General features: G+C 71.5%; 49 protein-coding genes (1 of these 49 running past the window's edge). 24 read left to right on the top strand and 25 right to left on the bottom strand.

Annotated elements, in window-relative coordinates; all coding sequences use genetic code 11:
• The 3 genes from atpB to ACFO0B_RS16600 all read right to left on the bottom strand — a co-directional run.
• Window positions 1–520: the 5' portion of a F0F1 ATP synthase subunit A gene (gene atpB / locus ACFO0B_RS16590; protein ID WP_378613362.1), read on the bottom strand. Its footprint begins 206 nt before the window's first position; 520 of the gene's 726 nt are visible here — the first part of the coding sequence; the start codon lies at window positions 518–520; the stop codon falls past the left edge of the window.
• Window positions 521–1,074: 554 nt separating this feature from the next.
• On the bottom strand, window positions 1,075–1,266 hold the full coding sequence (locus ACFO0B_RS16595; RefSeq protein ID WP_378613363.1) for a DUF397 domain-containing protein: 192 nt from the start codon (window positions 1,264–1,266) through the stop codon (window positions 1,075–1,077).
• Window positions 1,263–2,129: a helix-turn-helix domain-containing protein gene (locus ACFO0B_RS16600; protein ID WP_378613364.1), complete on the bottom strand. Its 867-nt coding sequence runs from the start codon at window positions 2,127–2,129 to the stop codon at window positions 1,263–1,265. Before ACFO0B_RS16600 ends, ACFO0B_RS16595 begins: the two co-directional genes overlap by 4 nt.
• Before the next feature lie 132 nt (window positions 2,130–2,261).
• Between ACFO0B_RS16600 and ACFO0B_RS16605 the strand changes: the two genes are divergently transcribed.
• Complete coding sequence (locus ACFO0B_RS16605) at window positions 2,262–2,471, top strand: hypothetical protein (protein WP_378613365.1); 210 nt, start codon at window positions 2,262–2,264, stop codon at window positions 2,469–2,471.
• 209 nt (window positions 2,472–2,680) lie between these two features.
• Here the strand turns inward: ACFO0B_RS16605 and ACFO0B_RS16610 are convergent, their stop codons facing one another.
• From ACFO0B_RS16610 to ACFO0B_RS16620, 3 genes are all read right to left on the bottom strand, one after another.
• A complete protein-coding gene (locus ACFO0B_RS16610) occupies window positions 2,681–3,466 on the bottom strand; it encodes an ABC transporter permease (RefSeq protein ID WP_378613366.1) in 786 nt (261 codons plus the stop codon).
• Window positions 3,463–4,413 (bottom strand): ATP-binding cassette domain-containing protein, encoded by a 951-nt coding sequence (locus ACFO0B_RS16615; RefSeq protein ID WP_378613367.1) that lies wholly within the window; start codon window positions 4,411–4,413, stop codon window positions 3,463–3,465. Before ACFO0B_RS16615 ends, ACFO0B_RS16610 begins: the two co-directional genes overlap by 4 nt.
• An 83-nt stretch (window positions 4,414–4,496) precedes the next feature.
• The gene (locus ACFO0B_RS16620; RefSeq protein WP_378613368.1) at window positions 4,497–5,012 is read right to left on the bottom strand and encodes an EXLDI protein; all 516 of its coding nucleotides are present in this window, start codon (window positions 5,010–5,012) and stop codon (window positions 4,497–4,499) included.
• Window positions 5,013–5,197: 185 nt separating this feature from the next.
• Between ACFO0B_RS16620 and ACFO0B_RS16625 the strand changes: the two genes are divergently transcribed.
• From ACFO0B_RS16625 to ACFO0B_RS16640, 4 genes are read left to right on the top strand one after another with little or no spacing between them, the layout of a single operon-like run.
• Window positions 5,198–6,865 (top strand): thiamine pyrophosphate-binding protein, encoded by a 1,668-nt coding sequence (locus ACFO0B_RS16625; protein ID WP_378613369.1) that lies wholly within the window; start codon window positions 5,198–5,200, stop codon window positions 6,863–6,865.
• Window positions 6,862–7,506 carry an SRPBCC family protein gene (locus tag ACFO0B_RS16630; RefSeq protein WP_378613370.1) on the top strand — a complete coding sequence of 215 codons (645 nt, stop codon included), beginning with the start codon at window positions 6,862–6,864 and terminating at the stop codon, window positions 7,504–7,506. Before ACFO0B_RS16625 ends, ACFO0B_RS16630 begins: the two co-directional genes overlap by 4 nt.
• The gene (locus ACFO0B_RS16635; protein WP_378613371.1) at window positions 7,503–8,516 is read left to right on the top strand and encodes a 3-oxoacyl-ACP synthase III family protein; all 1,014 of its coding nucleotides are present in this window, start codon (window positions 7,503–7,505) and stop codon (window positions 8,514–8,516) included. The genes ACFO0B_RS16630 and ACFO0B_RS16635 overlap by 4 nt, the downstream gene beginning before the upstream one ends.
• Before the next feature lie 8 nt (window positions 8,517–8,524).
• Window positions 8,525–9,544, top strand: a complete 1,020-nt coding sequence (locus ACFO0B_RS16640; RefSeq protein ID WP_378613828.1) for a pyridoxal phosphate-dependent aminotransferase — start codon at window positions 8,525–8,527, stop codon at window positions 9,542–9,544.
• A gap of 12 nt (window positions 9,545–9,556) precedes the next feature.
• Here the strand turns inward: ACFO0B_RS16640 and ACFO0B_RS16645 are convergent, their stop codons facing one another.
• From ACFO0B_RS16645 to ACFO0B_RS16655, 3 genes are read right to left on the bottom strand one after another with little or no spacing between them, the layout of a single operon-like run.
• A complete protein-coding gene (locus ACFO0B_RS16645; RefSeq protein ID WP_378613372.1) occupies window positions 9,557–9,871 on the bottom strand; it encodes a hypothetical protein in 315 nt (104 codons plus the stop codon).
• Window positions 9,868–10,707: a DUF692 domain-containing protein gene (locus ACFO0B_RS16650; protein ID WP_378613373.1), complete on the bottom strand. Its 840-nt coding sequence runs from the start codon at window positions 10,705–10,707 to the stop codon at window positions 9,868–9,870. The genes ACFO0B_RS16645 and ACFO0B_RS16650 overlap by 4 nt, the downstream gene beginning before the upstream one ends.
• 3 nt (window positions 10,708–10,710) lie before the next feature.
• Window positions 10,711–11,607, bottom strand: coding sequence for a TIGR04222 domain-containing membrane protein (locus ACFO0B_RS16655; RefSeq protein ID WP_378613374.1), 897 nt, complete (start codon window positions 11,605–11,607; stop codon window positions 10,711–10,713).
• A gap of 77 nt (window positions 11,608–11,684) precedes the next feature.
• On the opposite strand from ACFO0B_RS16655, the gene ACFO0B_RS16660 reads away from it, so the two are divergent.
• Window positions 11,685–12,056 carry a hypothetical protein gene (locus tag ACFO0B_RS16660; protein WP_378613375.1) on the top strand — a complete coding sequence of 124 codons (372 nt, stop codon included), beginning with the start codon at window positions 11,685–11,687 and terminating at the stop codon, window positions 12,054–12,056.
• A gap of 241 nt (window positions 12,057–12,297) precedes the next feature.
• Here ACFO0B_RS16660 and ACFO0B_RS16665 read toward each other — a convergent pair whose 3' ends face one another.
• On the bottom strand, window positions 12,298–12,699 hold the full coding sequence (locus ACFO0B_RS16665; protein WP_378613376.1) for an SdpI family protein: 402 nt from the start codon (window positions 12,697–12,699) through the stop codon (window positions 12,298–12,300).
• Window positions 12,700–12,862: 163 nt separating this feature from the next.
• Here ACFO0B_RS16665 and leuS point away from each other — a divergent pair, with 163 nt between their 5' ends.
• A complete protein-coding gene (leuS, locus tag ACFO0B_RS16670) occupies window positions 12,863–15,697 on the top strand; it encodes a leucine--tRNA ligase (RefSeq protein WP_378613377.1) in 2,835 nt (944 codons plus the stop codon).
• Window positions 15,698–15,700: 3 nt separating this feature from the next.
• On the opposite strand, the gene cutA is transcribed toward leuS, so the two are convergent.
• Window positions 15,701–16,042 carry a divalent-cation tolerance protein CutA gene (cutA, locus tag ACFO0B_RS16675; protein ID WP_378613378.1) on the bottom strand — a complete coding sequence of 114 codons (342 nt, stop codon included), beginning with the start codon at window positions 16,040–16,042 and terminating at the stop codon, window positions 15,701–15,703.
• Window positions 16,043–16,051: 9 nt separating this feature from the next.
• Complete coding sequence (locus tag ACFO0B_RS16680; RefSeq protein ID WP_378613379.1) at window positions 16,052–16,735, bottom strand: SDR family oxidoreductase; 684 nt, start codon at window positions 16,733–16,735, stop codon at window positions 16,052–16,054.
• 116 nt (window positions 16,736–16,851) lie between these two features.
• On the opposite strand from ACFO0B_RS16680, the gene ggh reads away from it, so the two are divergent.
• Window positions 16,852–18,189, top strand: a complete 1,338-nt coding sequence (gene ggh, locus ACFO0B_RS16685; RefSeq protein ID WP_378613380.1) for a glucosylglycerate hydrolase — start codon at window positions 16,852–16,854, stop codon at window positions 18,187–18,189.
• A 34-nt stretch (window positions 18,190–18,223) separates the two neighbouring features.
• Here ggh and ACFO0B_RS16690 read toward each other — a convergent pair whose 3' ends face one another.
• Window positions 18,224–20,287 (bottom strand): PhoX family protein, encoded by a 2,064-nt coding sequence (locus ACFO0B_RS16690; RefSeq protein ID WP_378613381.1) that lies wholly within the window; start codon window positions 20,285–20,287, stop codon window positions 18,224–18,226.
• Window positions 20,288–20,380: 93 nt separating this feature from the next.
• Window positions 20,381–21,184: a hypothetical protein gene (locus ACFO0B_RS16695; RefSeq protein ID WP_378613829.1), complete on the bottom strand. Its 804-nt coding sequence runs from the start codon at window positions 21,182–21,184 to the stop codon at window positions 20,381–20,383.
• Between the two features lie 118 nt (window positions 21,185–21,302).
• Here ACFO0B_RS16695 and ACFO0B_RS16700 point away from each other — a divergent pair, with 118 nt between their 5' ends.
• The 4 genes from ACFO0B_RS16700 to ACFO0B_RS16715 all read left to right on the top strand — a co-directional run bounded on the left by ACFO0B_RS16700 (window position 21,303) and on the right by ACFO0B_RS16715 (window position 26,515).
• The gene (locus tag ACFO0B_RS16700; protein WP_378613382.1) at window positions 21,303–22,658 is read left to right on the top strand and encodes a hypothetical protein; all 1,356 of its coding nucleotides are present in this window, start codon (window positions 21,303–21,305) and stop codon (window positions 22,656–22,658) included.
• Window positions 22,658–23,605: a hypothetical protein gene (locus ACFO0B_RS16705; protein WP_378613383.1), complete on the top strand. Its 948-nt coding sequence runs from the start codon at window positions 22,658–22,660 to the stop codon at window positions 23,603–23,605. Before ACFO0B_RS16700 ends, ACFO0B_RS16705 begins: the two co-directional genes overlap by 1 nt.
• Window positions 23,606–23,774: 169 nt before the next feature.
• The gene (locus ACFO0B_RS16710) at window positions 23,775–25,274 is read left to right on the top strand and encodes a tetratricopeptide repeat protein (RefSeq protein WP_378613384.1); all 1,500 of its coding nucleotides are present in this window, start codon (window positions 23,775–23,777) and stop codon (window positions 25,272–25,274) included.
• Entirely contained in the window at window positions 25,271–26,515 is a 1,245-nt protein-coding gene (locus tag ACFO0B_RS16715; RefSeq protein ID WP_378613385.1) for a CHAT domain-containing protein, read from the top strand. Before ACFO0B_RS16710 ends, ACFO0B_RS16715 begins: the two co-directional genes overlap by 4 nt.
• Here ACFO0B_RS16715 and ACFO0B_RS16720 read toward each other — a convergent pair.
• The 3 genes from ACFO0B_RS16720 to ACFO0B_RS16730 all read right to left on the bottom strand — a co-directional run bounded on the left by ACFO0B_RS16720 (window position 26,503) and on the right by ACFO0B_RS16730 (window position 29,894).
• Window positions 26,503–27,228 (bottom strand): amino acid ABC transporter ATP-binding protein, encoded by a 726-nt coding sequence (locus ACFO0B_RS16720; protein WP_378613387.1) that lies wholly within the window; start codon window positions 27,226–27,228, stop codon window positions 26,503–26,505. The two genes, ACFO0B_RS16715 and ACFO0B_RS16720, sit on opposite strands and share 13 nt — an antisense overlap.
• A gap of 2 nt (window positions 27,229–27,230) precedes the next feature.
• Window positions 27,231–29,021, bottom strand: coding sequence for an ABC transporter substrate-binding protein/permease (locus ACFO0B_RS16725; RefSeq protein WP_378613388.1), 1,791 nt, complete (start codon window positions 29,019–29,021; stop codon window positions 27,231–27,233).
• Between the two features lie 78 nt (window positions 29,022–29,099).
• Window positions 29,100–29,894, bottom strand: a complete 795-nt coding sequence (locus ACFO0B_RS16730; RefSeq protein WP_378613389.1) for an LLM class F420-dependent oxidoreductase — start codon at window positions 29,892–29,894, stop codon at window positions 29,100–29,102.
• Between the two features lie 128 nt (window positions 29,895–30,022).
• On the opposite strand from ACFO0B_RS16730, the gene ACFO0B_RS16735 reads away from it, so the two are divergent.
• Window positions 30,023–30,424: a hypothetical protein gene (locus ACFO0B_RS16735; protein WP_378613390.1), complete on the top strand. Its 402-nt coding sequence runs from the start codon at window positions 30,023–30,025 to the stop codon at window positions 30,422–30,424.
• A 5-nt stretch (window positions 30,425–30,429) separates the two neighbouring features.
• Here the strand turns inward: ACFO0B_RS16735 and ACFO0B_RS16740 are convergent, their stop codons facing one another.
• Window positions 30,430–30,714 (bottom strand): LuxR C-terminal-related transcriptional regulator, encoded by a 285-nt coding sequence (locus tag ACFO0B_RS16740; protein WP_378613391.1) that lies wholly within the window; start codon window positions 30,712–30,714, stop codon window positions 30,430–30,432.
• Window positions 30,715–30,944: 230 nt separating this feature from the next.
• Between ACFO0B_RS16740 and ACFO0B_RS16745 the strand changes: the two genes are divergently transcribed.
• Window positions 30,945–32,192, top strand: a complete 1,248-nt coding sequence (locus ACFO0B_RS16745; protein WP_378613392.1) for a hypothetical protein — start codon at window positions 30,945–30,947, stop codon at window positions 32,190–32,192.
• A gap of 5 nt (window positions 32,193–32,197) precedes the next feature.
• On the opposite strand, the gene ACFO0B_RS16750 is transcribed toward ACFO0B_RS16745, so the two are convergent.
• A complete protein-coding gene (locus ACFO0B_RS16750; RefSeq protein WP_378613393.1) occupies window positions 32,198–33,619 on the bottom strand; it encodes a phenylacetate--CoA ligase family protein in 1,422 nt (473 codons plus the stop codon).
• Window positions 33,620–33,821: 202 nt separating this feature from the next.
• On the opposite strand from ACFO0B_RS16750, the gene ACFO0B_RS16755 reads away from it, so the two are divergent.
• Both ACFO0B_RS16755 and ACFO0B_RS16760 read left to right on the top strand, forming a co-directional pair.
• Window positions 33,822–34,904: an ABC transporter ATP-binding protein gene (locus ACFO0B_RS16755; protein ID WP_378613394.1), complete on the top strand. Its 1,083-nt coding sequence runs from the start codon at window positions 33,822–33,824 to the stop codon at window positions 34,902–34,904.
• A 488-nt stretch (window positions 34,905–35,392) separates the two neighbouring features.
• Entirely contained in the window at window positions 35,393–35,599 is a 207-nt protein-coding gene (locus tag ACFO0B_RS16760; RefSeq protein ID WP_378613395.1) for a DUF397 domain-containing protein, read from the top strand.
• A 51-nt stretch (window positions 35,600–35,650) separates the two neighbouring features.
• On the opposite strand, the gene ACFO0B_RS16765 is transcribed toward ACFO0B_RS16760, so the two are convergent.
• Window positions 35,651–36,172, bottom strand: a complete 522-nt coding sequence (locus ACFO0B_RS16765; protein ID WP_378613396.1) for a winged helix-turn-helix transcriptional regulator — start codon at window positions 36,170–36,172, stop codon at window positions 35,651–35,653.
• A 90-nt stretch (window positions 36,173–36,262) separates the two neighbouring features.
• Between ACFO0B_RS16765 and ACFO0B_RS16770 the strand changes: the two genes are divergently transcribed.
• On the top strand, window positions 36,263–37,432 hold the full coding sequence (locus tag ACFO0B_RS16770) for a thiolase family protein (RefSeq protein WP_378613397.1): 1,170 nt from the start codon (window positions 36,263–36,265) through the stop codon (window positions 37,430–37,432).
• A 3-nt stretch (window positions 37,433–37,435) separates the two neighbouring features.
• Here the strand turns inward: ACFO0B_RS16770 and ACFO0B_RS16775 are convergent, their stop codons facing one another.
• From ACFO0B_RS16775 to ACFO0B_RS16785, 3 genes are read right to left on the bottom strand one after another with little or no spacing between them, the layout of a single operon-like run.
• Window positions 37,436–37,810 carry a hypothetical protein gene (locus ACFO0B_RS16775; RefSeq protein WP_378613398.1) on the bottom strand — a complete coding sequence of 125 codons (375 nt, stop codon included), beginning with the start codon at window positions 37,808–37,810 and terminating at the stop codon, window positions 37,436–37,438.
• A 59-nt stretch (window positions 37,811–37,869) separates the two neighbouring features.
• Complete coding sequence (locus ACFO0B_RS16780; RefSeq protein WP_378613399.1) at window positions 37,870–38,115, bottom strand: hypothetical protein; 246 nt, start codon at window positions 38,113–38,115, stop codon at window positions 37,870–37,872.
• A gap of 58 nt (window positions 38,116–38,173) precedes the next feature.
• Entirely contained in the window at window positions 38,174–38,572 is a 399-nt protein-coding gene (locus tag ACFO0B_RS16785; RefSeq protein WP_378613400.1) for a hypothetical protein, read from the bottom strand.
• Window positions 38,573–38,663: 91 nt separating this feature from the next.
• On the opposite strand from ACFO0B_RS16785, the gene ACFO0B_RS16790 reads away from it, so the two are divergent.
• Complete coding sequence (locus ACFO0B_RS16790) at window positions 38,664–39,614, top strand: o-succinylbenzoate synthase (RefSeq protein WP_378613401.1); 951 nt, start codon at window positions 38,664–38,666, stop codon at window positions 39,612–39,614.
• A 20-nt stretch (window positions 39,615–39,634) separates the two neighbouring features.
• On the opposite strand, the gene ACFO0B_RS16795 is transcribed toward ACFO0B_RS16790, so the two are convergent.
• Together ACFO0B_RS16795 and ACFO0B_RS16800 are read right to left on the bottom strand one after the other, a co-directional pair.
• Complete coding sequence (locus tag ACFO0B_RS16795; RefSeq protein ID WP_378613402.1) at window positions 39,635–40,138, bottom strand: TIGR04338 family metallohydrolase; 504 nt, start codon at window positions 40,136–40,138, stop codon at window positions 39,635–39,637.
• A complete protein-coding gene (locus ACFO0B_RS16800) occupies window positions 40,135–40,974 on the bottom strand; it encodes a DUF2786 domain-containing protein (RefSeq protein WP_378613403.1) in 840 nt (279 codons plus the stop codon). Before ACFO0B_RS16800 ends, ACFO0B_RS16795 begins: the two co-directional genes overlap by 4 nt.
• 126 nt (window positions 40,975–41,100) lie before the next feature.
• Here ACFO0B_RS16800 and ACFO0B_RS16805 point away from each other — a divergent pair, with 126 nt between their 5' ends.
• The 6 genes from ACFO0B_RS16805 to ACFO0B_RS16830 all read left to right on the top strand — a co-directional run bounded on the left by ACFO0B_RS16805 (window position 41,101) and on the right by ACFO0B_RS16830 (window position 47,844).
• Window positions 41,101–42,402 (top strand): ABC transporter substrate-binding protein, encoded by a 1,302-nt coding sequence (locus ACFO0B_RS16805; protein WP_378613404.1) that lies wholly within the window; start codon window positions 41,101–41,103, stop codon window positions 42,400–42,402.
• A gap of 126 nt (window positions 42,403–42,528) precedes the next feature.
• Complete coding sequence (locus ACFO0B_RS16810) at window positions 42,529–43,491, top strand: carbohydrate ABC transporter permease (protein WP_378613831.1); 963 nt, start codon at window positions 42,529–42,531, stop codon at window positions 43,489–43,491.
• Complete coding sequence (locus tag ACFO0B_RS16815) at window positions 43,488–44,387, top strand: carbohydrate ABC transporter permease (protein ID WP_378613405.1); 900 nt, start codon at window positions 43,488–43,490, stop codon at window positions 44,385–44,387. Before ACFO0B_RS16810 ends, ACFO0B_RS16815 begins: the two co-directional genes overlap by 4 nt.
• 97 nt (window positions 44,388–44,484) lie before the next feature.
• Entirely contained in the window at window positions 44,485–46,665 is a 2,181-nt protein-coding gene (locus ACFO0B_RS16820; RefSeq protein ID WP_378613406.1) for a transglycosylase domain-containing protein, read from the top strand.
• A 285-nt stretch (window positions 46,666–46,950) separates the two neighbouring features.
• Complete coding sequence (locus ACFO0B_RS16825; protein WP_378613407.1) at window positions 46,951–47,409, top strand: GyrI-like domain-containing protein; 459 nt, start codon at window positions 46,951–46,953, stop codon at window positions 47,407–47,409.
• A 3-nt stretch (window positions 47,410–47,412) separates the two neighbouring features.
• Entirely contained in the window at window positions 47,413–47,844 is a 432-nt protein-coding gene (locus ACFO0B_RS16830; protein ID WP_378613408.1) for a GyrI-like domain-containing protein, read from the top strand.
• Window positions 47,845–47,879 lie beyond the last annotated feature (35 nt).

Here is a 47,879-nt window from a genome sequence, read left to right on the forward strand (position 1 = left end):
GGCCGGCGAGCATGTTGGCCATGAGCCGGACGGTGAGCGTGAACGGCCGCAGGATGAACGTCGAGACGAATTCGATCGGGATCAGCAGGCCGTGCGCCCACGGCGGCACGTCCGAGACGACGACGCTGCCGCGCATGTACCGCCAGAATCCGAACTTGCGGATACCGACGTAGTTGAAGGTGACGTAGGCGATCACCGCGAGCACCAGCGGCATGCCGATGCGCGCGTTGGACGAGATGTTCAGTCCGGGAACGATGCCGGAGAAGTTCAGGAACAGCACGGTGAAGAAGATGGTCGCGATCAGTGGGAAGTACTTGCGGCCCGACTCCTTTCCGAGCACCTCGTCGGCGATCTGCTCCTTGACGAACACCAGCGCGGCTTCCGCGATGTTCTGCAGCTTTCCCGGCACGATGCGCGGATTACGGAAGGCAGCCAGCATGAACACCACCAGCAGCACCGTCATCAGCAGCCGGATGAGCATCAGCCGGTCGAGTTCGAACGGAGTGCCCTCGAACAGCACGGCTGGCGGAAAGAAGTCGGTCAGCGACGGCGCGTGGAACTCCGCGGCGAGGTCGATGGTGTTCAGCGTTCTCTCCCCCCGATGGAACAGATCTTAGTTATATGTTCATACCATAAAGAACCGCTCGACGCGGAGACGGAGTCGGTCGTGATGGGCGCCGCCGCCGGCTCACGCGGGCGAAGATGCCTTAGCGCTGCGCGCTTGCGACGGTTCGAGCTCGGGTTGGTGCCGGTTCGCGACACCGATCCACGCGCAGGTCGCCCCGTACCCGAGTGCCGTTGCCGACCACGATCGAGCCGCGCCCGGTGCGGATGATCGCAAGGTGATGCCGCAGCGGATCCGGTACACACCCGGAGCCCTTTGGACTCGGGTCGACCGCGCGGAAGGTCCCCACGTCGTTGTCTGGCGAGGCATCGGCGAGCGACCACGACTCGCTTCGTCGTCCAAGGGCAAGGCCAACCGCCGAGGTCGATCTGATGTTCGAGCTTGCCTTCGGCAATGCGCTGCGGTCACTGTCCGGCCGCGTAGCCGCAGACTGTTCGTCGGTCGTAGAGCTACGCCTGGAACTCGCCGACCGAGATGCCGGTTACGAAGGCTACCCAGGACGACCTCGAGAACGTCAGAGCCGCGACACCCGGGTGCTTGGAGTCCCGGACACCGAGCCTCCCACCCGGCAGGTAGGCGACCTCCACGCAGTTGGCACCGTCGCTGCTATAACTGGATTTGAACCAGCGAAGTTCGCTCACTGCTCGTACTCCTCGACCGACTTCCGGAGCAGGCTTCTGCTCGCCTCCTCACCCAGCGTATGTCGTTGTAACCGACGGGTGACGTCGACGTACTGGGACACTTCACCCGGCTTCTCCAGATACATGCTCCCGGTGAAGGACTCCAGTAGAATCACCGGCGGCGAGGCCGGGTCCTCGAACTCCAGCATCGCGTAGTGGCCGATCGGACTGCCCATCGGCACACCCGCGGCAAAGGGCAGGAGGCAGACCGAGATATTCGGCCGCTTGCCCACCTCCGCGAGGTGCCGGAGTTGCGCGGCCATCACGGCGTTGTTCCCGACTCGGCACCGGAGCACCGTCTCATTGAGAATCACCAGCAGATCGAGCGGACTGTGCCGCCGAGTGATCCGCACCTGCCGCTCCATCCGGAGCGCGAGCAGGCGTTGCCGCTCCTCGTTCGACCAGTCCGGGAAGCCGTTCTCCAGTAGAGCGAGGGCGTAGCCGGGGGTCTGCAGCAGTCCTGGCACGATCGACGGTTGATACACCACGATCTGCTGGGCTTCGGCCTCCAGGCCGATGTACACGTCGAAGTTCGCTGGGATCACATCGCCGTAGGCGTGCCACCAGCTCTTCTCACCGGCCTTCAGCAGCAAGCCGATCATTGCCTTGATTCTGTCGTCCGGCATCTCGTAGACCTGGCACAGCGCATCCAGATCCCGCGCCTTCAACCTCGTCTTCTCCGCCGTTTCGAGTCGCTGCAGCACCGATGTGCTGATATCAGCGGCGATCGCGGCTTGCGCGATAGTCAGCTTCACGGCTTGCCGCGCGTCGCGTAGATACGCGGCGAGCCGCCGCCCTGCCAACGTCGATCCGCTGTCCCCCACTGCTCCCCCTTTGAATCCGTACTGGGTTTCCAAACCCAGGAAGCCGGTTTCTGTTCTGCGGCAACAAGTTACCTGTCTCCGGATTATTCGATGAGGATTCCGGGATCAGGGTGCCGGTGGTGTGCTGGAGCAATGAGCGAGAGCGTGCATGATGCCCGTTTGCAGGCCGCGCGAGCCCGGGCCGCGGCGCGGGGTCTGGAGGTCCGCAATCGGAAATCCCCGCCCTGGGGCTTCGAACTTCGGAACCTGCGGGGTGAGGTTCTGGACGAGGGAACGCTGACCGATATGGAGCGCGCGATCTTCTCGATCGATCCCGACGATCGCGTGGAGTCGATCAGATGAACCCCGCGGTGGAGAACCCCACGCTGGACGACGCCCGCGAGCGGTACCAGGCAGTTCAACGGCTCTGGGTCGCGATGGGCCGGCCGGATCACGGCGAGCTGTGGAATCAGGTGCAGCGGTTTCGCGCCACGTTCATTGCCATCTGGCGACGCGACAACGTCCAGCCAGCGAAAAGATCCGCTGGCTGGACGAGGACCATCCGATAAGGATCAGCGCCCGCGGCGGGCGAAGATCGAGCGGGACCAGAGGAAGCCGACGATTCCGATGCCGACGCACCAGGCGAGGGCGATGATCCAGGAGTTGCCGATCTCGGTGCCCATGAGCAGCCCGCGCACCGTCTCGGTGATCGGCGTGAACGGCTGGTACTCGGCGAACTGCCGCATGCCCACCGGCATGGTCTCCGTCGCCACCAGCCCACTTCCGAGGAAGGGAAGCAGCACCACCGGGAAGAGCATGTTGCTCGCGCCCTCCGGGTTGGCGGCCAGCAGTCCGCAGGCCACCGCGAGCCAGGTCAGCGAGAAGACCAGCAGCCCGAGCAGCCCGGCGGCGGCCACCCACTCCAACGCGGACGCATCCGGCCGCCAGCCGATGAGCAACGCCACCAGCGCCATGCCGGTCAGCCCGAGGGCCGACTGAATGAGGGTGCCGAGCACGTGGCCGGCGAGAACGGCGGGCTGGGCGATGGCCATCGTGCGGAACCGGTTCACGATCCCCTTGGTGGTGTCGGTGCAGACCGCGACGCAGACCGACACCGTCATGTACGCCGGGATCATGAGGAGCATGCCGGGCGCCAGGTAGTCGATGTACTTGCCGCCGGAGGAGAGCTGCAACGCGCCGCCGAAGACGTAGTTGAACACCAGCATGAGGATCACCGGCATCACGATGACGCCGAAGACCATGCTCGGATACCGCCTGGCGTGCAGCAGGTTCCGGCGCAGCATGGTGAGGGTGTCAGCGAGCGGCGCGGGCTGCGGACGGGAAAGCACGGCGGTCATCGGACGGTCTCCTTCGAGTCGGCGGCGTGCCCGGTGAGGGAGAGGAACACGTCGTCCAGGTTGGGGGTGTGCACGGCGAGGCCGGCGGGTTCGAGATCGTGCAGGTCGAGGCGGTCGAGGACAGCGCGCAGGGCGGTGACGCCGCCGTCGCTCGGTACGGCGAGGGTGAACTCCTCCGCAGCGACCTCCTGCGCGGCGTCGAGGACGGCGGCGGCCTGATCGAGCGCGGCACGATCGGTGAAACGGAGGCGGATGTGGCCGCCGGGTACCAGCCGCTTGAGTTCGGCGGCGGTGCCCTCGGCGACGATGCGGCCCTGGTCGAGCACGGCGATCCGGTCGGCGAGCTCGTCCGCCTCCTCGAGGTACTGCGTGGTCAGGAAGACGGTGACGCCGTCGTCGTCGACCAGGGAGCGGATGATCTGCCACATGGAGCGGCGGCTGCGCGGGTCGAGGCCGGTGGTGGGCTCGTCCAGGAAGATGATGCGCGGGGCGCCGACCAGGGTCATGGCCAAGTCGAGGCGGCGGGTCATGCCGCCGGAGTAGGTGGCGGCGGTGCGGCTGCCTGCCTCCACCAGGTCGAAGCGGGCGAGCAGCTCGTCGGCGAGGCGCTTGCCCTCGGCGCGGGGCAGGTGGTGCAGGTCGGCCATCAGGAGCAGGTTCTCGCGGCCGGTGAGCAGCTCGTCTACCGCCGAGAACTGGCCGGTGACGCCGATGGCGCCGCGCACCGCTGTGCGTTCGGTCGCGACGTCGTGCCCTGCCACCTGGACGATGCCGTCCTCGGCGTCGATGAGGGTGCTGAGGATCTGCACCGTCGTGGTCTTGCCCGCGCCGTTCGGGCCGAGCAGGGAGAAAATGGTGCCCTCCGGGACGGAGAGATCGATGCCGTCGAGCACGGTCTGCTCGCCATACGACTTGCGCAGTCCGCGCACGGTGATCGCCGAAGACATGGCGTTCCTTTCATCAATAGGTACGAATATGTGCATGTTTTGGACACACCGCCCCCCGGGGGGGGGATCTCAGTTGGGCCGGGTCAGATGTCGAGGTCCTCCACCTGGGGATGGCCGGCGATATCCGCGATGCGCTCGTAGAGCTTGTCCGGAATCTTGCCCTTCAGCTCGGGAAAGTCGTCGACGATCTCCAACCGGAAGTCGCCCCAGTCCAGTTCGCCGATGCCGAGCATGCGGCGCCAGCTCTTCCAGTCCCGGAGTGAGCCGGTTTCCGTGGGGTATTCATTCCAATCGCTGTAGCGGGTGTGCGCGACGAATTTGCCCTTGCGGCTGCGGTATACCCGGACGTGCAGCGCGCGCTCGTCGTCCATGTCGTTCAGCTCGCTGAGCAGCACCCCGGAGAACCGGACCTGCCGCGCACCGTTGTGCCCGACCCGCAGCACGACCTCCTCGAAGCCCTCCAGCCGCCCCTCCTCCAGCTCGATGAAGCGGCGCAATGCCGTGGTGACGGCACCCGAGAGGTTGCCGCCGACCAGCTCCTGAGCCCGCTGGAAGAGCGGGAGGTCGGTGTCCGCTACGTAGATCGTCTTGTTGGGCATGCAATGACTATACGTAGATGTATATGTAGAACGCAACCCCGAATTTTCGGCGGTGGGTGAACCGGCCGCAGCCGCACCCCGTGTCTTCTCCCGAGGGTCGATCGGGCGCGGCTGTGAACGCCGCGCCGGTCGCCCGCGATGACCTGGGTGGGCTCGCACTTCGGCCCCCGGAGGAGGTGGAACCAGTGCCCGATCGAGTAGCCGATCATCTGGTCCGCGCCGTCACCGCGCTCGGAGCGAGGGAGCTCTTCGGTGTGGGCGGCGCCAATATCGAGGATATCTACGACGCCGTTTTCGCCTCCGACGGTGCAGTGCGCGCGGTGGTCGCCAAGCACGAGTTCTCCGCCGCCACCATGGCCGACGGGTACGCGCGGGCCTCGGCCGGGATCGGCGTGGTCGCGGCGACCTCCGGGGGTGGGGCGATGAATCTCGTTCCCGGCCTTGCCGAATCGTTCACCTCGCGGGTGCCGGTGCTGGCCCTGGTCGGGCAGCCGCCGCGGGCCGGGGAGGGGAACGGCGCCTTCCAGGACACCAGTGGGCTGGCGGGCACCATCGATGCGGAGAGCCTCTTCGCCACGATCACGGGGTACTGCGCCCGGGTGCGCGCCGCCGCCGAGTTGCCGGGGCACCTGGACGGCGCCGCGCTCGCGTTGCAGCGCGGACTGCCCGCGGTGCTGTTGCTGCCCAAGGATATTCAGCAGGAATCGATCGAGCTGCCGGAGTGGACGCCACCGGTCGCGGTGCCGCGGCACGATACGGTCCGGCTGGCAGAGGTGCGGTCGCTGCTCGCGGCGGCGCGCGGGGCCGGTGGCGTGCTGCTGCTGGCCGGGGCGCAGGTCGGGATGGACGATGCCAGGGCGGAGCTGGCCAGGCTGGCTCTGCTGCTCGGCGCGGCGGTCGGGGTCGCGCCGGACGCCAAGGACGTCTACGACCAGGGTGCGCCCGGTTTTCGCGGGGTCGCGGGGACCATGGGGCATCCGGGGCTCGGTGCCGCGGTCGCGGCGGCGAGCGTCTGCCTGCTGGTCGGCAGCGCGCTGCCCGGCCCGGCCGGGGCCGGGCTCGACCTGAGCAGCCTGCCGGTGCTGTCGATCGGGCACAGCGAGCCGCACCCGCGCGCCCTGCACGCGCACAGCTCGGACCTGCGGCACACCCTGAACACCCTCGCCGATGCTTTGGAACCGTCGCTGACGGCACACACGAACGGGGCGACTCCGGATGCGCCGGTGAACCCGACCCGCCTGCAGGTCCCAGCCTCCACCGGCCCCGGCCTGCGCTACCGCACCGTGGTCGACGCCATCACCACCGCGCTCCCACCCGGCAGCGACGTCTTCGCCGACGCGGGCAATACCGGCGCCGCGGTCGTCCACCACCTGCGAGTGCCCGAGGACGGCCGCTTCGTGGTCGCCCTCGGCATGGGCGGCATGGGCTACGCCTTCGGCGCGGCGATCGGCGCGTGCCTGGCCCGCGGCAGGCGCACCGTCGTGATCGCCGGCGACGGCGCCTTCTACATGCACGGCATGGAGTTCCACACCGCCGTCCAGCTCGACCTACCCCTCACCGTCATCGTCTTCGACAACAGCGCGCACGGCATGTGCCTGACCCGCGAACAGCTCTACTACGGCGACCGCTACAGCTTCAACCGCTTCCGCCCCGCGGAGCTCGGCAACGGCATGGGCGCCATGTTCCCCGGCCTGCCCTCGTGGTCGGTGCGCACGACAGCCGACCTGAGCACCGCGCTACCCGCGGCCTTCGACACCCCCGGCCCCTCGTTCGTCGCCGTGACCTGCGACCCCGACGAGATCCCCCCGTTCCTGCCGTTCCTCTCCGCCAACCCCTCCAGGAGTACCCCGTGACCGCTCTCAGCGACATCCCCGTCCCCGTGATCCCCGGCGTCCTGCGCGTCGAGAACTCGGACCGGGACGCGACGCTACCCGTGATCCTCGACCGATTGCGCTCGGTGTACCCGCACGACGAGGTGTTCGGCACCTTCTGCCCGGTGCACATCGTCATCGACGCCCCGCCGCGCGAGGTGTACGAGTACCTCGCGCACACCCGGTCACTGGCCGAGTGGACCTACAGCCTGCGCGGCTTCACCGAGACCGACGAGCCCGGCCTCTGGCGGGCCTGGGACAAGCTGGCCGAGGACACCGAGATCTACGCCCGCACCGTCGCCTACCCGGACTCCATGACCGTCGACTACCACTGCGCCTGGGACCAGGGCGAACACCTGTGGATGATCTACCTCATGCGGGTCGTCGACGCCCAGGTGGTCTTCGACCGCCCCGGCTCGGTGGTGCTCTGGACCAACTGTCACCACCCCTTCTACGAGAAGAACCCGTTCCCGGAGAAGGGCCCGAAGGAGCGCGAGGGCTGGGTCGGCGACTTCTGGCCGCTCTTCGGCCCCGGCCACCAGCTCGAACTGGACAACCTCAAGGCCATCTGCGAATACCGCTACGCCAACGGCCTCCCGCTGACCCCGGAGTGGATGCGATGAGCACCGTGAGCCTGGTCGACGTCGCCTCCTACCTGCCCGGCGACCCGGTCGGCACCGAGTACTTCACGCAGTACTCGCGCTCGGAGCGGCAGGCGCGCAACGTCATGTTCCGCGCCCCCGCCGCCCGGCACCACATCGCACCCGGCGAGACCGCGGTCGACATGATCGAGCGCGCCACCGCCCCGCTCATCGAACGGCACGGCCGCGACCTGATCAGCGATATCGACGTGCTGCTCACCCACGTCCAGCTGCCGGACAACCCGGTGCTCGGCAGCGGCCCCGAGGTCGCGCGCAGGCTGAACGCCCGCCCGGAGCACGTGCTCGACGTGCACAACGGCGGCTGCGCGGCCTTCATCCACATGATGGCGCTGGCCGCGAACCTGCTGCGCGCGAGCGGCGGCCGGACCGCGCTGGTCGCGGCGGCGCAGAACTGCGCGGGGCCGGTGTTCACCCAGTCCGAGATCCGGGGCATGCCGCAGGCGCCGGTGCCGGGCGACGGCTGCGGGGTCGGGCTGCTGATCCGGGACGACAGCGCGCCCATCCTGGACACCGAGTGCCGCACCTACCCGGAGTTCGCGGGTGACATGGCGTTCTCCACCGGCAGCGAGCGCCGCTACTGGGAGCCCGGTGCCGGGCAGGCGTGCGTGCGCTTCTCCGAGTCCAAGGTGGCCGCGGTGCTGGCGCGCGGCAACCGGCTGGTGCCGGAGGTGGCGTTCGCGGTCTGCGACCGGATCGGCGCCAAGAGCAGCGAGGTCGACACCCTGGTCACCAACCAGCCGAACCGCCTCTTCCTGCGCAACTGGCACGACGCGCTGGAGCTCCCGGCCGAACGGCACCCGGACACCTTCGACCGCTGCGGCAACCTCTTCGCCGCGGGCATCCCGGTGACGCTGGACCAGGAGAACCGGGCGGGCAGACTGCGCAACGGCTCGACGGTGCTGCTCTCCGCCTTCGCGCACGCGGGCGACTTCGCGGCCGCGGCCGCCGTCCGCTGGGGCGCGGCGCGGTGAGCGTCCGGATCCACCCCGGTGACACCACGCCGCGGGACGGCACCTTGAGCGAGCTCCGCCGCTTCGACCTGAGCCTGAGCGAGAACCCGTTCCCGCCGCTGCCCTCGGTGCTCGAGGCGGTGCACCGCGAGCTGGCCGCGGCGAACCGCTATCCGGAGTTCCTGCCGGAGAAGCTGCCCGCGTTGATCGCCGGGGAGTTGCGGGTGCATCCCGACCAGGTGGTGGTCGGGGCCGGGGCGACCGGGGTCGCCATGCAGGTGCTGCGGGCCGTGGTGGAGCCCGGACGGAGCATGGTGTTCGCCGCGCCCACGTTCGACGGGTACCCGATCATGGCCGAGATGGCGGGGGTGCGGGCGGTGCCGGTGCCCCTGGATGCCCGTGGTGGGCAGGACGTCAGGGCGCTGCGTCGGGCGATCGACCGGCACACCCGGTTGCTTGTGGTGTGCCGACCGCACAATCCCACCGGGACCGTGCTTCCCCTTGCCGAGTTGGACGCGCTGCTGGCCCGGGTTCCGGCCCGGGTCACGGTGCTGCTCGACGAGGCGTATATCGAGTTCCTGGATCGGGCGGACCGGCCCGACCTGCACCACCTCATCGCCGAGTATCGGAACCTGCTGGTCCTGCGCACCTTCTCCAAGGCGTACGGGCTGGCCGGGTTGCGGATCGGTTATGCCGTCGGGGATATCGAGCTGGCGCGGCGGGTGCGGACTCAGCAGCTGCCGTTCGGGCTCGGGGCCGCCGCCGGGGCCGCCGTCGCTGCTTCCTACGCCGCGGCCGAGGAGTTACGTACGCGGGTTCGGCGGATCACCGAGGAGCGGGATCTGCTGCGGGCGGCGCTCTACTCGATGGGAATCGAGGTGCCGGAGAGTCACGCCAACTTCCTCTACCTGCCGGGGCCCGGTGCGTCGAATGCGCTGCGGCGACGGGGGATCAAGGCGCGGTGTTACCCGGATGGGAGTGCGCGGATCGCGGTCGGCGATCCGGAGGCGGGGCGGGCGGTGTTGCGCGCCATGCGGATTCCGCAGTGATCGGCCGTTCGATCAGCGGCGGAACCAGCGGCGGCCGGTTCGCGGCGCGAGGCCGTGTGCCGCGGCGAAGGCCGTGGCGTCGTCGGCCACCGAGGTGGACGGGCGGCCGCGGGCCCAGGCGGTGAACTTGTCCGGGAAGTCGGGGCCGCACTGCTGGGCGAGCAGGGGGTAGCGCTTGGCCACCAGGCCCGCCCGTTTGCGGAGCAGGGCGGTGGCGGTGGCGGTGAGGTCGTCCGGGGCGAAGCCGGATGGGGGCGGGCCGCCGGCGACCAGGGCTCGGATGAGTTCCGCCTGGCGGGTGGCGAGGTCGGGGAGGTCGCTACTCACCGCCGGACTCCGACAGCTCCGGTGATCCGCGTCCGGCCGGTGACGTCGGCGATGGCGTCCAGCTCGGCGAGCAACTCGGCCGCGGGCGGGTAGTTTCCGTCGCGCTCCAGCATGAGCGGGACGTCACGGTCGGTGGCGAACTCGCCGACCAGCTCGAGCACCGCCGCCGGGACCGCGGCGGTGTGGGTGTCGTGGTAGCGCCCGTCCAGCTCGTGTCCGCCGGCGATGTGGCAGTAGGCGATCCGCTCGGCGGGCAGCCGGTGCAGTTCGGTGCGCGGGTCGCGGGCGCGGTTGCGGGCGTTGGCGTACACGTTGGCGATATCGAGCAGGAGGTGGACGCCGGTCCGCTCGACGAGTTCGGTCAGGAATTCCGACTCGGTGAATTCGTCCTCTGGCCAGTCGAAGTGGCTGGTGATGTTCTCCAGCGCCAGTGGAACCGGCAGCTCGGCCGCGGTGCGCGCGGTGTTCCGCGTGAGTGCGTCGAGCGCCGCCCGCGTGCGCGGCACGGGAAGCAGGTGGCCCGCTTCCAGCCCGTTCGCTCGAACGAACGACACGTGTTCGCTCACCAGGGGCGCGTTCAGTTCCCGCGCGCTCCGGGCCAGATGCGCCACCCGCTCCGGCAGGACCGGCTCCGCACCGCCGAGCGAGAGCGAGACCCCGTGCGGCACCACCGGAATACCGCGGTCACGCAGCGCGGCGAGCTCGTCCGGCACCCCGTGTGCGACCGTCTCCGCGATCACCTCGCAGAACCCGAGCCCCGGCAGCCCGGCGACCAACCCGCAGATCTCCGGCCGCCACCCGATCCCCAGCGACCGCCCCGGCAGGACGGCTTTCACCGGTCACCCACCGCAACCGCCGCCTCCGCAACCTCCTCCGCCACCGCAGCTACTGCCGCTGTCTCCGCCACTGCCCCCGCTGTCCCAGCCCGACGACGAGGCGGGCGGCTCCGCCGCGCCCGCCAGCCCGGCATCGAAGGTGAGCAGCGCCGCGCCACCGAAGAGCGCCGCACCGAGCGCGGCGGTGTGCAACCCGTACGTCTCGTAGGAAGGCGCGTTCTGCGGCCGCAGGTATCCGTTGGCGATCACCGCCTCCGTGGTCGCCGCGCGGCCGAGCGCGGTCACCCGCGGCACCCGGATCAGCATGAACCCGACGAACGCGAGCGTGATCAGCAGGGCGAGCAGGAAGCCGACGCCGTTCCCGTTCACGATTCCGGCGATGAACCGCACCAGCCCGAGCAGCCAGACGATCAGCACCGGCATCGCCGCGTCCCGCAGCTCCCGCCGGAACGCGGGGTGCGGCATGTACCCGCGCTCGACCAGCCCGGCGCGAAGCAACTTCAGATCCGGCGCCACCGCCACGGCCAGCACCGCGACCTTGACCGGCGTACCGGCCGCGATCCGGTCGTACACCGCCCCGGTGAACGGATCCAGCCTGCTCCGATCACCCGCCGTGATGGCCCGTGCGGGCGTGCCGTCCGAGCCGATCAGGTTCTCGGCGCGCAGCAGCGCGAGCGCCGCGAGCACCGGCCGGTTGTCGTCGATCAGCAACCCGAGTTCCGGCGCACTCAGCTCCGCCCCCGGCTTCTCCAGCCGCGGCTTCACCTCGTCCCGCCGCATCACCCCGCGGCGCAGCCAGATCGCCGCGACCACCGCCGCGATCGCGACCGGGATGTACAGCAGGAGAAAGTCCGGCCCGGAGATCCCCCAGGTGTCCGCCGCCGTGTCGAGCACGCTCATCTCCACCTCACGATTCGCCGCGTTTCGCCTGATTATCGAGCTCGGCGGCGGCGCGCGCCAGATGGTTCCATGAACCCATGGCGAAATCTCCCCCGTTGCGCCCCAACCCCGCGCCCGCGCACGGCACCGCCAGCCGCGAATGGTTCCGCCGGACCCTCGGCGGCCGCGAGTTCGTCCTCCGCCAGACGGTCATCGACCCCGGCGGCAGCAGCGGCTGGCACTACCATGACGGCACCCTGCTCGTCCTCGTCACCCGCGGCACCCTCGACCACCCCGACGCCCGCCGCACCCCCATCCGCTATCCCCGCCGGCGCGTCTTCCGCGAACCCAGCGGCCCGCGGTACCCGCACGTGGCCCGCAACTCCGGTTCGGAGCCGGTCACCATCTGGGTGCTCTACCGCAACCCACCGGGAGCCCCGCTCTCCCGGCACGTCGACCCGCTGGACTAACGGCACCTGCTGAAGGTGAAGCGCACCATCGTGTGCGGAGACCCGGGTTTCGACCCCGCCGGTTCAGGCGCCGAGCAGAACCAGTCGGGCGTCGTCCGACTTCGGATTGAACCGATGAATGTGGTCGACGGCCGGAAACACCTCCGGCAGCATCCGGTCGGAATCGGGCCATGCTGCCCCGCGCCGGCGCGCCACTCCCCACTCATCCCCCCGGGGTTGATCACGGAACTTCTCCGGCCTCCTACGCCGGTTCGCAGGCCGAGCGCAGGGAGCAGGCTCCGCATGCACTCCCGCACCCGCCGACCGGCTCGGGGACCAGCGGCTCGACCGCCCGCTCCGCGGCGGTGGCGCCGGCCCCGAGCGTGAAGACCGCGACCACCCCGACCACGGCGGCGACGATCAGCGCGACGAACCCGCCCACGGCGAGCGCGACGAGCCCACCGGCGAAGAGCAGGAAGCCCGCGGCGACGGAGGTGGGGGCGGCGACGCGGTTGGCGAGCCGGAAGGTGGTGTCGTCGGTGAGCGCGGCCTCGGTGTGCACGCCGACGAAGCGGTTGCGCGGCAGCCGCCCGGTCAGCCCGAGCAGGCCGGTCGCGACGGCGACGGCGGCCGCGGCGAACAGGAGGAGAGCGACGACGAACACCCGAGTAGGTTATCTCACGGGCCCTGCGCACCCGCGCGGGCATCGTCCGGTGTGACCCCCGCTACCAGCGCAGATCCTGCCGATCGGATCGTGTTCGAGATGTGCGGGGCCACGTTCTACCCTGATAACCGGGTTCCGGACGAACAAGAAGGAAGGCTGAGCGGTGGATGACACGCGGGCGACCGAGAGCGGTGGCACCGAGAAGGACGGCCCGCGGCATCGGTACAGCGCCGAGCTCGCGGGGCGCATCGAGCGCCGCTGGCAGCAGACCTGGACCGAGCGCGGGACCTTCCACGCGCCGAACCCGGTCGGTCCGCTCGCAGGCGAGACCCCGGCCGACAAGCTGTTCGTGCAGGACATGTTCCCGTACCCGTCCGGCGCCGGGCTGCACGTCGGGCACCCGCTCGGCTACATCGCCACCGACGTCTTCGCCCGCTACCACCGCATGCGCGGCCGCAATGTGCTGCACGCGCTCGGCTACGACGCCTTCGGCCTGCCCGCCGAGCAGTTCGCGGTGCAGACCGGGACGCACCCGCGGGTGACCACCGAGGCGAACATCGCGATCATGCAGCGCCAGCTGGACCGGCTGGGCCTCGGCCACGACCGGCGCCGCTCCTTCGCCACCACCGACCCCGAGTACTACCGCTGGACGCAGTGGATCTTCCTGCGCATCTACAACGCCTGGTACGACCAGGAGGCGAACCGGGCCCGGCCGATCGCCGACCTGGTCGCGCAGTTCGCCGACGGCGCCCGCCCGACCCCGGACGGCCGGCCGTGGAGCGAGCTGCGGGCCGCGGAACGCAATGCCGTGCTCGACTCGTACCGCCTGGTCTACCAGACCGATTCGGTGGTGAACTGGTGCCCCGGGCTCGGCACCGTGCTCTCCAACGAGGAGGTCACCGCGGACGGCCGCAGCGAGCGCGGCAACTTCCCGGTGTTCCGCAAGCGGCTGTGGCAGTGGATGATGCGGATCACCGCCTATTCCGACCGGCTCGTCGACGATCTGGACGGCCTGGACTGGCCGGAGAACGTCAAGACCATGCAGCGCAACTGGATCGGCCGATCCCGCGGCGCACAGGTGAAGTTCGGCACCGAGGCCGGTTTCATCGAGGTCTTCACCACCCGCCCGGACACCCTGTTCGGCGCCACCTACGTGGTGCTGGCACCGGAGCACGAGCTGGTCGACGCGCTCACCGCCGAGCAGTGGCCCGCCGACACCAACGAGCGCTGGACCAACGGCGGGGCCGCGAACCCGCGCGCGGCGGTCGCCGCCTACCGCGCCGCGATCGCCGCCAAGTCGGATCTGGAGCGCCAGGAGAACCGGGAGAAGACCGGCGTCTTCCTCGGCACCTACGCGATCAACCCGGTGAACGACGCGGCGGTGCCGATCTTCGTCGCCGACTACGTGCTGAGCGGCTACGGCACCGGCGCCATCATGGCGGTGCCCGGCCACGATCAGCGCGACTGGGATTTCGCGACCGCGCTCGAGCTGCCGATCGTCGAGGTGATCGCGGGCGGCGACGTCACCGCCGCCGCGCACACCGGCGAGGGGAAGCTGGTCAACTCGGGCTTCCTGGACGGGCTGGAGGTCGAGGAGGCCAAGGCCACCGCGATCGCCAGGCTGGAGACGGTCGGCGCGGGCACCGGGACCGTCCAGTACAAGCTCCGCGACTGGCTCTTCGCCAGGCAGCGGTACTGGGGCGAGCCCTTCCCCATCGTCTACGACGAGGACGGCGCGCCGCACCCGCTGCCGGAGTCCATGCTGCCGGTGCGGCTGCCGGAGCTGGAGGATTTCGCGCCGGTCACCTTCGATCCGGACGACGCGAGCTCCGAGCCGTCGCCGCCGCTGGCCAAGGCCACCGACTGGGTCGAGGTCGAGCTGGACCTGGGCGACGGTCTCGAGAAGTACCGCCGCGATACCAACGTCATGCCGAACTGGGCGGGAAGCTCCTGGTACCAGCTGCGCTACGCGGACCCGACGAACACCGAGGCGTTCTGCGCGCCGGAGAACGAGGCGTACTGGCTCGGCCCGCGCGGCGCGGCCGACCCGGGCGGCGTCGACCTGTACGTCGGCGGCGTCGAGCACGCGGTGCTGCACCTGCTGTACGCGCGGTTCTGGCAGAAGGTCCTCTTCGACCTGGGCGACGTCTCCGGCAGCGAGCCGTACCGGAAGCTGTTCAACCAGGGCTACATCCAGGCGCACGCCTACACCGACGAGCGCGGCGCGTACGTGCCCGCGGCCGAGGTGGTCGAGCGCGACGGCCAGTTCTTCTGGCACGAGCAGCGGGTGTTCCAGGAGTACGGCAAGATCGGCAAGTCGCTGAAGAACGCCGTCTCGCCGGACGAGATGTGCGACCTGTACGGCGCCGACACCTTCCGCTTCTACGAGATGGCGATGGGCCCGCTCGACACCTCGCGCCCGTGGGCGACCAAGGACGTCGTCGGCGCGCACCGCTTCCTGCAGCGGGTCTGGCGGCTGGTGGTGGACGAGGAGTCCGGCGCGGTCCGGGTCACCGACGCCGAGCCCACCGCGGAGACGCTGCGCGTGCTGCACCGCACGATCGCCGGCGTCGACGAGGACTACGCCGCCATGCGGGACAACACCGCGGGCGCGAAGCTCATCGAGCTGACCAACCACCTCACCAAGGCGTACCCGGACGGTGCGCCGCGCTCGGTGGTCGAGCCGGTGGTGCTCATGCTCGCCCCGATGGCCCCGCACATCGCGGAGGAGCTCTGGGAACGCCTCGGCCACACCGCCTCCCTGAGCACCGGCCCCTTCCCCGCCGCCGACCCGGCGCTGCTGGTCGAGGAGTCGGTGGAGTACCCGATCCAGGTGAACGGCAAGGTGCGCAGCCGGATTCAGGTCCCGGCCGACGCCGACAACGCCGCCATCGAGGCCGCCGCGCTCGCCGACGAGAAGATCGCCGCCCTGCTCGAGGGGGCGGCGCCGCGCAAGCTCATCGTCGTGCCCGGGCGTCTGGTGAACATCGTCCGGTAGCCGCTACTCGACGACGCCGGGCTCGGTCTCGGCGAGCACCCAGTCGCGGTAGCCGGGGTGCACGACCGCCACCGGCACCGCGACGACCTGCGGGGTGTCGTAGGGGTGCTCGGCGTCGGCGCGGACGATGATCTCCTGCACGTGCGCGCGGCGGGTGTGCAGGGTGACGAGCGCTTCGGGCTCGTCGGCGATCGCGCCATCCCAGCGGTACAGGCTGCGGACGGCGGGTTGCAGGTTGCCGCAGGCCACGAGGCGGTCGGCGAGCAGGCGGCGGGTGAAGCCGGCGAGCCAGCCGGCGTCGGCGGCGGTGATGCTGACGCTGACCAGTTCTTCGTCGACGGACATGGGTTCCTCTCAGCGGCCGTACGGGCGGATGACGAGCTCGGTGGGGTGCGCGTCGCGCGGGGTCTCGATGGCGGTGCGCACGGTGCGCGCGACCGTCGCGGGGGTGAGGAATTCGGCCGGGTCGTACTCGCGGCCCTCACCCGCGACGAGTTCGCGCTGCATGTCGGTGTCGATCCGGCCGGGGTGGATGGAGGTGACCCGGAGCAGCGGCTCCTCCTGGCGCAGCGAATCGCCGAAGGCGCGGAGGCCGAACTTGCTGGCCGCGTAGGAGGCCCAGCCCGGGTGGGCGCGCAGGCCGGCGCCGGAGTTGATCAGCAGTACATGGCCGTTGGCTGCGCGCAGGGCGGGGAGCAGCAGCCGGGTGAGCTCGGCGACCGCGATCAGGTTGGCCTCCAGCGTGCGCCGCCACTGGTCGACGGTGGAGTTCTCGACGGTGTCGATGTCGGCGATGCCGGCGTTGTGTACCAGCACGTCGAGCCGCTCGATGGGCGCGGTCGCGGCGGCGACGGCGGCGTAGTCGGTGAGCTCCACCGGCCAGCCGGTGGCATCCGGGATCTCCGCGAGCACGTCGGTGAGCGAGGGCAGGCTCCGCGCGCCGAGCAGCAGCCGGTGCGTCGGCGCGAGCTCACGGGCGATGGCGGCGCCGAGCCCGCGGGCGGCTCCGGTGACGAGGGCGACGGGTTTCGCGGTCATGCGCCCAACGGTAGCGGCAGGTCCACGAGCTCCGAGTGGCTCCCGACACTCCCGGGTGGTCCATACCACCCTGTACTGAACAGGCGAAACCACCGGAGTCGCCGCAGAATGAACAGATGCAGCACCCCGGTTTCACGCCGACCCAGCTCGCGGCCCGCGCCGCCTACCTGCTGCGCGGCAACGACCTGGGCACCATGACCAGCGCGGCGCCCCGGCTCTACCCGCACATGTGGAGCTGGGACGCGGCCTTCGTCGCGGTCGGGCTCGCCCCGCTCAGCGTGGAGCGGGCGGTGATCGAACTCGACACGCTGCTCTCCGCGCAGTGGAAGAACGGGATGATCCCGCACATCGTCTTCGCCAACGGCGTCGACGGCTACTTCCCCGGCCCGGCCCGCTGGGAGTGCCGCAGACTCGCCGCCAATGCTCCGGACGGCCCGGACACCTCCGGCATCACCCAGCCGCCGGTGCACGCCATCGCGCTGCAGCGCATCCTCGACCACTCGCGCAGGCACGGCCGCAGCACCAGGGCCGCCGCCGACGAGTTCCTGAACCGGCGCTGGGGGGATCTGGTGCGCTGGCACCGCTGGCTCGCCCACGCCCGCGACCCCAAGCAGACCGGCCGGATCACGCTCTACCACGGCTGGGAATCCGGAATGGACAACTCGCCGCGCTGGGACCGCGCCTACGCCAACGTCGTCCCCGGCGACCTCCCCGCCTACCACCGCGAGGACGTGCTCGTGGTGAGCGACCCGACGCAGCGGCCGTCGGACCGCGAGTACGACCGCTACCTGTGGCTGGTCGAGCAGATGCGCCGCTCCGGCTACGACGACTACCAGCTCGCCTCCACCATGAGCTTCGCGGTCGAGGACGTCTTCGTCACCGCGATCTTCGCGCTCGCCTGCGACGTGCTCGCCGATATCGGCGAGGAGTACAAGCAGCCGCACGCCGACGTCAGGGAGCTGCACGGCTGGGCCGAGCACTTCCGCACCGGCGTGCTCGCCACCACCGACGCGCGCAGCGGTGCCGCCCGCGACTTCGACGTCCGGCTCGGCCGCTGGATCGACACCGAGACGCTGGCCATGTTCGCCCCGCTGCTCTGCGGCGGGCTGCCGCGCGACACCGAGCGCGCGCTGCTCAAGCTCTTCGAGGGCCCGCGCTTCTGCGGCCACCCCGACCTGCGCTACGCCCTCCCGCCGTCGACCTCCCCGGTCGCCAGGGACTTCCGGCCGCGCGAGTACTGGCGCGGCCCGATCTGGCCGGTCATGAGCTGGCTCTTCTCCTGGGTCTTCGCCCGCCGCGGGTGGGCGGAGCGGTCGCTCACCCTGCGCGCGGAGGGGTTGCGGCAGGCAGGCGACGGGAGTTTCGCGGAGTACTACGAGCCGTTCACCGGGGCGCCGCTGGGCAGTATGCAGCAGTCCTGGACCGCGGCGTCGGTGCTGGACTGGCTGGGCTGACACCCGGCCCCGCGGCGGGGCCGGGTGCGCGTGTTCAGACGCCGATCCGGCCCTGACCACTCTTCCAGGCGACGACGACGGAGGGCCGCGGCTGCGTGGTTCCACCGTCGGGCCAGTGCGAGGCCGGGTTGTCGGCGGAGGCGTCGTCCTCCTCGCCGGGGTGCTGGACGCAGACCAGGACCCGGGATTCGGTGACGACGGGGCCGCAGGTCTCGGCGCCCTTCGGGACGGTGAGGAACTGCTTGGTCTCGCCGCGCCGGTCGCCGTCGAGCACCACCGCGAAGAGGCCGTCGTTGGCCTTCAGGGCATTGCCGTCGGTGGAGATCCAGAGGTTGCCGTACTGGTCGAAGGCCAGGTTGTCGGGGCAGGAGATCGGGCTGACCTCGGACTTGTCGAAGCCGCCGTAGTAGGTGTCGGCGGCGTTCGGGTCACCGCAGACGAGCAGCAGCGACCAGCTGAAGCGGGTGCCGGTGTGGTCGTCGTCGAGCTCGAGGACCTGGCCGTTCTTGTTCAGGTTGCGCGGGTTGGCCTCGTCGGCGGCGGCCTTGCCGTCCTTGCCCCTGTTGTCGTTGTTGGTCAGCGCGACGTAGACCTTGCCGGTGACCGGGTTGGCTTCGAAATCCTCCGGGCGGTCCATCTTGGTGGCGCCGACCCTGTCCGCGGCCAGCCGGGTGAAGACGGCGACCTCGGCGGCGCTCATGCCGTCGACCTTCGAGGTGCCCTTGCCGTCGGGGCCGGTCTCCAGCAGCGGGATCCACTCGCCGGTTCCGGTGAAGCCCTGCGGCGCGGGAAGTTTGCCGGTGCCGTCGATCTGCGCGGCGTGGTCGCCGGTGAGCTTGGCGACGTAGAGCGTGCCCTCGTCCAGGATGGTCATGTTGTGCCGCATGGCCGAGGCGCCGGTGCCGGACTGCACCTTCTTGGCGGAGACGAACTTGTACATGTAGTCGAAGCGCTCGTCGTCGCCGGTGTAGGAGACGACGGCGCCGTCGGCGGTCACGTAGATGCTGGCGCCCTCGTGCTTGAGCCTGCCCATGGCGGAGTGCTTGACCGGCACCGAGGCGGCGTCCCACGGGTCGACCTCGACGACGTAGCCGAAGCGGTTGGCCTCGTTCGGTTCCTGCGCCAGGTCGAAGCGCTTGTCGGTGCGCTCCCAGACATTGGTGCTCGCGCCCTCGGCGAAGCCGTAGCGCTTCAGCCTGGCGGCGGCGGTGGCGTCGGTGACGGCCTGCGCGTTGGCGAAGTAGCCGTGGAAGTTCTCCTCGCCGGAGAGCACGGTGCCCCACGGGGTGGTGCCGCCCGCGCAGTTGGCGAAGGTGCCGAAGACCTTGGTGCCCGCCGGGTCGGCGGCGGTCTTCACGAAGTCGCTGCCCGCGGCGGGGCCGGTGAGCAGGAATTCGGTGTTCGCGGTGATCCGGCGGTTGTACCGGCCGAAGGCGGGGGTCAGCTTGCCGGAGCCGCTCTCGCCCTTGACCTCGACCACCGTGAGGCCGTGCGCGGCCATGCTGATGGCGATCTGCTCGTCGGTGGGGTTCTTCGGGTCGTAGCCGCGGAACATGTGCGGGCCGGTGGTGTACTCGTGGTTCACCACGAGCAGGAAGGTGTTGGCCTGGCCCTCGATCGGCAGCAGCGCCGCGAAGTCGTTGTTGTAGCCGAACTGCCTCTCCTGCGCGGCGGCGGTCTGCCGGTCGAAGTCGAAGGCGGGGGCGTCGGCGAAGATCGGGTCGCCCCAGCGGATCACGACGGACTGCTCGTAGCCTTCCGGGACCCGCACGGCGTCGTCGGTGTTCGGCGCGACGGCGGTGAAGGTGGTTCCGGTCCCGTCCGACGCGGCGGCGGCCTTCGAGGTCTCGGTGGAGCCGCCGTCGGCGCCGCAGGCCGCGAGCGCGCTCGCCGCGCCGACCGCGAGCACCGCGGCCGCGCCGCCCCTGAGCACGCCGCGCCGGTTCAGGGAGCTGACGATATCGCCGAAGTAGGCGCCGTCCGAGGTGTTCGGGGCCGGGTGGAAGCAGGCATTGGCGCACTTGTATTCGCAGGTCACGCGGGCGCGCGCGGACCGGCCGTCGTGCGCGGTGAAGAGGGTGAGCGGTTTCGGGGTCACGGCGGCTCCTGATATCGGCGTCGGCCGCACGGTAGACGATGTTCCCCAGGGGGAATCGACGGCGAGGTGAACAGGTGGGGGCGGCGGTGGCCGTCATGCGCTGAGCGGGATGGCGATGACCACCTCGCTCTCGTCCTGCGGCAGGTAGTGCGCCCGGAGGATCCGGCCGACCTGCACCTGCCCGACCGCGGTCGGCGGCACGTACTTCTCGGTGCGGGTGGTGAAGGTGCTGCCGTCCGGGCGGGTGACCACCAGCCCGAGCACCACCCTGGTGTGGCCGTCGCGGATCTCGCCGGGCACCGCGAGCGTCTGCACCACGGCCTGGGCGGCGATGCCGCGCTCGGCGATGTCGAGTTTGCCGCGGGTGGTGAAGCCCTTGCGCAGCATCGCCTCGTTCATGGCATTCTGCGCCGCGCGCTGGTCACCGGAGAGGTCGACCTCGACCTTGTCGGTGCGGTGCGGCAGGTAGCGGACCGGCAGCACCACGCCGGGGCGGAGCATGGCCATCCGGTGCTGCGGGACGACCAGCTTCGCCACCGAGGGGAAGACCTTGCCGTCGGCGCCCTCGACGCTCAGGTCGATGCGCAGCTGGGGCTGGTGGTTCAGGGTCACGCCGGTGTGCCGGACCGCCCGCACGGTGCCGAGCCCGACCCCGGCGTTGCGGTACTCGGCCGAGTTGTTGCCGGTGAGCGCGGAGAGGATGCCGTCGCCGGTGAAGGCGAAGACGATCGGGGTGACGGTCAGCGCGATGATGGGCAGCGCCATCTGCGGGCCGACCCAGGCCAGGATGTCCTGGCCGTACTCGGTGGGGCCGTCGTAGGTGAGGCCGTGCAGCAGGTAGTAGCCGAAGGCGACGACCAGGAAGGCGGCGGCGACGGCGCGGGCGATGGTCTTGATGTTCATGGTGGTCTTTCCGGTTGGCGGAGTGCGGGGTTGGCCGATGAGATGAAGGTAGGAGGGCTATCCGGCCTACCGATCCCAGCTTTCGCCGGGGGCAAGGCGCTAACCTGGTGCGATGCGACGACCCCGGGCCGCTGTGCTCGACGAGGTATGGCGCGGGCTCGACGGATTGGCGCCGCTCAGCGGTCCCCGGGGCGGGCCGCTGCGCCGCACCGTGAAACTGGTGCTCGACCCGCTGGTGATCCGGCCGGTGCAGTACCCGGCCTGCGCGGGCCCGGTGCTCGACGCCGACGGCATCGCCCTGCTCACCGCGCGGCTGCACGCCGCCGCCGACGATCTGCGCGCGACCGCCGCCTGGTTCACCCTGCTCAAGCAGGTGCGCCGGGCCTCGAAGATCACCGAGGGCAACCCGCAGGACCTCTACTTCCAGCGCTGCTTCGAACTGGCCGCCACCAGGGGCGCCCCGGAGCCGCTGCGCGACCGGCCCGCCGCCGAGGCCGCGCTGCGCGAGATCCACGACAATCCGGCGGGCCGCACGGTCGCCGTGCTCCGCGCGCACCTCACCGATCCGGCACGCGCCGCCGAGGTCGCCGCGCTGCTCGCGACGGCGTGGGCCCGCCGCCCGCTCACCGACGAGCCGACCCCCGGCCACGCCGCCGCGCTGCACGCCCTGCTCGACGCCTGCGCCGCCGCCCGGCTCACCGACGGCGCCGACAACGGCCTGGCGACCTTCGACGACCTGCTCGACGCGCACGCGGGCACGCACGCGGGGATCGAGCTCTGGCAGGTGGTCACCGGCTGGACCGCCGCCGAGCTCGGGTTCACCGCGCGCCCGGTGCCGCAGCAGCCCGCGGTCGGCAGCTCGGCCGCGACCGCGCAGCTCGGGCTGCCCCTCGACCGGACGGTGTACGAGCGGGTCTTCACCGTGCTGCAGGGCGGCACCGAGCGCGCCGACCTGCCGACCGTGCCGGAGCTGGTCGCCGCCGAGGTCGCCCGCAGCTGCGCGCCGCTGGCGCTGCTCGACGAATCGCTGCGGCTCACCGCCACCGCCGGGATCGCGCTCGCGCTCGGGCTCGCCCCGGCCGGGGCGACCAGGCCGGCGCCGGACGGGACGCCGGGCACCGAGCCGGACGCCACCGCCGCGCACCGGATCGTGAACGGGCGCTGGCAGCGCGAGGCGTACGTGCTCGCGGCCAGGCGGCTCTCGGTGGCCGGTGCGCCCGGCCCCGACGCCGAGCCGCTCGCGGCCATCGCCGCCGATCTGTCCCGGCCGTGGCGGCCGTACCTGCGCAGGCTCTGGGTGCGGTTGCACGGGCGGGATGTGCGTGCAGCGCCGGTGTACGACCCGGACGAGCTGTGGGATCTGCTCGACGGCGTCGCCCGCTCGGTCATGCTCGATCACCGGATGCGGGTGAAGCAGATGCTCAGCGCGCGCGCCGAGCTGGAGACCCCGGCACAGCGGGCGGGCTGATGGCGACCGTCGATGTGCGCAGGGTCGACGGGTTGACCGTGCTCGCTCCCGTCGGGGCGCCCACCGTGCTCGATCCGGCGCCGGGGGTCGGGGTGCTGGTGCTCGAGGTGTCGGGTGGGCATCTGACCTGGGATCTGTTCGGTGACAGCGTGGTTCCGGCGGCAGTGCTCGATGATCCGGTGGCCGCGCAGGACTGGCTCTGGGCGCTCTGTGGTGAGGCGGTGGCGGTCGCTGTGGCCGACGGCGCCGACGGGCCGCTGGACGCCGAACCGGCCGATCCCGGGCAGGCCGAGGCCGCTCGGCGGCTCGCGTACGCGCACTGGGCCGCTCGCTGGTGGCCCGCGTCCACGCTGGACGGGATCGCCGCGCTCGACCCCGGGCTGCTGGACGCCGAGATCGCCGAGTTGACCGCCGCCTGCGATGCGCTGGTGGACGGTGCCGACGCGGTCGCCGCGGCGGTGGTCGAGGTGACCGCGCGTGCGGAGGACTACGCGCTGGCCGCCGGGGACGGGGTGCGGGCGGGGATGGTGCTGCGGCGCGGCAGCACCGGGTGGGCCTGGCATCGCTGCCCGCCCGGGGTCGTCGATGCCTCCGAGCAGGCGCTGACCTGGGAGTCGGTGCGGCAGGGCGGGTCGGGGGTGCTGCGCGTCGATGTGGTCGCTGCGCCGCGGACGGTGCCGGTGCTCGTGCCCGCGCACCTGCGGCCCTGGGTCCGGGTCGGGGAGCTGCGCGCTCCGCTCGACGCGGCGGCCGATCGCTGGGTCGCCACGCTCGCCACGCCGGAGGTCGCGGAGCCGGAGCTCTTCGTTCCCGGAGTCGGTTCGGCGCAGCCGGATTCGGCGGCGGATCGGGTCCGGGTGCGGGAGTTCGCCCGCGCCCGGTTGTCCGGGGCCGGTTCCCTCCTGCGCGCCGAGAGCGCCGCCGCGGCCGATGACTCCGACTTCTGATCCCGGCGAAGCCCGCGCCGGCGTTGCCTCGGGCTCGGTCGGCAGCCCGGGGGAAACGGCGGTAGCGGCCAACCCGAGCCGCGGCTCCGCAGGCGGGGGCGGCTGGGGGAAACCCGAGGGAGGTCCGCTCGAACGGGCGCGCACACCCGCCGAACCGGAAGGCGACGCGGTGGAGGCAGGCCGGTCGCTGCTGGCGGCGGGGGCCGCGGCGTACGGCCGGGGCGACGTCACCGAGGCGCTGCGAATCTTCCGCGAGGCGAGCACCGGACCGGACGAAACGATCCGGCTCGCCGCCCTGACCAACGCTGCGAGCATGTACGACGAACTCGGGCAGCACACCGAGGCACTCCCCCTGCTCCGCGCGGCACTCGACCTCATGCCCGCCGATGCGATCCGCCTGCGCCCGCACGCCCTGATCAACCTGTCCCAGGTTCAGCAACATCTCGGCGACCTGGACGGCGCAGAAGCCTCGCTCGACCAGGCCAACGCCCTGCTGATCGACAGCACCGACCCGGAGCTCGGTCGAGTCCGAACCGCCTGCCTGCTCTCCCGCACCGCCGTCGCCATCCACCGCGACCACTGGTCCCGCGCCCTGGAGCTCGCCACCGAATCCTTGGACGCCGCCGTCCGATTCGCGCCCGAACTGGCCGGGCACCCCCTGCTGAACCTCGCCGCCGCCCACTTCGAGACCGGCCGCACCGACCTCGCCCTCGACTTCGCCGCCCAGGCCGGAGCCGCCTTCGCCGAGGCGGGCGACCCCAACGCCGGCGCCGAGACCGACCAGAACACCGCCATCATGCTCGCCCGCAGCGGCCGTGCCACCGAGGCAGCCGAGCCGCTCCGCCGCAGCCAGGAGTACTTCGAGCGGGCCGGGCTCGCACACCGAGCCGGAATCGGCGCCAAGCTGCGCGGATTCCTGGCCGAGGGCGCCGAGCAGTTCGCCGGCGCGGAGGCGGCGTACCGGAGCGCACTGGCCCGATTCGAGGCGTCCGGCGCGGTGCTCGACGCCGCGGAGGTCCGGGTGCGGCTGGCGACCGTCGCCGCCCGCACCGGCCGCCTCCCGGAGGCGGAAACCCTCCTCGAGCACGCCTTCTCGACCTTCGCGGAGCGCGGCATGACCACCCGCTGCGCCCGGATCGACTACTGGCACGCCGCGTTGATCGAAGCGTCCCACCCGGACCCGGCACTCCTGGCCCGCGGCACCGACCTCGCGGTGATCGCCGCCCTCGCCCTCGACGCCGTGCGCTTCACCTTCCCGGACGGCACCCAGCGCGCCCGCTGGAACGACGAGATCGCCGACCCGGCCGCACGCGTCGCCTTCCGCCTCGCCCACGCCTCCGGCAATGGCAGGCTGATCGCCGAGCTGATCGAAACCCGCTGCGCCGGAACCACCATCGACCTGGACCGGACCACCGGCACCGCGACACCACCCACCCTCCCGCTGACCTGGATCGATCCACCGGAGGAGCCGGGCGGTGCCCGCACCGCGGGCGGCGCGGTGGAGCTGGGCATCGCGCTCGCCGAGGTCGCGGCCGCCGCCGGCCTCGCGGTCGCCCCGCCGCCGCGGATCGCCCTGCCCGACGGCCGGATCGCCCTGGCCGGGCACCTCGCCGCCGCCGAGCAGCGCTACGGCAGGCCGGTGCGGGACAGCCGGGTGGTCCAGGCATGACCCCGACCGCCCACATCCGCATGGCCGACGCCGGCGACCTCTACCTCTGGTGGCGCTGGGAGAACCACACCGCCGCACCGGGAATCGGCGTCGTCCCCGAGGCGCAGCTCCGAGCGGTACTGGACGAACTCACCGCCGCCCTGCCCGATCCCGCCACCCCCGGCAGCCTCGAGAACGCGCTCACCGCGGGCGCGCTCGCCGACCCCGACCGCGAACAGCACCTCGCCGAGCAACTCGCCCGCGCCTTCCTCCCGTACAACCTCGCCGTCGCGCTACACGAGCTCATGACCAGCGGCATCCGCCCGCACCTGCGCATCCAGCCCGCGCCGCGGGTCGCGCAGGTGCCCTGGGAGCTGCTCGCCCCCGACCCGGCGATCCGGCTGATCGAGATCGCCGACCTCAGCCTGCTGCCGCCGGTGAGCGTGGTCCGCGCCCGCGAACCGCGCCCGTGGAACCCCGCCCTGCCGGTGGTCGCCGTGCTCGACCCGCGCGTCCCCGGTTTCCGCGCCGACTCCGCGCTCGGCTCGGTACTCGGCCGCCCCGACCCGGCCACGCCGGTCGCCCGCCGAGTCGCCGAATACGCCGCGACCGGCCGGCTCGCCCCGGCGGCCGCAACCCCGGCCGACGCCTTCCGCCGCACCGACCTCGACCGCGACCTGCTCGGCGAGCTGCTGCGCGCCGGCGCGAGCAGGCTGCTCTACGTCGGCCACGTCACCGCCGCCGCACCGGAGTCCGGCCGCAGCGAGGAGGCCGCGCTGCACCTCGCCTGCCCCGCCGAGCTCCCCGGCTTCGCCGCCCCGCTGCGCACCCACCGCCCCTTCACCGCGAAGGACCTGCTGCTCGGCTCGCACACCCGCGACCCGGACCCGCAGCCGGGCACCCGGCTCTGGCCGATCCCGGCGCGAGTCGCGCTGATCGCCTGCGAGAGCGGCGGCGACCTCCGCTTCGGCGAGGCGCTCGGCCTGGTCACCGCCATGATCGCGGGCGGAGCCGAGCTCGTCACCGCCTGCCGCTGGCCGCTCCCCACCGACCTCGCCGTCCAGCGCCTCGCCGGCGCCCCCGCCACCGCAACCCCCCTGCAGGACACCATCTGCGCCATCGACACCGCCCACGAACACCCCGACCCCGTCGCCGCGCACGCCGACTGGCAGCGCACCCGCCTCACCGCCTGGCGCACCACCCCCTCGCCCGCCACCGCCCCGGTCCTCTGGGCGGCACCGGCGACGGTCTACAGCACCTGATCGAGGAAGGTGCGGAGGCGGGGGGTCTCGGCATTGTCGAAGACGGCGTCGGGGGCGCCGTGCTCGACGACGACGCCCCGGTCCATGAAGACGACGGTGTCGGAGACCGAGCGGGCGAAGCCCATCTCGTGGGTGACGACGACCATGGTCATGCCGCCGGAGGCGAGCTCGGCGATGAGCGCGAGCACGCCCTTGACCAGCTCCGGGTCGAGCGCCGATGTGGCCTCGTCGAAGAGCATGAGCTCCGGCTCCATGGCCAGCGCGCGGGCGATGGCGACGCGCTGCTGCTGCCCCCCGGAGAGGTTGCCCGGCCGCGAGTCGACCTTGTCGGCGAGCCCGACCCGCTCCAGCTGCTCGACGGCGACCGCACGGGCCCGCTCCGCGGAGAGCCCCCCGAGCTTGCGCGGGCCGAGCGCGACATTGTCGACGACCGACTTGTGCGGGAACAGGTTGAACTGCTGGAAGACCATGCCGATCCGGCGGCGCAGCCGGTCCGGATCCTCGGCGAGCACCGACTTGCCGTCCAGCAGCAGATCGCCGCTGTCCGGTTCGTGCAGCCGGTTCAGCACCCGGAGCAGGGTGGACTTGCCCGACCCGGACGGCCCGATCACGGTGACCGTCCGGCCCGCGTCGACATGCAGGTCGACGCCGCGCAGGATGTGGTTGCGGCCGAGGGTGAGGTGCAGCCCGGTGCCGGTGAGCGAAGCACTCATGATCAGCGTCCTTCGGTGATGGCGGCCTGGTCTGCCGGGTCGATGGGCTGGTCCGGGCGGCCGGTGCGCATCCGCCGGTCGATGTAGTTCACCAGGTGCGTGAGCGGAATGGTCAGCAGCAGGTAGACGAGCCCGGCCGCGACCAGCGGCGAGAGGTTGCCGGTCTGCGCGTTGAGATCGCGGCCGACCGCGAAGAGCTCGCGCTGGCTGACCAGCAGCCCGAGGAAGTAGATCAGCGACGAGTCCTTGATCAGCGCGATGAACTGGTTCATCAGCGCGGGCAGCACCCGGCGCACGCCCTGCGGGATGATCACCAGCGTCATGGCCTGCCGGTAGCCGAAGCCGATCGCGCGCGCCGCCTCCAGCTGCCCCGGCTCCACCGACTGGATGCCGGAGCGGAAGATCTCGCCGATGTAGGCCGAGGCGAGCAGCGCCAGCGCCACCGCGCCGAGCCAGTACGGGTTGTTGCCGGTGATGTTGCGCACGATGGGGCCCACACCGAGCCCGATGATCAGGATGATCACCACCGCGGGCAGCCCGCGGAAGATGTCGGTGTAGATCCGGGCGGGCCAGCGCAGCCACCGGGTGCGCGCGATGCCCGCCACCGCGAGCAGCATGCCGAGCACCGTGCCGAGCACGCCGGAGACCACCGCGAGGATCAGCGTGTTCGGCAGCCCGGTCTTGATCAGCTCCGGGAACGCCTGCCGGTACAGCGACCAGTCGAAGAAGGTGTCGCCGAGCTGCTGCAACGTCGATTTCGGCGCTGCCGCCGCCTGTTCCGGCTGTTCGTTCCGCGCGGCGAGCGCGCGGAAGTCGGGCAGCTCCGGGGTCGGCGCGGCGCGCGAGCCCGGCTTCCAGCCCGGCGGCAGCTCGCGCGGCACCCAGTCCTGGTAGAGCCGGGCGTAGGTGCCGTCCGCGATCACCGCGTCCAGGCCGCTGTTCAGCGCGTCGAGCAGCGGCTGGTTGGTCTTGGCGGCGGCGTAGCCGACGAAGTTGTCCAGGCTGAAGGTGTTCTCCGCGATCGTGATCGGGTCGCCGGGCGCGATGGCGCCGTCGGCCTGCGCGGATGGCGCCACCCAGACGTCCACCTGGCCGGATTTCAGGTTCGCGTAGGCGGTGTTGTAGTCCGGGAACTTCACCGGGTCCAGTCCGAGCTGGTTGACGACGAACTCGTCCTGCACGGTGCCCTGCACCACCGCGATCCTGGTGTCCGGCCGCAGGTCGGCGAAGCTCCGGATGGCGCTGCCCGCGGGGGTGACCAGCGAGAAGTAGCCGAAGTCGTAGCCGTTGGTGAAGCCGACGAGCTGACGCCGCGCGTCGGTGGTGGTGATGTTCGACGAGCCGACGTCGTACCGGCCCGCGGCGACGCTGGCGAGCAGGCCGGAGAAGTCGGTGGTGGCGAAGTCGACGGTCAGCCCGAGCTTGCCCGCGATGGCCTTCAGCAGCTCGTTGTCGAAACCGGTGACCTGGTTGCCGCTGTTCACGCAGATGCTGGGCGGGGCGTCGGAGAGCGTGCCGACGCTGAGCTTGCCGGGCGTGATCAGCCCGAGCCTGGTGACGTCGATCGAGTTCAGCGGCACCACGTTCGGGGTGGTGTAGCGGTCGGCGTCCGCGCCCTGCGGGGCGGCGAGATTGGCCGGGGCCGCCGACGCTGCCGTCGGCCCCGGCGGGGCGCACAGGTCACGGGCCTGCCCGCCGCCGTCGCCCGAGCCGCACCCGCTCAGCACGAGCGAGGCGACCGCGAGGACCGCGACGAGCAGGGCCGACGAGCGGACCGCACGGGAAACCGACATGGGAATCAACCCTAGCCGCGGATGAGCGAATCACCGGCTATCAGGCGTCTCACAGCGCGAAACCCTTGTGCGCCGCGATCAGGACAGCCCGACCACCGACTCCGGGTTCACCTCGTCGCGCCACCGGATCGCCTCCTCGACCTGGCTCAGGTCGTAATCCGGGCCGCTGGTGCCCACCGTGAAGAGGGTGACGCCCGCCGCGTGGAACCCCTTCGCCCGCTCCACCCCCGGCCAGGCCGTCGACTTCTCGATCCGGCCCGCGTCGGTGCCTGCCGCGGCCGCGTGCTCGGCCAGGATGTTGCTCTTGCGGGTGAAGGTCTCCAGGTCGCCGAAGCTGTGCCAGATATCGCCGTACTCGGCCACCAGCCGCAGCGTCTTCTTCTCGCCGCCGCCGCCGATCAGCACCGGGATGTGCCGGGTCGGCGCCGGGGTCAGCTTCTTCAGCCTGGCGTCGATCAGGGCGAGGCCGTCCTTCAGCAGCGCCAACCGGCTGCCCGCGGTGCCGAACTCGTAGCCGTACTCGTCGTAGTCCCGTTCGAACCAGCCCGCCCCGATGCCGAGGATGAGCCTGCCCCCGCTGATGTGATCCACCGTGCGCGCCATATCCGCGAGCAGATCGAAGTTCCGGTACCCGCCGCCGGTGACCAGCGCCCCCAGCTCCACCCGCTCGGTCTGCTCGGCGATCGCGCCGAGCATGGTCCAGCATTCGAAGTGGGCACCCTCGGGGTCGCCGGTCAGCGGGTAGAAGTGGTCCCAGTTGAAGACGATGTCCACCCCGGCGTCCTCGGAGCGCAGTACCGCGTCCCGGATGAGCTGGTACTCGGGGGCGTGCTGCGGCTGCAGCTGAACTCCGATGCGAACCGGTCGGCTCATGCTCTGCTCCTCGTCGTCCGTTGGGTGTTCCCGGGGCGAGGCTACCGGCGGGCGGGGCGGCGCGCCGACGCGATGATCATCGGAACCGATGACTGGTCGGCGCCGCGCGCAGCACCGATACTTGGCACATGGGTGAGGGCCGATGTTTCGACGTCGTGGCCGCCGATGCCGCGCTCGCGGAGCTCATCGACGCGGTGCACACGATCAGGATGGCGCCCGCGCCCGCCGACCGGGAGCCGGACAATGTGCGGCGGCTGCGGGTGGTGCGGGCCAGGGACCGCGCCGCGGCGGGGCGGCCGGCGGGGCTCGGGATCGAGGTCGCGGCGGTCACGCTGGTCAGCAGCGACGGCTTCTCGGTGGATGTGGCGTTCGAGCTGCTCGCAGGCACCGCGGCGGCGCGCTTCCGGCTCGGCCGGCTGGCCGGTCCGGGCGGAGTGGCTGGCGCCCGCGCGCTGGCCGCGTACCTGGCGAACACCACGCTGCACCGGCTCACCGCGCAGGGCATCCGCGCGGTGCTGACCCGGCCGTGAGCAGGTCAGAAGTCCTCGAGGTCGAGCAGCCGGTCCTGGACGGCCCTGGCGAGCAGCTGTGCCTTGGTGACGGCGGGGCGGCCGGCCTCGTCGTACTTGCGCCTGGCCCTGGCGAGGTGGGTGTTGACCGTCCCCGGCGCCAGGTAGAGCTTGCGGCAGACCTGGTCCTTGTTCTCGGCGAGCAGCCACTCCCTGACCACCTCGGCCTCCCGCGCGCTCAGCCCGGGGTCGGCGTATCGGCGCTCCGGCTTCGGCGCGGGTTCGGACATGGCGGTTGCGTTCCGGTTCATGACGCGTCTCTCTCGTGTGCCGCCCGGCGGAGCGGTCGATCCGGGTGATCCTCTCCATCTGATTCGCTGTGCACGCATAGGTCAGTCCCCGTTGTGACACCGATCCGTCGCCCGTGCGACAATTCCGGCTCACGGGCTGCGACGATTTCGGCACTTTCGGGGATGTGTGCTGCGGGAACGTCGTTCGGGGCCGCGGCCGAGGACAGAGCCAGGCGAGGGGGATCGCATCGATGAAGTCCGCGGATCCGATCACTGCCCGCTTCATCGAGGCGGCGCTGCGCACACTCACCGAGGAGCCGGGGCGGGTGCTCGACCGCGGCCTCAACCGGGATCGCCTGGTGGAGATCTCCGGTGCGGCGGCGGCCACCTTCTCCCGGAAGTTCCGCACCAAGCAGCTGTTCCTCGACGCGATCGCCGCCACGCTGCCGCCGCCGGTGCACTGCGGCGCGGACGAGCTGCGCGCGGAGATCGAGCGGTTCGACGCGGCGGGGCAGCGCGGCGACCGGGCCATCCACGAACTGGTGCTGCGCCGGTACGCGGCGCTCACCGAACCACGCCGGTTCGCCAGGCAGCTGCTGGCGCACTGGCTGGCGCCCGCGGATGCCAGGCTGCGCGCCCGGCTCCGTGATTCCTACCGGCAGCGCGACGCCACCGCGCACGCCGTGCTCGATGCCGCCTTCGACCGGGTCGGGGTCACGCTGCGCCGCCCGCTCGGCGCGAGCACCCTCGCCGTCGCGGTGAACGCCCTGCTGGAGGGGGTGCAGCTGCGGATGCGGGCGGAGCCGGAGCTCGTCACGCCCGAGCTGCTGGCGAACGCGATGTCGGCGCTGCTCAACGGCGCGATCGACTTCGACGAGGGGCACCGGCCGGTCGGCGATCCGGCACCGATGCGGGCGCCGGTGGCGCTGCCGAGCAATCCGCGCGCCGCCGTGATCGCCGCCGCCCGGCTCGAATTCGGCAACCGGGGGTACTTCAACACCACCATGGCGCACGTGGCCGAGACCTCCGGCGTGCCGCGGGACAAGCTCGAGCTGCTCTTCCCGAGCAAGATCCACATCATCGAGGCGGCGCTGCGGACCCCGTTCGACCAGCTCGGCACCGAGATCGCCGACGCCGCCGCCTTCGATGTCGACGCCGCGACGACCATCCGCCGCTACCTGCTCGGCTGCGCCGGGCTGATCGCCGCGGAGACCGCCTTCATGGACGCCCTGCTGGTCGCCGTCGCGCACGACACCTATGGCGCACCGGAGCGGTTTCGCTCGATCAAGGCACAGCTGAACCTGCCCGCCGTCATCGAACCGGTGATCGAGCGCGGCCAGAAGTGCGGGGAGCTGGCCGACGACCACCCGCCCGCGGAGGTCGCGGCCTGGCTGACGAACGCGATCCTGCTGCGCTGCTTCACCTTCCGCGACCGGTCGCCCGAGGAGAACGCCGCCTTCGCCGCGGACGTCGCGCTGCGCGGGGTGCTGCTGGACTGAGCGCATCAGGCCACCTGCCGCATCGGGCGGTGCTTGATCCGGTAGCGGTACCGGGGGCTGTCGAAGTCGTCGAGGAGCACGGTGGGTTCGGCGCGCTCACCGGAGACCCGGTGCAGCTCGCGGTACTCGCTGCTGACCCGGCACAGCGTCGCGACGGTCGTCTTCCCGACCAGCGCGGCGAGCGCGGGGTCGGGGCGGACGCCGGGGCGCAGCTGCACCCGGAGCACCAGCTCGGGGCGGAAGCGTTCGTCCGCGACGCTGTCCAGCAGGTACTTCCCGGTCAGGGTGCGCACCAGCCCGGCATCGGCGAGTGCGGCGCGGATCGCCTCCGGGGTGATCTTGACCGAGTAGAAGGTGGCCGCCACATCGGTCCGGCCGTTCAGCACCAGGTAGCGGGCGCTGCGCGTGGTGGCGCGCAGCGCGGGCGGGCAGCCGGCCTCGCGCAGGGCGGCCCGCAACTCGGGCTGCCCGAATACCGCTCCCTCGTCGTTGATCCGGTAGCGCACCAGCGGAATCGCATTGTGCGCGGTGAAGAGCAGGGCGCCGCTCGGGTCGGGCTCGACGTAGCGGTAGCCGGGGTCGTACTCGACGAAGGTCGGCAGTACGCCCGCGGTGCCGAAGAGCCGCCGCCGGAGCGAGGGGAGCTGCTCGGCGCGCCTGCGCACCGCGATGGTCGACACGGTCTCGTGCCCGATCATCCCGAGGTCGGCGGTGCCGTAGATCAGCGTGGAGACCTCCGGCCTTCCCGGCTTTCCCGCCAGCTCGAGCAGGTGGTCGCGCCACGGTTCGCCGATGTTCTCGCCTGCCATGAGCACCCGGAGATCCAGGCCGTCGGCCACCCCCGGTTCGTCCAGGACGTCGCGCAGGAAGGGCGGGTAGCCGGCGAGCACCACCCGGCCGTACTGCGGGCCGAGGCTGCGCAGCGCCGCGCGGACGGCGGCGACGTCGACGCCGGGCGTGATCGCCGAGATCGGGAAGCCGCGCCGGTGCAGTGCGGTGATCGCCTGGTAGGTGTAGGTGCCGCCGATCCAGCTGCCCATGGCGAAGCCGATCACCACCAGGGTCGGGCGGCGGTCGGCGCCGAGGCCGCGCAGGATCCGGCGGTGCAGCTCGATGGATTGCCGCAGCGCTACCGGCCCGCGCGCCCAGTAGGTCGGCTCGCCGGACGAGCCCGAGCTGGCGGACCAGGTCTCCGCGCCGGTGATCCGGCCGTGCGGCAGCAGCTGGTGCGCCGGGTAGGCCGCGATGTAGTTCTGTTTCGTGAGCGGTGGCAGCGCGGCGAAGTCGGCCGCGGTCCTGATATCGCCCGGCGCGATACCGTGCACCCGCAGGAAATCCCGGTAGGCGGGCACGTGCTCGGCCGCGTCCCGGAAGACGCGGAGCGCGCCGGGCAGTCCAGAGGTGTCCGAGAGAGGGTTCGGCAGCACGCCGTCGCTCCTTCCGTGTGACCCGGCGCGACCTGTCCGCCGCGCCGTCCGGCTGTACGACGCGGCGGTGACACATTTCGACCATCGGCCCCGCGGCGGGCGGCGCCCGATGCGCGAGCCGGGCCGACCGGATAGCATCCCGGCGATTCCCCTACTCGGATCGTCCGGCACGTTCCTGCCGGTGAAGGGATGGTCATCCACCGTGGCCACGGTTACTTTCGAACACGCGACCCGGCTCTACCCGGGCAACCCGACCCCCGCCGTCGACCGCCTCGACCTGGAGATCGTGGACGGGGAGTTCCTCGTCCTGGTCGGCCCGTCGGGCTGCGGCAAGTCCACCTCGCTGCGCATGCTGGCCGGGCTGGAGGAGGTGAGCGACGGGCGCATCCTGATCGGCGCGGACGATGTCACGCACGCCGAGCCCAAGGACCGCGACATCGCGATGGTGTTCCAGAACTACGCGCTCTACCCGCACATGACGGTCGCGGAGAACATGGGATTCGCGCTCAAGCTCGCCAAGGTCCCCAAGGACGAGACGCGGGCCCGGGTGCTGGAGGCGGCCAAGCTGCTCGACCTGGAGCAGTACCTGGAGCGCAAGCCGAAGGCGCTCTCCGGCGGGCAGCGGCAGCGCGTCGCCATGGGCCGGGCGATCGTGCGGCAACCGCAGGTGTTCCTGATGGACGAGCCGCTCTCCAACCTGGACGCCAAGCTGCGCGTGCAGACCCGCACCCAGATCGCGCAGCTGCAGCGGCGGCTCGGCACCACCACCGTCTACGTCACGCACGACCAGGTCGAGGCGATGACCATGGGCGACCGGGTCGCGGTGCTCAAGGACGGCAAGCTGCAGCAGTGCGCGACCCCGCGCGACCTCTACGGCGACCCGGCCAACGTCTTCGTCGCCGGCTTCATGGGCTCACCGGCCATGAACCTCTTCACCCTCCCGGTCAGCGACGGCGCGGTGTCACTCGGCGGCTGCCCGATCCCGGTGCCGCGCTCGGTGACCGACGCCTGCTCCGGCGCGCTCACCGTCGGCATCCGCCCGGAGCACTTCGAGCTCGGCGGCGACGCCGGCATCGCCATGGAGGTGGACGTGGTCGAGGAGCTCGGCTCCGACGCCTACCTCTACGGGCGCACGCTCGGTGATTCGCCGACCGGGGCCAACGAGACGGTCGTTGCGCGGGCGGATTGGCGGAATCCGCCGCCGAAGGGGGCGAAGTTGCAACTCGGGGTCGCTGCGGAGCACGTGTACTTCTTCGACGCGGCGAACGGGAGCCGGCTCGACTGAGGTGCCCGGGGGCGCGGTCGTCAGGCCGCGCCCCCGCAGTCCGAGCCCTCGAACCTGATCTGGCCTGGGCGAAGTCTGTGCACAGTGAGTTGAGCCGGATGCCAACAGCCGCGACTTCCAGGAATCGCGCCCGGGCAGTCATGAGCGCTACGCGGACCTCCCGCGGCTCCGGCTCGGCGCACCGGAACCAGTGGGCGAGTGCGGAATTGTAGTTCTGCCAGGCCGCTTCGTAATCCGCTGTGGCGGGAGTTCGCTCCGCGGCTCCGTCGTGCTGGTAAGGGTGGTCGAAGGTGGCATAGGCGATCTGCTTCCGGTCATCATTGTCGTTGGGCCAGAACGCGAGTCCGAGTCCGCTCTGCGCTTCTCCGGCGGTGTGCCGCTCCGGACGCAACGAATGCCGTTCCCGCGGCGAATCGGCGAGTGCCGGACGCTGCCGCTCCCCGTGCTCGTCCACTTCGCCGCGGCGCTCCGCGAAAGGAGTACGAATTGTGAGCGCTGACCTGACCGGGGCACGCTGGTTCAAAAGCACGTTCAGCCGAGCGGGCGGGGACTGTGTGGAAATCGCCCACCTGGAAGGTGGACATACCGCTGTGCGCGACTCGAAGGACCCCGTCGGCCCCGTCCTTGACTTCACCCCGTCCGAGTGGACAGCATTCGTCGCCGGAGTGAAAGCCGGAGAGTTCTACCAGGCATAGCCGCCGACATTTCCGCAACCGACTGAGCGGCCCCCACGTAGCGGGGGCCGCTCACCTCGGAACGGACGGCGAGCGCCGCCCCCGAACGAACTCCTCGTTCAACCGAACCCCTAGCCCCTCCAGTTCGACCTCCGCACCGGACCCACTGCGCACTTCGACCCGCACCGCCTCCCCCGTCCCCTCCTCGACCAGCAGCAGCGGCGCAGGCCCATCCTGCAGATACCTGTCCCCCCACTGCATGAGCCCGAGCACGACGGGCAGCAGATCCCGCCCCATCGGGGTGAGCACGTACTCGTGCCTGGTCCGCTGCCCCTCCTCCCGGTACGGCTCCTTGGCGAGCAACCCGGCGGCCGTCAGTTTGCGCAGCTGCGCTGCCGCGGCGGCATCGGTGATGCCGACCCGCGCGGCGAACCCGTCGAAGCGGGTGGTGCCGTAGTACGCCTCGCGCATGATCAGGATCGCCGAGCGGGTGCCGACGAGGTCGAGCGCCTTGGCGATCGAGCACTCGGTCGGCCGCCAGGCGGCGAGATCGGCGAGGGGTCCTTCCATCACGGCTGCCATGGCGCACATCATACCCGATCTGACTTGACTCAACTATTGCCAGGGGAGAAACTGGCTATGTCGAGGTAGAGCCAGAAGGCTCCCCGGACGGAAGGAAGCACGATGCGAGACGCAGTCATCGTCGAAGCGGTCCGCACTCCGATCGGCAAGGGCAAGCCGACGGGCGCGCTGCACGGGGTACACCCGGTCGATCTGCTCGCCCACTCGCTGCGCGAGGTGGTGCACCGGGCCGGGATCGATCCGGCCCTGGTGGACGACGTCATCGGCGGCGTGGTGACGCAGTCCGGCGAGCAGAGCGTGAACCTCACCCGCAGGGCGGTGCTCGCGGCGGGCTTCCCGGAGTCGGTCCCTGCCACCACCGTCGACCGGCAGTGCGGCAGCAGCCAGCAGGCGGTGCACTTCGCGGCGCAGGGCGTGATCTCCGGCGCCTACGACGTGGTGATCGCGGCCGGGGTGGAGTCGATGAGCCGGGTGCCGATGGGGTCGAGCGTGCTCGGCGCCGACGACATCTCGGGCACCGGCTTCGCCGAGCGCTACCCGGATGGGCTGGTCGGGCAGGGCATCAGCGCCGAGCTGATCGCCGCGCGCTGGGGGCTGAGCCGCACCCGGCTGGACGAGTTCGCGCTGGCCAGCCACGAGAAGGCGGCGCTGGCCACCAAGAACGGCGCCTTCGCGGCCGAGCTCGCGCCGCTCGCCGGGCTCAGCACCGACGAGGGCATCCGCACCGGGAGCAGCCTGGAGCTGCTCGGCGGGCTGCGCCCGGCCTACTACGACGAGGCGCTCGCCGCCCGCTTCCCGGAGATCGGCTGGAACATCACCGCCGCCAACGCCAGCCAGATCAACGACGGCAGCGCGGCGGTGCTCATCATGAGCGGCGCCAAGGCCGCCGAGCTCGGGCTCACCCCGCTGGCCCGGCTGCACAGCTTCGCCGTCGTCGGCGACGACCCGCTGCTCATGCTCACCGCCGTCATCCCGGCCACCCGCAAGGTGCTGAGCCGGGCCGGGCTCGGGCTGGCCGACATCGACCTGGTCGAGATCAACGAGGCGTTCTCCGCGGTGGTGCTGGCCTGGGCCGACGACACCGGGACCGACCTGGCCAAGGTGAACGTCAACGGCGGCGCCATCGCGCTCGGGCACCCGCTCGGCGCCTCCGGCGCCCGGCTCACCACCACGCTGGTGCACGCGCTGCGCGAGCGCGGCGGGCGGTACGGGCTGCAGACCATGTGCGAGGCGGGTGGGCTGGCCAACGCCATGATCGTCGAAACCCTGTAGTGATCACCGCAGTTCGCTGAGGGCGAGTGCGAACACCAGGCCGAGCAGCCAGGCCTCGACGATCACCGGGACGGCGACCGCGGGGCCCCAGCCGATCGGCCTGCCGTACCGCACTCGCTCCCACACGTGCGAGACCGCGACCACCGCCCCGAACACCAGCCCGCCCCAGGCGATCAGCGCCGCGGGCCACACCTCGCCGAGGCCGTCCCCGCGCTCGTCGGCGAAGAGCCCGTAGAGCGGGACCAGCGCGACGGCGAGCCCGGCGACCAGCAGCGCGAACAGCGCGCCCGCGACCGTGCGCAACAGGTCGAGCGGGGAGGCGGGGCGGGGGTCGCGCCACTCCGGGCGCCGGGAGGCGAAATCGAACCACCGAGCCATGCTTCCCCCTTCACCCCTCCAGCGTGCCCCGGGAACGCCTGCCGCGCAGCCGGATCAGCTCAGCTCGCCGGAAACGATGCGGTGCCGATGAAGTCACACTCCCGGCCGAGGGTGCACGAGTCGGCGGCGAAGGCGAAGAACGGGGTGGCGAAGACCGAGCAGAGCGCGAGGACGAAGGCGAGGGCGTAGAGCACGATGGCGATCGCGGTGCCGGCCGCGTTCAACGGGCGCCGGCCCGGCGGGGGCGGGAGCGGCCGGCCGTAGTCGATCCGCGGCTCGTGCGGAGCTGGGCAGGCCGTGGTCATGGGAAGATCCTCGCAGGTCAGGAGGCTCGGCGAGAGGAAGCGACGGGCACCCGTCCGGTCACGCCGAGATTCCCGCCGAGACGATGCTGTAGCCGATGAGGAAACCCCCGATGACGAAGATCAGCGGGACGACGCCCCAGATCCAGAGCGGCCGGCGGCGCCAGGCGGCGATCGGGAGCATGACCGCGCCGGAGACGACCGCGAGCGCGGCGCCGCCCCAGGAGGCGCCCATCGCCGATCCGACATAGTCGCAGCTCCTGCCGCCGTAGCTGCAGGAATCGGCGGCGAAGGCGAAGAAGATGGTCGCGTAGGCGGAGCAGGCGGCGAGCACGAGCGCGACGGAGTACAGGACGATGCCGAGCGTCACGTCGAGCGGGTTCAGCTCCTTCTTCGCGGGCGGCGGGGGCGGCGGGGGCGGCACGGCGCCGTACCGCGGGTCGGGGTAGGCGGTCGTCATGCATCGATGATCGGCGTGGACCTGGCTGCCGGGTACCGGGAAACTACTCGAGTGCATCCGGGGGTTTCCGGCGCTGCGGCAGAATTCCGGCATGCTGGTTTACGCGATCCCGCTGCGCACCCGGTTCCGCGGCATCACCGTGCGCGAGGGCGTGCTGCTGGAGGGCCCGCGCGGCTGGGGCGAGTTCTGCCCGTTCCCGGAGTACGACGACCGGGAGGCCGCGCACTGGCTGGCCACCGCGCTGGAGCAGGCGAACGACGGGTGGCCCGCGCCGGTGCGCGCGCGGATCCCGGTGAACTGCATCGTGCCCGCCGTCGACCCGGAGCGCGCGCACCGCATCGTCCGCGAATCCGGCTGCGGCACCGCCAAGGTCAAGGTCGCCGACCACCCGGACTCGCTCGCGGAGGACATCGCGCGGGTCGAGGCGGTGCGGGCTGCGCTCGGGCCGGGTGGCGCGGTGCGGATCGACGCGAACGCGGTGTGGGACGTCGACACCGCCGTCACCCGGATCCGCGCGCTGGACCGGGCCGCGGGCGGGCTGGAGTACGCGGAGCAGCCGTGCCGCACGATCGAGGAGCTGGCCGCGGTGCGCCGCCGGGTCGGGGTGCCGATCGCGGCGGACGAATCCATTCGGCGCGCGGAGGATCCGCTGCGGGTCGCGGTGGCGGGGGCCGCTGATATCGCCGTGATCAAGTGCACGCCGCTCGGCGGGGTGCGCCGGGCGTTGCGGGTGGCCGAGGCGGCCGGGTTGCCGTGCGTGGTGTCGTCGGCGCTGGAGACCGGGGTCGGGCTCGGCGCGCAGCTGGCGCTGGCCGGGGCGCTGCCGGAGCTGACGCACGCCTGCGGGCTCGGCACCGGGGCGCTCTTCACCGGCGACGTGCTGGCCGAGCCGGTGCTGCCGGTGGACGGGTTCCTCGCGGTGCCCACCGCGCCGCCGGTGCCGGATCCGGAGCTGCTGGAGCGCTACCGGCACCCGGACCCGGAACGCACCCGGTGGTGGATCGAACGCCTGGAGCGGGTGCGCGCGCTGGTCGAGGGGTAGGCCGTTACGGACAGATCGCCTCACCCGATCCCGGCGCCGGTGCCGAGCAGCGCGGAGCGCAGCAGCAGCGCCGCCTCCGGCCCGACGACGCCGTCGAGCAACGTCAGGTAGCGGGCGCAGAAGGCGGGGCCGTGCGCGGGCTCGGCGGGTTCCGGCGGCGCCAGGTGGTGCGCGAGCTCGTGCAGCACCACCAGTTCGCGCAGCGCCCACACCCGCTCCACCGGCACCGCGAGCACCGCGCCATCGGGTTCGTAGTGCGCCGCGCTCACCCCGCGCCTGGCCCGCACCCGCACCGGAACGGCCGCCCGCGGCCACTCCGCGCGCACCCAGTTCAACGCCAGCACCCGCTCGACGTACCCGGCCACCGACTCCACCGACCCGAACCGCCGCTCCACCGGCAGCGTGAGCTGCGAACCGAAGACCTCGACGGTGCGGTTGCCGAACTCGTCGGCCCGCTCGAAGGCCCCCCGCACGAGCTGCTCCGCGTCGTAGACGGCACCCCGCTGGCTGTCGCGCGCGGTCACGGCGCAGGCAGCTCGCCGCGCGGGGCGCCGAGTTCGGGCGCGGTGCCGAGCCGCGCGGCCCGGCCCGCGCGATCACCGGCGCGGCGCGCGTCCGCGGACGGGGTGAGCGAGGCAGCCGCACCGCGCCAGGTGCCCCTCGCCTCGGAGGTCCTGCTGTAGAAGTCGGTGAGCTCGAGTTCCTTCTCGCGCAGCGCGATCGCCGTACCGGGGTTGCCCGCCTCGGCCGGTGCATCGGCCTCCCGCACCACCTCGGCCTTGACCTCGGCGAGCCGCTTGCCGACCCGGGCCGCGAATGCCGCCTGGAAATTCAGCCGGGCGGTCACCGGGGCGACCGGAGCGGCGACCCGGCGGCGCACGGTGCGCCCGAACCGCTTCTCGACCAGCACCTTCTCGACGGTGGCCGAGCGATAGCCGCCGGACTTGATGTACTGGTCGCTCGCCCGCACCATCTGCACGAGCAGGCTGCTGTAGAGCGCCTCGCAGACGTCGATGTCACCGGCGAAGCCGTAGGCGAAAACCTGGGTGGATGTGCGCGCGACATCGCAGCGCACATCGTTGGCCGCGGCGATCGCGACGAACAGCTGCACGTACGTGCGCAGACCTTTCCGGCCCGGCTCGCCGATCGGAATCACCCGCTGGATCGGCGCGGCGCGGCGCTGCCTGCCCGCCACGTGCGCCCGCGCCACCGCGAGGTCGATCGCGGAGCGGGTGGCCAGCCGCTGGGCCGCGGCCAGGAACGCCTCGGCCTCGTGCTCGTTGTCGGTGGACTCGGCCTGGCGCAGCAGGCCGCCGATCCGGGTGAGCATCCGGTCCGGAACCGCATTCGGCGAAGTCATCCCGGCCAGCCTAGCGAGCGGCGCCGAAGGGGAACGCGCTCCAGCGCTCCCGGTGAACACCATGTATCTTGCCTTGTGCGTCGGCTGATGTGCCGCCGCTCACGTCTCGACCCGGGAGTGTTCGTGATGGCTTTGCCGCAGGTGTCGTCCCTACGTTCGTCGCTCGTGCCGCGGGCGTCGCTGGCGATTGCCGCCGCGGCGCTGCTCACGGCCACGTTCGCGTCGGCCTGCTCCAGTGGTGACGGCGGCAACCCGACGTCGGAGAATCTCGACGGCCGCGGCCCGATCACCTACGTGGAGGGCAAGGACACCACCGAGACCGGCGTGGTGAAGCAGATCATCGAGCGCTGGAACGCCACCCACCCGAACGAGCAGGTGACGTTCAAGGAGCAGTCCAACGACGCCAACCAGCAGTACGACGACCTGGTCGAGCACATGCGCTCGAAGCAGTCCGGGTACGACGTCGTCGCGCTGGACGTCCCGTGGACCGCGGAGTTCGCGGCCAAGGGCTGGATCCAGCCGCTGAAGGACACCTTCTCGATCGACACCGCCGCGCTGCTCTCGCCGACGGTCGCGAGCGCCACCTACAACGGCACGCTCTACGCGGCGCCCCGGAACACCAACGGCGGCCTGCTCTTCTACCGCAAGGACCTGGTGCCGACCGCGCCGCGCACCTGGACCGAGCTGCTCGGCCAGTGCCAGGTGGCGCGGGACAACAACATCGGCTGCTACGCGGGCCAGCTGGCCCCCTACGAGGGCCTCACGGTGAACACCGCCGAGGTGATCAACGCCTACGGCGGCACCTTCGTCGGCCCGGACGGCAAGACCCCGACGGTGGACAGCCCGCAGGCCCGCACCGGCCTGAGCACGCTGGTCGACGCCTACAAGAAGGGCGACATCCCGCGCGAGGCGATCACCTTCAAGGAGCCGGAGAGCGGCAACGCCTTCGCCAGCGGCAACCTGCTCTTCCTGCGCAACTGGCCGTACTTCTTCGGTGAGGCCGGCGGCGACGCCTCGCAGGTCAAGGATAAGTTCGGGGTGGCCCCGCTGCCCGGAGAGAACGGCGTCGGCGCCTCGACGCTCGGCGGCTACAACGCCGCGATCAGCGCCTTCTCCAAGAACAAGGCGACCTCGCTCGACTTCCTTCGCTTCCTGATCTCGGAGGAGGCGCAGCAGATCGTCGCCTCCGGCGCGCTGCCCTCGGTGCGCGCGTCGATGTACGACGACCCGGCCCTGATCGCGCAGATGCCGTACCTGCCCGCGCTCAAGGAGTCGATCGCGAGCGCGGTGCCGCGCCCGGTCACCCCGTTCTACTCCGCGGTGTCGAAGGCCGTGCAGGACAACGCCTACGCGGCGCTGAACGGCACCAAGTCGGTGGACGACGCGATCATCGGCATGCAGAAGGGCATCGAGACCGCCGGTAACTGACCGGCGGCATCGCGCCCGGCATACCGACGACCCGTAGGAGAGAACGTGTCGGATCCTTCGGGAACGGCCACCCTGGTCAAGGAACAGCAGCAGCCGCCCGCAAGTGGTGACGACCGGGGTTCGGCGCTGCGCCGATTCTTCGCGGCGCTGGCCGCGGAGTGGCGGCGCTCCCGCCGGGCGTGGCTGTTCGTCCTTCCGGTGCTGATCGCGCTGACCGTCGTCATCGGCTACCCGGTTTTCCGTGCGCTCTGGATGTCCTTCGAGAAGGACGCGGGGCTGGACCCGGCCACCGGCATGTTCGTCGAGGGCGGCGGCGCCGGCTTCACGAACTACACGCACTGGCTGCTGCAGCAGTGCCAGGCCACGGGCGGGCTGGTGCCGTGCCCCACCGGCACGCTCGGCTCGCAGTTCTGGCTGGCGGTCGGCGTCACGCTCTTCTTCACCGTGGTCACCGTCTCGCTGGAGGTGGTGCTCGGCCTGGCGATGGCCGTGGTGATGGGCAAGACCTTCCGCGGCCGGGCGCTGCTGCGCGCCGCGGTGCTCATCCCGTGGGCCATCCCGACCGCCGTCACCGCGCGGCTCTGGGAGTTCATGTTCCAGTACGACGGCGTGGTGAACCGGCTCCTCGGCACCGAGATCCTCTGGACCTCGGACGCCTGGCCCGCCCGCTTCGCGGTGATCGCGGCCGACGTCTGGAAGACCACGCCGTTCATGGCGCTGCTGCTGCTCGCCGGGCTGCAGGTGATCCCGGCCGACGTGTACGAGGCGGCCAAGGTGGACGGCGCCTCGGCCTGGCAGCGCTTCGTGCACATCACGCTGCCGCTGCTCAAGCCGGCGCTGCTGGTCGCGGTGCTCTTCCGCACCATGGACGCGCTGCGGATGTTCGACCTGCCCGCGATCATGACGCTGGGCAACCCGGCCACCAAGACCCTCTCGATCCTGGTGGTCGAGCAGGTGCGGCAGGGGCCGAACAGCGCGGCCGCGCTCTCGACGATCACCTTCCTGATGATCTTCGCGGTGGCCTTCGTGCTGGTGAAGGTCCTCGGCGCGAACGCGGTCCGCACGCAGGAGGAGCAGCGCAAGGCATGAGCACCGCCATCGACACCGGAAAGCCCGAAGCCACCCGCCCCGCGGTGCCGAACAAGCAGCCGTGGTCCAAGCGGCTCGGCACCGTCCGGCTCTACCTCGGCGCGCTGATCGTGCTGCTCTGGGGGCTCGCGCCGTTCTACTGGATGACGGTGACCGCCTTCCGCGATCCCGCCTACCAGTTCGAGAACACCCCGTGGCCGACGCACGTGACGCTGGAGAACTTCCGCAACGCGTTCGACACCACCCGCGGCAACGACTTCGGCAAGGCGCTGCTGAACAGCGTCATCATCGGGTTCGCGACGACGGTCGTGGCGCTGGTCATCGGCGTCCTGGCGGCGTACGCGCTGGCCCGGATCCAGTTCCGGGGCAAGTACATCGTCTCCGGGCTGATCCTGAGCGCCTCCATGTTCCCGGTGGTCGTGCTGGTGACCCCGCTGTTCCAGCTGTTCAGCGATATCGGCTGGATCGGGCAGTACCAGGCGCTGATCATCCCGAACATCTCGTTCGTGCTGCCGATGACGGTGTACATCCTCGCCTCGTTCTTCGCCGAGCTGCCGTGGGAGCTGGAGGAGGCCGCGCGGATCGACGGCGCGAGCAAGCTGCAGGCCTTCCGGCTGGTGATGCTGCCGCTGGCGGCGCCCGCGGTCTTCACCACCGCGATCCTCGCCTTCATCGCGGCGGTCAACGAGTACCTGCTGGCCCGGCTGCTCTCCAACAGCGCGACCGAGCCGGTGACCGTCGCCATCGCGCGCTTCTCCGGCAACGACCCGCTGGTGCAGCCGTACGCGGCGATCATGGCGGCAGGCCTCATCGTCACGGTGCCGCTGGTGATCATGGTGCTGCTGTTCCAGCGCCGGATCATCTCCGGGCTCACCGCGGGCGGTGTCAAGAGCTGATCGGGCCGTCGTCACCGGGTAAAGTCGGGGGACGTCACCGCGGGGTTCGCGGGTAGCCGCACCGGGAGTTCGCCGACGCTTTCGGAAGGAGAGGCTCGTGAGCTCGTCCGAAGAGCCCCCCGCGCCCCGGAGCACCCCGCGGCCCGTCTACGACGAAACAGCGCACTGGAAGCCGCTGCCCGGCCCGGGTGCCGCCGGCCGAGCCGGGAACACCCCGCCCGGCGCGCCGGTCCGGCCGCACCGCACCCGTGGCCAGCGGCTGCGGCGGCTGTTGCTGGCGCTCACCGTCGTCTTCGTCGCGGTGCCCGCGCTGCTCTTCGTGCTGGTCTACTGGAGCGCCGAGATCCCGAGTCCGGAGAACGCGCAGGGCGCCCGCACCGCCACCGTGCTCGCCGCCGACGGCAGCACCGTGCTCACCACGGTCGTACCGCCGAACGGCAACCGCACGCCGACACCGCTCGCCGACGTCCCCGTACCGGTGCGCCAGGCCGTGCTCGCCGCCGAGGATCGCGACTTCTACAGCAACCCCGGCTACTCCACCAGCGGCTTCCTGCGCGCCGTCCGGGACAACCTGCTCGGCCACGACAACGCGGGCGGCGGCTCGACCATCACCCAGCAGTACGTGAAGAACGCCTTCCTCGGCCACGACCGCACCGTCACCAGAAAGCTGCGCGAACTGGTGATCGCCGCCAAGATGGCGCGGCAGTGGAGCAAGGACGACATCCTCGCCGCCTACCTGAACACCATCTACTACGGCCGCGGCGCGTACGGGATCGCGGCCGCCGCCACCAACTACTTCGGCAAGCCGGTGCCCGAGCTGACCACGGCCGAGGGCGCGGTGCTCGCCGCCGTCATCCGCTCGCCGTCGATCCTGACCCCGGAGACGCACCTGCCGCAGCTGCGCGACCGCTGGCGCTACGTGCTCGACGGCATGGTCGAGCTCGGCACGCTCACCGCCGCCGAGCGGGACGCCACCGCCTTCCCGAACATCATCCCGGTCACCGACATCCCCGACACCAGCACCGCGCTCGGCCCCGAGGGGCTGCTGCGCACCCGGGTGCTGCGCGAACTCGCCGACTCCGGTATCGACGAGCACCAGCTGAACACCGGCGCGCTGCAGATCACCACCACCATCGACGCCCGCGCACAGCAGGCCGCGCTGGACGCGGTGACGAGCAGACTCGGCCCGCAACCGCCGCAGCTGCGCGGCGCCGTCGTCTCCGTCGACCCGCGCTCCGGCGCGGTGCGCGCCTACTACGGCGGCGCCGACGGCACCGGCTACGATTTCGCCGCCGCCCCGCTGCAGACCGGCTCCGCGTTCAAGGTCTTCGCCGCCATCGCCGCGCAGCAGCAGGCGATCCCGCTCACCCGGACCTTCGACAGCGGCCCGGTCACCGACCGGAACGCGACCATCACCAACGTCGGCGGCGAGAGCTGCGGCAAGTGCAGCCTCGCGGAGGCGCTGAAGCGCTCGCTCAACACCGTCTACTACCGGCTCACCATGTCCATGTCGGACGGGCCCGGCTCGATCGCCGACGCCGCGCACCTGGCAGGCATCCCGGAGGAGCTGCCCGGCGTCGGGAAGACGCTCACCGAGAACGGCGCACCGCCCTACAACGGCATCGTGCTCGGCCAGTACCTGGTGCGCCCGATCGACATGGCCTCCGCCTACGCCACCCTCGCCGCCGGCGGCGTCTACCACCCGCCGTACTTCGTGCAGAAGGTGGTGACCGGCGGCGGCGAGGTCCTGCTCGACCGCGGCGACCCCGGCCGCGGCGAACAGCGCATCTCCCGCGCCATCGCCGACAACACCGTCCGCGCCATGCTCCCGGTCGCGGGCTACTCCAACAACCACGGGCTCGCCGGTGGCAGGCCGTCCGCCGCCAAGACCGGCACCACCCAGCTCGGCGAGACCGCGGCCAACAAGGATGCCTGGATGATCGGGTTCACCCCCGCGCTCGCCACCGCGGTCTGGATCGGCACCGACCTGCCGCAGCCGCTGCGGACCGCCCGCGGCGGCGACATCTACGGCTCCGGGCTGCCCGCCGACATCTGGAAGGACACCATGGACGGCGCGCTCGACGGCACCCCCGTCGAGCAGTTCCCCGCCGCCGCGGCACCGCAACCGACCGCCCCCGGCGGGGGATTCGGCATCTTCGGGCCGGAGACCGGCACCGCGCCGAGCCCGACGCCCGCGGAACCCTTCATCGTGATCCCGCCCGCCACCTCCGGCCCCGCCGAGCCCGGCGAGCTCTTCCCCGGTCTCAGCGGCCGCTGAACGTGTTACCGCCAAGATCACGGTTACGCCTACCCGGTCCCCGCGGAACCACGGACGTGGCAGCATCGTTGGCCAGAGTGAGAGCTAACCGGAGTGAGAGCGACGCATGGGCCGGACCTCGGTGGTCCCGGCCGGTCGGCACCGCGCCGACCTGCGACGAAACCGCACGAAGGGCTCGAGCCGCGAACGACGCGCCGGGCGCGGGGCCGACAGCGTCGCCGGGCGGGCGATGCGGGAGGATAGCGCTCGAGCGACGACGAAAGACGAGACATAGGGGCTACGCCGGTGGATTTCAATGTCGTTGACCGTCCCGAGACGCTGGTGGCGGGAACAGTACTTCGCAGCCCGGCGCTCGCGGTCGAGGGACCGCGGCGGGCGAAGGTCGAAGAGGCGTGGAAGCGCAACCTCGCCCGCAGGCTCCCCGGCCCGCCGACGACGGCCTACGTCGACCACGCCCCCGAGATCAACTCGTACCTCACGCACATCGTCGGCTACCGCTGCCGCGGGCTCGCCGACCTGCTCCCCGGCGACGTGCTCGCCCGGGTTCCGGCAGGCCGCTTCGCCCGCTTCACCGCCAGCGGCGACAACCTCGGCGACACCATCGTGTCCATCTGGCGCACGGTGTGGGACGCCGAGGCCGCGGGCAAACTGGTGCGCTCCTACACCGGCGATGTCGAGCAGTACCCCGACGCCCGCACCGTCGAGGTGTTCGTGGCGCTGGCCGACGAACACGGGAACAGGTAGGACATGGCTGTGGACTTCGAACTCGTCACCCTGGACGAAATCCTGGTCGCGGGGTTGACGGTGCCGTTGACCGGGCGTGAGGTGGCTGCCCGCGACCTCGATCTGGTGAACTTCACCTGGGATCGGTATCTGGCGCGGGAGAAGACCGTCACCAGGGCCGCCGCCTACATCGGGCAGAACGATCACGCGGTCGCGGTGCTGGGGTACGAGGTGAGGGGGTTGGACGATCTCGACCCCGGGGATGTGCTGACGCGGATTCCGCAGGGGCGCTACGCGCGCTTCGTCGTCTCGGACAAGCCGTACGACCTGTTGCGGACCGCGTGGGCGCAGGTGGCGAAGGCCGAGGCGGCCGGGACGATCACGCGGTCGCACACCGCGGAGCTGGAGCGGTACACGGGACCTACGTCTGTCGAGGTGTACGTCTCGCTGGATTGAGACTCGCGCCGTGCGCGGCCGGTGGGCCGCGCACG

The organism is Nocardia jiangsuensis (genome assembly GCF_042650385.1).
GTDB lineage: Bacteria > Actinomycetota > Actinomycetes > Mycobacteriales > Mycobacteriaceae > Nocardia > Nocardia jiangsuensis.

Bases quoted from the DNA above. Each gene is read 5' to 3' on its own strand.
- ACFO0B_RS16805 (WP_378613404.1), top strand. From the start codon at position 41,101: ATGGCTTTGCCGCAGGTGTCGTCCCTACGTTCGTCGCTCGTGCCGCGG.
- ACFO0B_RS16765 (WP_378613396.1), bottom strand. From the start codon at position 36,172: ATGATGTGCGCCATGGCAGCCGTGATGGAAGGACCCCTCGCCGATCTC.
- ggh (WP_378613380.1), top strand. From the start codon at position 16,852: ATGCAGCACCCCGGTTTCACGCCGACCCAGCTCGCGGCCCGCGCCGCC.
- ACFO0B_RS16800 (WP_378613403.1), bottom strand. From the start codon at position 40,974: ATGACTTCGCCGAATGCGGTTCCGGACCGGATGCTCACCCGGATCGGC.
- ACFO0B_RS16735 (WP_378613390.1), top strand. From the start codon at position 30,023: ATGGGTGAGGGCCGATGTTTCGACGTCGTGGCCGCCGATGCCGCGCTC.
- ACFO0B_RS16720 (WP_378613387.1), bottom strand. From the start codon at position 27,228: ATGAGTGCTTCGCTCACCGGCACCGGGCTGCACCTCACCCTCGGCCGC.
- ACFO0B_RS16610 (WP_378613366.1), bottom strand. From the start codon at position 3,466: ATGACCGCCGTGCTTTCCCGTCCGCAGCCCGCGCCGCTCGCTGACACC.
- ACFO0B_RS16790 (WP_378613401.1), top strand. From the start codon at position 38,664: ATGCTGGTTTACGCGATCCCGCTGCGCACCCGGTTCCGCGGCATCACC.
- ACFO0B_RS16725 (WP_378613388.1), bottom strand. From the start codon at position 29,021: ATGTCGGTTTCCCGTGCGGTCCGCTCGTCGGCCCTGCTCGTCGCGGTC.
- ACFO0B_RS16780 (WP_378613399.1), bottom strand. From the start codon at position 38,115: ATGACCACGGCCTGCCCAGCTCCGCACGAGCCGCGGATCGACTACGGC.
- ACFO0B_RS16700 (WP_378613382.1), top strand. From the start codon at position 21,303: ATGCGACGACCCCGGGCCGCTGTGCTCGACGAGGTATGGCGCGGGCTC.
- ACFO0B_RS16785 (WP_378613400.1), bottom strand. From the start codon at position 38,572: ATGACGACCGCCTACCCCGACCCGCGGTACGGCGCCGTGCCGCCCCCG.
- cutA (WP_378613378.1), bottom strand. From the start codon at position 16,042: ATGTCCGTCGACGAAGAACTGGTCAGCGTCAGCATCACCGCCGCCGAC.
- ACFO0B_RS16705 (WP_378613383.1), top strand. From the start codon at position 22,658: ATGGCGACCGTCGATGTGCGCAGGGTCGACGGGTTGACCGTGCTCGCT.
- ACFO0B_RS16830 (WP_378613408.1), top strand. From the start codon at position 47,413: ATGGCTGTGGACTTCGAACTCGTCACCCTGGACGAAATCCTGGTCGCG.
- ACFO0B_RS16615 (WP_378613367.1), bottom strand. From the start codon at position 4,413: ATGTCTTCGGCGATCACCGTGCGCGGACTGCGCAAGTCGTATGGCGAG.
- ACFO0B_RS16660 (WP_378613375.1), top strand. From the start codon at position 11,685: ATGGCGAAATCTCCCCCGTTGCGCCCCAACCCCGCGCCCGCGCACGGC.
- ACFO0B_RS16730 (WP_378613389.1), bottom strand. From the start codon at position 29,894: ATGAGCCGACCGGTTCGCATCGGAGTTCAGCTGCAGCCGCAGCACGCC.
- ACFO0B_RS16775 (WP_378613398.1), bottom strand. From the start codon at position 37,810: ATGGCTCGGTGGTTCGATTTCGCCTCCCGGCGCCCGGAGTGGCGCGAC.
- ACFO0B_RS16815 (WP_378613405.1), top strand. From the start codon at position 43,488: ATGAGCACCGCCATCGACACCGGAAAGCCCGAAGCCACCCGCCCCGCG.
- ACFO0B_RS16745 (WP_378613392.1), top strand. From the start codon at position 30,945: ATGAAGTCCGCGGATCCGATCACTGCCCGCTTCATCGAGGCGGCGCTG.
- ACFO0B_RS16635 (WP_378613371.1), top strand. From the start codon at position 7,503: ATGAGCACCGTGAGCCTGGTCGACGTCGCCTCCTACCTGCCCGGCGAC.
- ACFO0B_RS16740 (WP_378613391.1), bottom strand. From the start codon at position 30,714: ATGAACCGGAACGCAACCGCCATGTCCGAACCCGCGCCGAAGCCGGAG.
- ACFO0B_RS16680 (WP_378613379.1), bottom strand. From the start codon at position 16,735: ATGACCGCGAAACCCGTCGCCCTCGTCACCGGAGCCGCCCGCGGGCTC.
- ACFO0B_RS16715 (WP_378613385.1), top strand. From the start codon at position 25,271: ATGACCCCGACCGCCCACATCCGCATGGCCGACGCCGGCGACCTCTAC.
- ACFO0B_RS16655 (WP_378613374.1), bottom strand. From the start codon at position 11,607: ATGAGCGTGCTCGACACGGCGGCGGACACCTGGGGGATCTCCGGGCCG.
- ACFO0B_RS16770 (WP_378613397.1), top strand. From the start codon at position 36,263: ATGCGAGACGCAGTCATCGTCGAAGCGGTCCGCACTCCGATCGGCAAG.
- ACFO0B_RS16605 (WP_378613365.1), top strand. From the start codon at position 2,262: ATGAGCGAGAGCGTGCATGATGCCCGTTTGCAGGCCGCGCGAGCCCGG.
- ACFO0B_RS16620 (WP_378613368.1), bottom strand. From the start codon at position 5,012: ATGCCCAACAAGACGATCTACGTAGCGGACACCGACCTCCCGCTCTTC.